Below are 56,040 nucleotides of genomic sequence, written 5' to 3' on the forward strand. Positions count from 1 at the left end.
TTCTTGCTCAGACACTTGGCGAGCACCATTCATGGACATGACTACCTCAGTAGATTGAAAAATCATCGTGATAGCATAAATAAGTCCAATAATGAAGGCAATAATCACCCCACCCAGAGGAGAATTCATCCAAAGATAGCCAGCAGCCGCTCCGATAAGAGCTAAAAGAGCAAAGAAGGCGACCAAGAGAAACCAGGTCCGCCTTTTATTTGCAGCAATTTGTTCAAATAACATATTACTCACCTAAACCATTGCTACCAAAATCAACTTTAGGCACAGCTTTTTCTTCTTCAGGAGTAGACAAGAAATCAGCAGGTCTAAAGGCAAACATTCCTGCAATAACATTGCTTGGAAAAGCTTGCAACTTCACATTATAGTTACCAGCAACAGAGTTATAAAGCTGGCGTGAGTAAGAAATCTTATTTTCAGTGTTTGTCAATTCTTCTTGCAACTTCAAGTAATTCTCATTTGCCTTCAAATCAGGATAACTTTCTGCAACAGCAAAAATTCCTGAAATCTGACGAGTCAAAGCATCGCTGGCCTTCATCGCATCGGCAGGCGAAGAAGCAGACGCCACTTGAGCACGTAACTGAGTCACTTTTTCCAAAGTAGCTTGTTCATATTTCCCATAGCCTTTAACAGTTTCAATCAAGTTAGGAAGCAAGTCATTCCGACGCTTAAGTTGCACATCGATCTGACTCCAAGCTTCTTGAGTCTGCATCCGTGCCCGAACAAGTGAATTATAAACAGAAATCACAAACAAGACTATAACGACAACAACTGCAATAGTAATAATAAATGACATAAGAAGTCTCCTTTTTAACAACATTGTAGGAATGGAATAGCCACTGTAAGTCCCCATCCCTAAGAAATATAAATAAACAGAAAATCTACTGTTGTAGTCATTATATCAAAATTTTGAAGAAGTGGCTAAATTATTGACAATCTTTTCCAAAAAGAGTATTCTGTAGATAGAAAACAATCGACCGACGGTCGGTTTATAAACTTTAGGAGTTTCTCATGGCAAATAAAAAAGAATTTATCTTAGATGTAGCAGAAAAAATGTTTATCGAACAAGGGTTTGACCAAACTTCTATCGCTCAGATTCTAGATGCAACCCAGATTGCAAAAGGAACCCTCTATTATTACTTTACCTCAAAAGAAGAGATTATGGATGCCATCATTGAACGTTGGATTGAGCGATCTTTTGAGCAAGTGCGCATTTGGGTGGAGCAAAAACAACTTCCAATACTTGAAAGATTAATGGGAGCTCTAGCTTCATTGAATATGCAAAAAGATGGCCAAGAACTTCTAGACCACTTACACGCGCCCCAAAACGCACTTCTTCATGAAAAAACCAATCAAATCTTATTGAGCAGGGCTCCACAAATTCTCTCCCCCCTTTTTCAAGAAGGCCTTCAAGCAGGCGAGATGCAAACAGCTTATCCTTATGAGAGTATTGAGATGATGCTAACTTACTCCTTGCAGATTTTTAACAGCTCCTTCCAGACATTAGACCAAGCAGAAAAAAATCATAAAATTCAAGCTTTCATCTACCTATTAGAGAAAATTTTTCAAACAAAAGAAGGGTATTTTGCTTCTTTAGAACAATTAATCCACTAAAGGAGGCTCCTTATGAAACATAGTGGCTTTAAGATCTATCTACTGATATGGCTAGGAACTTTTATTTCGGAAATCGGAACAGGTATGACCTCTTTTGCACTAGGAATTTACATCTACCAGCTGACTGGTCAAGCTACCTCTTCTGCCCTAGTTACCCTTTGTGCTTTTTTACCTGGGCTCTTAATGACTCCCTTGGCAGGGATTCTAGCAGATCGTTATGACCGTCGTCTTCTAATGGCTCTGGGTGATGGTCTATCAGGTCTGGGAGTCCTCTGGATATACTTTAGTTTACAGACTAGCCAACCCTCCCTACTAAACATTTGTCTTGGTGCTGCAATCAGTTCTGTATTTTCTGCTTTGGTTAATCCAGCTTTTCGAGCTACCATTTCCGACCTGGTTCCGGAGGACCAGATTTCCAAGGCAACCGGTCTGTCACAGATTAACGGCATTGCTCGTTATCTCATTTCCCCTAGTCTCGCTGGACTGATCTTAGCTCAGGGGACAATCGGTCAGATCCTCTTAATTGATTTTTCAACTATTTTTGTAACTGTCATTTGCAGTCTGATCGCTCGCCGTCACATCAAAAGTCCGAGAAAGTCTACACCTCATCCTTTCTGGAGCGAATTTATGCGAGGCTTTCAAATTATCCATGAAAAAAGAGGAATCTGGCTCTTGGTTCTACTAGGAACAGCTTTCTCTTTCTTTCTAGGCACTGTTGAGATTTTGCTTTCTCCTATGATTCTGGGCTTTGCCTCTGGTCAGGAAGTCGGTTGGACCATGGCCGTTTCCAGTAGCGGTATGCTCCTTGGCGGACTTATCTTAGGAATCTTTTCCATTAAAAGGCATTTTCATATGATTCTTAGTCTGTCATTAGGTTTATTGGGAATTTTTATGGCAGGTATGGGCAGTAAAGAAAACCTAGTCTGGATTTGCTTTTTTGGCTTCTTACTGTTTATGTCTCTTCCTTTTGCGAATACGGCTATTGATTATTTGATTCGCTTAAACATAGATAAGAGTGAACAAGGGAAAGCTTGGGGGACAATCGGAATCATCTCTCAGTTCGGCTACGTCATTGCCTATGCCAGCATGGGCTGGGTGGCCGATAGCTTCTTTAAACCACTCCTCCTACCTAAAGGAGCATTGACCACTTGGCTCGGCTCCATCATTGGAACAGGAAGTGGCCGAGGTTATGGACTTCTTCTCATTCTTGCAGGATTTTGTATCAGTATTAGCGCTCTCTTTCTCTACCATCAACCCGCAATAAAGGAGCTCGAATATGTTTCTAAGATTAATTCGGAATGATATAAAAGCTAATAAAATCAGCGGCTTGGTCATTGCCCTCTTTCTATTTTTCAGCATGACCTTTGTGATTTCTGCAACCCGCCTCAGTACTAATTTACTAATATCTATCGAAGAGTTTGTGAAAACTACGAAAAGTCCCCACTTGCTACAAATGCACAGTGGTCCTATCGACAGAGAGAGATTAGAAAAGTTCGTAAAAAAGCATCCTGATATCTCAGCCTATCAGATTTCTGATTTCGTAAATGTCGAAAAGTCAGTCCTTAAAATTAATGGCAAAGCGAGTTTGCAAGACAGTTCCCAGGATTTAGGCTTTTCTAGTCAAAATCAGCATTTTGATTTTTTACTTAATCAAAATAATGAAATTATCAAACCTCAAAAAGGACAAGTATATATTCCGCTCTATTTTTATCAAAAGGGGAATATCAAACCTGGAGACCAAATCAGCATTGGACGCTTAAACCTAACTGTAAAAGGTTATGCGCGTGATTCTCTTATGAATACAGGTCTCGTCTCTTCCAAGCGCTTTCTCATCCATCCAGATGATCTAAACACTTTGAAAGAAGAGAAAGGAACATCGAATGAATTCTTAATCGCTTTTCGACTCCAACGACTTAGCCAAATTTCTAAAATAGAAACGGATTACCAGGCAACTAGATTAGAGAGTAACGGACCTCCTATCATTAGCTATTCTGCCATTAAAATGATTAATGGAATCAATGATGCCCTTGTTATTCTTGTATATCTCCTTCTCAGCTTAACCTTGATTTTTATCACCCTTCTTTGTATGCGTTTTGCCCTTCTAGCAAGTATTGAGGAGGACTTTCAACAGATAGCAATCATGAAAGTCATGGGACTCCCCCAAGCTTTTATTAAAAATGTTTATTTAGCCAAATATTATGCTTGCATGCTTCTAGCTATTATTCTCAGCTGGTTAACTGCTCATCCCCTTACTCAGCCTGCGCTCAAACAAATGGAGATGTCTATGGGGAAAAGCAGGATACCCTTTTATAGTTATTTATTAGAAATAGCTTTGATATCCATCTTATCTGGTTTGATTTCTTGGATTACCTCGCATCCACTCAAATCATTCAAAAAGCTAACACCAGGCCAAGCTCTATCTTCTCAAAAGTCACAAAAACAAGAAAAGACAAAGAATCCAACTAAAAAAGGACTTCCTAGTCATCGTTTTATGGATGCTCTCTATTTTTCTTGGAAGCAACTTTGCCAACATAAAAAACTTTATTTAACCATGCTTTTCATTCTATCTTTGATTGGATTTGTTCTACTCCTACCGACCAATCTCCATCGTACACTGACTGATAAAGAATTTACTCAGTATATAGGAGTTGGAAAATCTGATATACGAATGGATCTTTTTCAAACAGAGAATATCGAAGAAAAAACCAAGCAAGTAGTCAAAGAATTAAGCCAGAATCATGAAATAGAAAGCTTCAATACTCAAATAGTCTACAATATAGCATATAAAGATAAAAAGGGACAGATAAGAAAACTTCGTGTTAGTGTAGGAAACCACGCCTCTTTTCCAGTTAAGTATAACCAGGGAAGGTTTCCAAAAAATGATCAAGAAATCGCCCTGTCCAAACTTCAAGCCAATGATCTAAAACTAAATCTTGGAGATTCATTGGAGATGCTGGTAAATGGCAAGAAAAAGAAAATGAAATTAGTTGGAATATACTCTGACTTAACATATGGTGGCAAAACGGCTAAGGCCACTTTCCAAGTAAAAGATCAAGTCGCTATCAGTAGTCTGGTAACCATTCAACTAAAAGAAAGTATCCAAAAAAAGAAAATCCTTCAAAAACTACAAAATAACTATCCTGACTACAAAATTACAGATGTTAATGATTTCTTTTATCAAACTTTTGGAGATACTCTAGCAAGGATAAAGGAGATTCAGCTTGGGGTCTTTTGGCTAGGGAATATTTTAGTCTTTATTTTGACTTGCCTCTTTATTTATATGATTTATATTAAGGACAGGAAAGATTTAGCATTACATCGACTCTTAGGTTTCAGCAAACATGCACTGATATGCTACTACTTGCTAGCCTTTAGCTTGGTCATCATGGTTAGCTTCTTACTTGCCCTAATTTTGCTACTTAGCTTGGGGCAAGCTTTCTGCAATCTTCTGCTAAACAATTTTGGAATTAGTCAACTTCAGCTTATATTAGACTTCCAGCAAAGCTTCCTATTCATTCCTCTTAGCATTCTAGTGAGCGGGTTATGCGCCACTCGCTTTGTTCTTGGAGGTATCAACAAGCTGGACTTAGCCCCCTATTTAAACTAAGGAGAAGCCTATGTTATTAGAAGCACATAACCTCAGCAAAAGCTATCAGGAAAATCAGGAACCTGTTCTTTGCGATTTGTCGCTGGAGATTGAAAGTGGCCAATTCATCGCCATCATGGGGCCGTCTGGCTGCGGAAAATCCACTCTGCTCAATCTTCTATCCACCATTGACAGACCTGATAAAGGACAGATTCTTTACAAGGGACAAGACTTGCTAGCAATGAAAGATAAGGATTTAGACCGCCTTCGCAGAGAAGCTTTTGGCTTCGTCTTCCAGCAGGCAACCTTCCTGAAAAATCTCAATATCCTAGACAATATCTGCCTACCGAGTATTATTGATAAGAAAGGCAGTGAGCGAAAGGCAGCCTATGAGCGAGCCAAAGAGTTAATGGCTCTGACTGGTATTAAGGACATTGCCAACCGCTCTATCTATCAGGTATCGGGCGGTCAGCTCCAGCGAGCTGGCATCTGCCGGGCTCTCATGAACCAGCCTCGAATCATTTTTGCTGACGAGCCGACAGGAGCTCTCAACTCTCAGGCTGGCCGTCAAGCTATGGAACTCATGCAGCACTTCCACCAGCAGGGCGCAAGTATCCTCCTAGTGACGCATGATGCCAGCGTAGCTACCTATGCCGACAAGGTCCTGCTCATTTTAGATGGCAAGATAAAGAAAGAAATCCAGTTTACCCCCACTGCTAATCAGGATGAGCGGCGCCAGCTGCTCTTGGCGGAGCTCAATCAAATTGGCATATAAGACAAGAGGCCCTTTGGCAGAATGCTGGGGTCTCCTTTTTATGATATAATAGGATGAATACTGACAAACAAGGATGAAACTATGACACCGCAAGAATTTTACCAGCTATTGAGCCAGCAGGGAATCGAGCTGACCGACCGCCAAAAAGACCAGTTTGAGCGTTATTTTGAACTCTTGGTCGAATGGAATGAAAAGATCAATCTGACAGCTATCACCGAGAAAAATGAAGTCTATCTCAAGCATTTCTATGATTCAATTGCCCCCGTTTTGCAAGGCCTTATTGATAATCAAGAGCTTAAGCTGCTGGATATCGGAGCCGGTGCTGGCTTTCCAAGTCTCCCTATGAAAATCATCTGCCCTCAGCTGGATGTGACCATCATTGACTCGCTCAATAAACGCATCAACTTCCTAAAACTGCTGGCTGAAGAGATCGGGCTGGACAAGGTTCACTTCTACCACGGTCGTGCAGAAGACTTTGCTCAGGATAAGGCCTTTCGAGCTCAATTTGACCTGGTCACTGCCCGTGCAGTCGCTCGCATGCAAGTCCTGTCTGAACTGACCATTCCCTACCTGAAAGTTGGCGGGAAATTGCTGGCACTCAAGGCTTCCAATGCTCCGGAGGAACTGGACGAAGCAAAAAATGCCCTCAACTTACTCTTTAGCAAGGTCCAAGACAACCTCAGCTATGCCCTACCAAACGGCGATCCCCGCTTTATCACAGTGGTAGAAAAGAAGAAAGAAACCCCCAATAAATACCCCCGCAAAGCTGGCATGCCAAACAAAAGACCATTATAAAAAGAAAGCAAGCAATTCAGTGAGATTGCCTGCCTTTTAAATACCTCGTTTAGATAAAGCGAAAATAAAATAGATGTACTAAAGAACTTCGTTACGCGATCGCTTTCGTTTTTTATAGAAGAGCAAAAGCATCAAAAATGACAAGGTCTGAGCCACAGTGATTCTAAGACTCAATAGCTGATCCACTCCGCCTTTTGACAGAACATGAAGCAGATTAACCACCGTGTTATTAACAAAATGAACGGCCATCCCCATATAAAGGCTGCCTGTCATCTTGGTCATAAGAGCAAACTGAAAGCCAATCAGAAAACTGGTGAGAATTAAAATCAAACTATTAATCCAGAAGCCTGTCAAGCTCATTTCCCCATCAAGAAAACTTCTGAATGGACCCATAGTATGCCAGAAGCCAAAAAGAAGATTGGAAAAAAAGGCTGCTTTCAAAAAGCTGTATTTTCTTTCAAAAACTTTTTGAAAAAGTCCACGGAAGATTCCTTCTTCCATAAGGACATTGATGAGATTGCCTACCAGACAGATCAAGAGAAAAAGCAAGCCCCTTTGTTGACCGATATTACCACTAACTGAATAAGCAGATACATAGAAATCAAGTCTCACAAGATTGCCTTGACTCAGCAACAAAGCTATTTCTATCAGATAAGCTAAGGCAAAAAACAGACTCCCCCAGACTAGACCCAAACTAACATAAGAGAACAAGCCTTTTGTCCCAAAGCCGATTTGTTTTGAATTTAAACCGTAAAAATGCAAAGCCGGAATCAGTAGCATTAGCCCCAGAAGCTTGTGGACAAATGATTCTCCCCAGAATGTCTGATCCGTCCTCAAAATCAGGTATTCTGCAATCCGTAGTATAAAGCAAATCAGATAAATGGCCAAAACAAGCTGAATCTGTAACCTGTATTCTTCTTTAAGTCTCTTTTTCCCCATACCTTCTGTTCTCCATTTTCTATCTCCAAGGATTATAAAATCGTCCATGGTTGACAAAGAATAAGCCTAAACTAATCAACAAAAAAGCTAGAGACAGAGTAATAACAAGGATATCTAACTTGGTAAAGGCTTGGCAGCTATACCAGGTCCTCTTTTTATTTTTTCCAAAACGGCGGAGTTCCATGGCTGTCGCAATCGTTTCGATTCGTTCTAAAGAGCTGAAAATCAAAGGAATAATAATCTGTAAATTCCCCTTAATTCGCTGGCTCAATTTGGCCTTGCTTGACAATTCTAAACCACGCGCCTCTTGTGACATCTTAATCAGATAAAACTCTTCTTGTAAATCTGGAATATAGCGGAGGGTAAGGCTGACAGAATAGGCGATTTTATATGGAATACCAATCTGATTGAGACTGGAAGCAAATTGACTGGGATGTGTTGTCATTAGAAAAATAACTGCCAAAGGAATCGTACAGAGGTACTTCAAACATAGATTGAAGAGATAAAACAATTCCTGCAAGGAAACATTATAAATTCCGAGACCATCCAGCAGAACCGTACTGCTCCCATAAATATCCTGGCCATATTGGGGCGCAAAGAGATAAACCATCAGTATATTGAGGATGGCAAAGACTCCTGCAAAAACCAAGACAAAGCTAACATCTCGCAGACGAATTCCTGACAAGCGAAAAAGTGACAGAGATAGGATAGCGATTACTAGCAAAAGTCGAGTATCATAGCTAATCATGGCTGCTACAGACACAAGGATGAAAAATAATAATTTACTGGCACCTGACAGACTATGAACAAAGCCAGTTCCAGCATGATAACCAATGATTTTCTTATCTTGAAACATGGCTTGCTCCCTTCTCTTTCATATAAAACTCTGTCAAGGCTAGAGGGTCAACTCCCAACTTTTTAGCCAGAGTAAAAATGGAGGTTTCCTTCAGATTCGCTGCCGCAATCAAATCTCTATCAGTCAGTACTTGGGCAGGTGATTTGTCCGCCAAAACCTGCCCATCCACTATTACAATTGCACGGTCAGAATAATCCAGCATCAGTTGCATGTCATGGGTAATCATGATAATCGTATGACCCTTTTGATTCAGCTCATCCAAGAAGTTCATAATTTCCGTATAATTGCGCTGATCTTGGCCAGCCGTTGGCTCATCTAACAGGATGACTTCTGGCCCTAAGACCAAGATAGATGCTATGGTCACCCGCTTCTTCTGACCGAAAGACAGGGCTGAAACAGGCCATTTCCTAAATTCATACAGACCACAAGTCTTCAAAACTGCCAAGACCCGTTCTTCAATCTCCTCCTCAGGGAGGCCTCGCAAGCGAAGACCTAGGGCAACTTCATCAAAAATCATGGTTTCTGAAATCATCTGATTAGGATTTTGTAGCACATAGCCTATCCGTTCCGCTCGCTCCTTAATAGAATCAGCCTTGATATCTTTTCCCTGCCAGCTGTAGGCACCCTCTGTCTGGATAAATTGACAGAAAGCCTTGGCTAGAGTGGACTTACCAGCCCCGTTCTTACCGACAATAGCAATCCGTTCTCCCTTAGCAATCTCAAGAGAAATATCCTGCAAAACAGGTCGCTTGCCATAAGAAAAGCTGATATGCTCAACGGAAAATAGATTAGAATCTCGCTCCTGAGTCGCCTCTACAACAGCCTCTTTTGAAAATGGCAAAGCAGGTAACTCTAGACTGGCCAGATCAGACAAATGATCCATCTCAGCTATATCGAGACCTAACTGGCGCAAGGTAGTCAGATAGAGGGGCTCTCGTATCCCATTTTCAGCCAGTAAAGTTGTCTTCAGCAAAAGATCGGGGTGATCATCAAAGAGAATCCGACCATCATTGACCAAGATCAAACGGTCTACTGAGCGATAAAGGACATCCTCTAAACGATGCTCGATAATAATGGTGGTCGTTCCAGCTTCCTTGTGAATCTGATCAATCAAATCAATTGCATCCTGGCCAGATTTCGGATCTAGATTGGCTAACGGTTCATCAAAAAGCAAAATGGGACTCTCATCAATTAAGACACCTGCCAGGCTGACCCGCTGCTTTTGACCGCCAGACAAATCCTGAGGCCGATGCTGAAGCAAATTCACCAAGTCTAATTTTTCCGCCCAATGCTGAACTTTTTCTTTCATGACGGGTAATTCAACCATGTCGTTTTCTAAAGCAAAAGCCAAGTCTTCCGCCACACTGAGACCAATAAACTGACCATCTGTATCTTGTAGGACCGTACTGACTAAATTGGACTTGTCATAAATGCTAGACGCAAAGGCATCCTGTCCCTGAACCTTTAAGTGACCGCTAGCTTGGCCTTTATATATATTAGGAATGATACCGTTTAGACACTGGCCCAGAGTTGACTTTCCTGACCCTGAAGGACCGACAATTAAGACCTTTTCGCCTTCATAAATGGTCAGATTAATCTCTTTTAAGGTCGGCTCCAGCTGGGCCTGATATTGAAAAGTGAAATTTTCAAACTGAATTATAGGTTGTTTCATTGTATTCTCATTATAAAGCTAGGGCGATTTGCACCGCCAGATTTGCTATCTTATCTTTTTCATCCAAGTCGGCATGATTGGACAGATTTCTCATATCCCATTTTTCCTCTGACAAATGGTCAGCAGCATAGAAAAATTGGCAGACAGTTACAGAACGAAAGGCTGCCAGAGCAGCAACAGCAGAACATTCCATATCGACGCAAATAGCTCCGGCTTCTTTTCTCCTTAAGAGTTTCTCTGCTGTCTCTCGGTAAATACCATCTGTGGTCCAAACCTTGCCCCGACTATGGGAAATGCCTCGTTCATCTAAAAATTCTAGCAGAAAATCCTGCAGACCATCATTCACCACAATTTCATCAGATGCTGCTTGGTAATGATAACTAGTCCCCTCATCTCGTATGGCAACTGTTGGCACAATGATGGAAGTCTCACTAATATCCTCGTCCAGCACGCCACAGGTGCCAAAGAGGACAAGCTTCTTCATTCCAAAAGCAATGAGATCTTCTAGAATGGCAACACAGGCCGAGGCCCCCACCGGAGCATTAAAAAAAGCTAGTTCCTGATCAGCCACAAAAACTCTGTATATCGGAATCTCTATATTGGCCATACTCGTTGTTGTGATAAGCTCATGATTAAAATTTTCCAAGAGTCTTTTGAAAGTTTCTCTAGCAAAGCAGGAAACTGCTACTGAAGGAAAATCGGGAATAGGCTCAATCAAATCTTCAGGATTGATAATGGCCTTGGGATTTTGGTCAAATTCTTCTAGTATCACGCCTACTCCTTTCACTTTCGCATTTGTTCTTTCTATTGTATCATAAAAAGCTTGGATCTTTCAGCTTTATCAATTAAATTCATGCATCAAAAGAGCGAAAGACGAATCTTTCCTTTCACAAAACTTAAAGTAAATCACTTCCTGCTAAAGGCTGATATGTTTACCTGTCTCTCGTGGTATAATAGAAAGACTAAAGCAAGCAAAGAGAGAGAAACATGACGAGTATTTATGAAGCTTACGAGCAGTACCTGCCTCTTATCCTAGAGGACTTTACTCAAAAAATCAAAACAGCTGCACTAGAGCACAAGAAAACAACTTCTTTCAAACTCTATGAACATTTCCATGCTCGTATTAAGACCGCTGACAGCATGGCTGAAAAATGCCAACGAAAAAATTTACCTCTGACTGCTGAATCGGCTCTTAAACAAATTCGAGATGCTATCGGTATTCGCATTATTACAGGCTTTGTAGATGACATTTACCAAATTATTGACTTTATCCGTCAAATGCCTGGCATTCATATCTTCAAGGAAAAAGACTACATCAATCAAGTAAAACCTAATGGCTACCGCTCCTATCACCTCATTTTAGAAGTAGAGACCCCCTACCCTGACTGCCATGGCAAGACTCCAGGCAAGTACTTTATTGAGGTCCAGCTACGAACCATTGCCATGGACTCCTGGGCCAGCCTTGAGCACCAGATGAAATACAAGCACGAGATCAAAAATCCAGGACGGATCGAGCGGGAACTAAAACGCTGTGCCGATGAACTCGCTTCCTGCGACTTGACCATGCAGACGATTCGCAATCTCATTCAAGAATCTAACGAAAGAGAGGACTAAGTGATGAGAATTTTGTTAGCTGAAGATGAAGCCCAACTTAACCGTGTTATCCTAGCTGCTCTTGAGCATGACGGCTATCAAGTTGATAGTGTCTTTAATGGCCAAGAGGCCTTGAACCTCGCTAATCAAAACACCTACAATGTTATTATTCTTGATATTATGATGCCCATTATGACAGGATTAGAAGCGCTCAAAGAAATCCGAGCAACTGGTAATACCACCCATGTCATCATGCTGACTGCCATGGCTGAGGTCGATGATCGAGTGACTGGACTAGATGCTGGGGCTGATGACTATCTAACCAAGCCCTTTTCTCTTAAAGAACTCTTGGCTCGCCTCCGCTCAATGGCTCGTCGAGCAGATAATTACAGTCCAGTCCAGCTCCAAATTGGTAATACCGAGCTTCGTCTGGACGAACAAGAACTTCGTGCTTCCAATAGTATCCGCTTAGCTGGAAAAGAGCTCAAACTTCTTCAATATTTTATGCAGAACTCGGATAAAGAACTAAGTCGTAGGCAAATCCTTGAACGAGTCTGGTCAGATGAAGAAACAGACCAAGAGCTTGCTTTTATTTATGTATCCTACCTTCGTCAAAAATTGAAAAGTGTCCATTCTAATTTAGAAATCCTTGGTGATGAAGCGGGCCCATTCCAACTTACTGAAAAGGCAGGTGAGGATCATGTTTCGTAAGCTCCAGCTTCGTTTTATCGGGCTTGCCACTCTGGTTGTCGCCTTAATCTTGGGAATGTTTTGGCTCTTGATTAACTCTGCTGTCTACGCTCAAACGGAGAGCAATATCCAAACCGTCTTGTCTGTACTAACGGATAATGACGGCCAATTACCCATGACAGAAGAAATTAAGCAAGACTTGACCGATAAAAACATCCAAGAGGGCATTATTTACAACTTCCAATATTTCTCAGCCAGTCAAACGAAGCAGGCTACCAGCATCAACCTAGGCAATATCCAATCACTCAGTGAAAATACTATTTATCAGATGGCTCAAAAGGCCTTAAAAACAGGTGGTAAATATGGCCAAATGCAAACCAATAATCGCTACTTCTCCTACCAAATTAGTAGCAAAGGCCAAAAACGCCTAGTTGCCTTTTTAGAAACGACCAACTACAATCGTGAACGGAGTATTTTAGCTCAATTTTCTACCTGGATTGCTCTTGCGAGCCTCTTTTTCCTAACGCTCATTATCGCCTTGGTTTCAGGCATTGTTATCCGTCCTTATATAAAAAACTACGAAAAACAACGTATTTTCATTACCAATGCTGGTCATGAGCTCAAAACGCCTCTGGCCATTATCGCAGCCAACACTGAACTGCAAGAGATGATGACAGGTGAAAACGAATGGACAGAAAGTACCAAGGCTCAAACGGAAAGATTAAACAAACTAATTGCCCGCTTAATCAGGCTGTCTCGGATGGAGGAACACGAAAATCTTGAGTTAACCAACGTCAATCTTTCAGAACTGATTGAAAAAGTCGGAAAAGACCATTCAACCCTCATCCAGCAGGAAAACAAATATCTAGAACTAGACGTTCAGCCAGATTTAAAGGCTATGATGTCAGAAGATGAAGGCTACGAATTAATTAGCATTCTCTTGGATAATGCTCGTAAGTATTGCGATGAGAAGGGAACGATTATGATTAAGGCCTACAACAATCGTCGATCCTTTAGGCGCAAAGTTCGCATTGAAATTTCAAACGACTATGCAGCTGGGGCAAAAATCGATTACAAACGTTTCTTTGATCGCTTCTACCGAGCAGAAACTTCCCACAATAACCAAGCCGTTTCTGGCTATGGCATTGGCCTCTCCATGGCCCAACATCTAACCAGTCTCTTCAAAGGGAGAATCTGGGCTTCTTACAAGAAAGGTAGGATAACCTTCAACATTTCTCTCTAACTTAACAAAAGAAATCTCCAATAAACTCAAAAAGCAATCTGATTTCCTCAGATTGCTTTTCTTGATATGACAAGTTAACTGCTTGGAAGAAATTTTAGAGTATCTTATACAAGGCTTTGCTAAATGAATCGAGTAAAATGACCAAGTCTCTCTTACACAAACTCAGAACAGCTGTCAAAAAGATCCTTCATTTGGGCAAAAGTCATAGCAGGAACATAAATTTTCTCACCATCAAATACTTGAGCCATATCCTTAGGGAGCCTGTCCAAAAAATCTGAATAAGAAATTCTCTTATAAAAGAAGAACTTTTCAACATTATCTGGATCCGTATCATCACATCCCACAAGATTGCAACACCAGCTTAATTTTGACTCATCGATATACTCTACATCTTCCGGAGCTAGACTAAGTTCAAAGGGTAGAATTGTGTCAACACCAGCAGTTAGAGTATATACTCCTAAAATTTGTTGATTCTGCTCATTCCCATAAAATTTACTTTTCGCATCGTAAGCGTCGAGGTACTGTCTAAGAGTGAAGAAATCGCTATAACTCTGAGCAGGATTATCCTCTTTTAGGAATCCTTCCACCATCTGAGGGCTCAGAGCAATTCTCCTGCGAACTCCATCTTGATACACTAAGGGATATCCTGATTTTAGAAAATCCTCCAAGCCTAAGAGTATATCTTCCTGAAACGGGAAGGCTAATACACTTGAGCTACTATATTCCCTGCCATGCTCATCATGAATACTTGTCCCCAGATAAGCTGATAGCTTAGAAACCAAAGTAAGAGCCTGAGACCAATCGGCAAGTGTTGAAGGAGTCAGAATCTGCACATTGTATGTTTGTTGAGTCTTATCATATTCCAAGTCAATATAGCGGCCAGACTTAGCAGGAGCCCAACACTTCAACAAAGGAAGCTTATCCAAGCCAAGAGTCAAAGAATCCTTCTGAACAGGGTGCGGTTCAAGTCCGTCGACCAATCCAAGTAATTCGCTGATTTTTAAAACTTTTTGAAATCCTAGAAGACCCCGTTTATTCGAAACGGAAAATGTTATACTCATAAAATAAACTTCCTATTATATTTTTACTATATTATAGCATAAATTACTATGGGGAAAATTAGAATCTGAAACAAGCTTTTCCATTTTTAATTCTTCATTTTGACATGGCAGTACAAATTACACAATCACTAAAAAAACAATCCGATCTCCTCAGATTGCTCTTTATTTACTAGAAAAGGGGTCTTGGTCAGCCTTGTTTTGCCACACGTATTCTGCTTTTTTAGCCAATTCTTCTGCCAAGTCCTGACCCCAAAAATCAGCTACAAAGCCCAAGGACATATCCATACCGGCCGAGACACCTGATGAAGTGTAGAACTTCCCATCTACGACCCAGCGTGCTTGGTCTTGCCAAAGGACTTCTCTATCATGTGAAGCAACCCAAGGTAAGGCAAGCTTGTTGCTAGTGGCTTTACACCCCTTGAGTTGACCAATCTGAGCTAAAAGAGCTGCTCCCGTGCAAATACTTAAGACCAACTCAGCTTGCTGGACAGCCTTTTCTAGCGAAGATAGGAAAACCTTATCCTCCACCATCTTTCTGACACCTCTACCACCAGGCAATAAGAGAATAGAATTGGGAGGTAAGCTTTTAAAATTATCCGTCATGATTTGAAAACCTTGACGACTAGAAATCAGACCACCAGCAAGGGAGACATAGTTCATCTCTACATTGGGTAAAGCAGCTAAAAACTCTACTGGCCCCATCAAATCTAAGGTCTCAAAATCATCAAAAAGAAATGAAATAATCGTAATTGGTTGCTCTATTTTTAACATTGATCTCCTCTCATTTTCCATTGGTTCATAGCAGTCACTTACTCTACTTTCGATAACGACCCAGTAGGAATAAAAGTACCACCAAACCAATAACAAAGACGACGATCCCTAGAATCAACTTAATTATAAAACCTACAAAATAGAATAAAAAGATTAAACCTAAAATAAATAGAAATATTAGCATTCCCATAAGATCACCTCTGGCTACTATTATACCTAAAATCACGAGATTGGGATAGTTTTTGCTTATTCTTAGCATATCATAGTAAGGCAAAACTCATTTTTTATACTAGCAAGTCTAATAATCTTCTAGTCTCTCGATTAACGGGGTATATAGCACAAAAGCATATAAAAATTTGTACTTAAAAAGATAGACCAGTTAAATCAAAGTTTAGCTAGACTTTCTTCTTTATTATTTTACTATTAATCTTCAGACGATAGCGTCAGCTCCTGATTGTAGGCCAAAGCTAGCTTGATCCAGTAAGACAGTTCTTTTTGTCCTTCGCCATCTAAATCAATATAGCCATGATAAAGCCTCCCCTTCATTAACGTCACACTAGCACCATTTTTAGGCAGGATCTGCTTTTCCAGTTCCTTACCGATGCGGACCATGACAAGCTCTTGACCTCTCGAACTCACAGTAACGGTCATCTTACCTCGGACCATAAAAGCCAAACCACCAAACATCTTCTTCTCTTCTACCTCTTCTTCAAAAACATGAGGAGGAAGTTCAGTAGCTAAAATTGCACGGACTTGCTGGGCTAAGGATTCACTATAAGCCATCCTTCTACCTCATTTCATCACATCCCAGCCGATACCAAAACGGTCAATCAAGCGACCATAAAACTCTGCGAAAGCTTGTTCTTCTAAAGGATAGAGAATTTGTCCACCTTCAGCAAGCTTAGCAAAGAGCTCATCGGCTTCTTCTCTACTATCTGGGCTCAGAACTAACCATTGATTGGGCTGATGATTGCTAGGGATGGAAAGATCATTGAAGACACCAACATCCTCACCATTCAGGGTTAAGTTTTCCGTATCTAAGGCAATCCAAGCAAGCTTATCCCGTTTTTCTGCAGGAAGGTCAGCTGGATCCATCATCTCACTGGCTCGGGCAAGTCCCTTAATCTCTGTCTGAAAAAGGTCAGCATAAAAACGAAAAGCTTCTTCGGCCTGACCATTAAAACTTAAAAACACGTCTAATTTCATTATTGTTCCTCCAATTTTATATATCTGAGAATAAATCTCTAGTATCAGTTTATCAATTAGGATAAAAATTTTCTTATTCTCAATTGCGCTTGTTTGGCTAGGGAACGCATGATTAAAACTGGAAGATTAACTGTAATAGGTGGATCGCTCGGCAAGGGCCTGCGCATGCTGATTTCCTCTTGATAGATGCTATCGCCTGAAAATGTGAGAGGCTCATCACTGCCCCAGCGAAAGTTGTGTTTCAAGACATAGTTTTTAGTTAGGCGTAAATCCTCCAGCAATTCACAGGCCAAAAGATAGTAGTGACCATCGGGTACATTTTCAAAAGTAAACCGTCTCTCCTGACTCAGTGCTACTCCGATAATCGGCTCTTCTTTGGGTATGCGGGTTTTAAAAAGCCCGACACAGCTAATGCGTGGTTTATACCCCTCAGGATAAGATAGCGCCACAGTCAACCGATTGCTACTTTCACAGTCGGGATCCTGATGCAACAAAGCTCCCTTCTCATCCAGCTGTTTGACCATAAAATCATAAGCCTTGGTTGATTCTTGATAATATTTTTTAGGCGAAAGTCCAGTATGCCGCTTAAAAGTATTGGAAAAACTGCCTAGACTATCATAACCAGCTTCCATAGAGGTCTCGGTCACATTTTGCCGGCCTTCTACAATCTCCTGAATCCCTTTTTCCATCTTAAGAGCTTCCATATATTGCTTGATAGAAAAGCCCATCTTTTTCTTGAAAGTTCTGGATAGATAGGAAGGACTATAATGGAAATGCTGAGCCAAATCGGTCAGACTAAGCTCTTGATCTGCATGCTGACGCAAATAGGCTGCCACTTCTTCCATGATAGCTTTAGACATAGACTTGCTCCTTTCCCATTTATTTAAGCTCATTATATCACATCAAAAAGAAGGCACAAAACATCGAAACCTGAATAAAGAAAAGCTAAGCTGCAAATAAATAATGAAAAAACTTTAGACAGTAAATTTGTCTAAAGTTTTTGGTCTCTACTATGCGATTACTGAGCCACCAATGTTTCCAAGCTTTCTCCAATCGCAGCCAAACGTTCCATCACTTCTGCCTGGCTCAGGCTGTTTTCAGCCACATAGCGGTTACGAGGGTGAACGCGACATTCGTGAGAACAGCCACGGAGGTACTTGTCTTCATTTTCTTCAGAGGTCAGGATGCGACGGTTACACTCTGGATTGCCACAGTTGACATAGCGCTCGCAAGGAGTACCGTCAAACCAGTCTTTCCCAATCACAACTGGATCAACATGGTTGATATCAACGGAGATACGCTCATCAAAGACATACATCTTGCCGTCCCAAAGCTCACCTTGAACTTCTGGATCCTTGCCGTAAGTCGCGATACCGCCATGAAGCTGACCGACATCCTTGTATCCTTCACGTACCATCCAGCCTGAGAATTTCTCACAACGAACACCACCGGTACAGTAAACAACCACGCGCTTGTCCATGAACTTTTCTTTGTTATCACGGACCCATTGTGGCAATTCACGGAAGTTGCGGATGTCTGGACGAATGGCTCCGCGGAAGTGACCTAAATCGTATTCATAGTCGTTACGAGTGTCAAGGACAACTGTATCTTCGTCCAAAAGGGCTTCCTTAAATTCCTTAGGTGACAAGTAAGCTCCTGTCGTCTCCAGTGGGTTGATGTCATTATCAAAATCATTGTCTTCCAAGCCCAAGTGAACAATTTCTTTCTTGTAGCGAACAAACATTTTCTTGAAGGCTTGCTCGTTTTCTTCGTCAATCTTGAACCAAAGGTCTTCCATGCCCGGCAGGCTGTGCACATAATCCATGTATTTTTGAGTGGTTTCATAATCACCAGAAACCGTTCCATTGATTCCTTCATCTGCTACCAAGATACGGCCTTTAAGACCGATGGATTTACAGAAGGCCAGATGATCAGCTGCAAATTTCTCAGCATTCTCAATCGGAACATATTTGTAGTAAAGTAGGACGCGAATATCTTTTGCCATAAGATTTCAACTCTCTTTTCTCTATAAAATTTTCTGAATTTTTAATTCATCTATTTATTATAACCTGATTGAAAAAACTGGGCAAAAAATTTGTTTGGAAAATAGCTGATCTGAAAAGTTTAAATGAGAAGGACAAGTTATCGATCTTCTTCCAATTGATCCAAATACTTCTCAAAGCGCTTTTTCTGCCATTTATTTATAGACTCCAAGAAAATATTGACCAGCAGCATAAAGGGAAAGTGAATGACAAAAGTAATTAAAATAACAAATAGAAACATGGGGTGAAAAACATTATTATGATAAATAGCATGATTCAGTTGGAAATTCTGGCAGGCAATTAAAAGGGTCAGAAAGCCTGTTGCAGCCAGCACACCCCAGATAGTCAGACTGAAACTGTTGTAATAATTAACTCCTAGATATTGAGCTCTACAGAAAAAATATAGAAATGCAATCGCAATCAGTACCAAGAAGGGCTGATAGTGAATGGCTCCAGCATTCATAGCTACAGAACCAGCATATAGGGCTAAACCACCATACAACAAAAGACTAAAAGCCTCCATGCCGGCCTTGTTGACAAGTTGCTCTTCACGTTCGTCTAAAATTTGACGATGAATTAGTTTTATCTTCATTTTAAGCTCCTATACTTCCATTCCAAAAATACCAATTAACAACATGATAATGGCAGGAAGTCCGTTATTAATCATGTGAACTGCAATACTTACTTCCAAGCGACGAGTTCGATAGGCCAGCAATGTCAAAATCACAGAAGAAACAGCATAAATCACAAAAGACACGATATTGGTTGGCCCGTGAAAAAGCGCAAAGAGAAGTCCGCCTACGATATAGCCCCATCCCTCATAGCCTTTAAAGATTTTTAGTGGGAGGATTCCACGGAAGATAATTTCTTCTACAACAGGTGCTAAAACTCCAAGCATGATGGGTAACAAAATCCCATTTCCTCTTTGAAACTCCTCTATCAAAGACGCCTGATTGGCCGTTGTAACTTCTCCATTTAGCCACCGTAATAAAGCCGTTCCAAGGATAGATATAAGGAACATGCCTAAGATGCTAAGAGAAATTCGTTTTCCGTCTCCTTTTTGAAAGACTTTCCCAGACTGAGATAAGATTCCAATCTTCTTTGCTACCACGATAAAGACCAGTAAAGCGAGGAAAATCAGCAAAATACCAATGCCAATAGTCCACTGTTTTGAAATTTGATAAGTTTCTGCTTTCTGCTGAAATACCATAGGTAGCACATACAAGGCCAAGGCTAAGAAAGCACAACCACCCCACATCAATCTTTTCCAGCAAGTCATTCTTCATCCTCCAATTCCTGATCCAACTTTGCCTGACGTTTGCCGTTTAGGAAAAGACTAATCTTATCCATGGTCAAGCTTCCAAATATAAAAAGAACCATTGCAAAAAACATCTTAAGCAGATACAACATACTCAGCATGCTAGCCATACTTTCTCGCTGTCCAAAGAAATCAATAGCCACAAGAATTAAAGCAAAAATGATTCCACTACCGACACGTTCTGGCCATTTTTCCTCTCTCACCATATCACGAATATCAATGCCTAAGTTTAAGCGACGAAGTAAAGCATATAGACCTACTAGGATTAGGAGAGTCCCTTCTGGCAGATAAGCTAGCAAGCTTAGACGGAGAATATAGACTTTGAAAAATACAGAGATGGCTAAGAAGAAAAACATTCCTAACACTAGTTCTCCTGCAACTTTTCCGTCCAATTTCTCTATTCGTTCATCTTTTATAACAGGCTGCTTCTTCATTTTTTTACTCACTTTCTTATTTATAAATTAAAAAATCATTAATTCTAATTCTCATCATTTTCTAGTTCTTGCTCTAATTTTATCTGTCTCTTCCGATAAAAATAATTAACTAACTTATCTAGAAATCCAGATAATAACGCTATCACTATAAAAACAAAAGCAAATTGCATAACAGGATGCTGACTAAAAAATAGTCTGAGTTTTGAATTCCCACCTAAAATCTGAATAAGCAAAAATGAAGTCGCTAGAAAACTTCCAATAACTAAAGAGCTTCTGAACTTTTTCATACTACTAGCTGAACCACTAGGATTAATATCTAGACCAAGTTGCCAACTGCGAACACCAGCATAAGTTTCTAAGGTAAAAATAATGACTATTTCAGGTAAATAAGCCTGCAAATCAAGCCGGAAAAAAACAAGCTTCACAAATATAGACAAAAGCAATAGAATCATAGCGAAAAAGGCTATCTCATTTCCTAGTTTATGTTCAATCTGTACAGTACGTTCATCTTTAAAGATCTCTTGTTTAACCTTAGATTTCATATATATTCTCCTCTTTTACTTAAAATTTCATCCCCATTTAATCTTTATGCGAAAATTGCTCTTCAACTATTCTAGGATATTCCCTTGCTTTCGAGTTCTTTGGCTCAGGCTAAAAATGTCCCCCGGACATTTTTACTCCCAAAACAATTGATCCAGCGTTTTATTGAGACATTTGCAAATCGCTATGCATAAACTGAGGCTGGGATTGTACTTACCCGCCTCAATCAAGCCAATGGTCTGGCGGGTCACTCCGATAGCATCTGCTAAGTCGCCCTGAGTCATATCATGCTCCACTCGCGCCATCTTTAGCTTAAGATTTTTTGCCATGATCATCGTCCTTATCATTTTTCTTCTTAGTTGCTATGCTTAAAAGTGCACTACCAATTGTAATATCACAGCCGGCAAAAATAAGAAAAGTATCATTTTGATTATTCAGTCCTATAACCAAAAAAATTACACCCAAAACAAGCCAAATAAGTGGTGAATATATATTTTTGATGTTTTTCATATCGGTTCTCCCTTCATTTTTATAAGTCTATTATACAATATATTTTTTAAAATGCAATATATAAATTGCAAAAAGTGTTTTATTTTTAACAAAAAAGACCGAGGGAAATCTCGGTCTTTTTATTCTTATCGCGTGATTTAATCTTTTTTAAGGCTACCACTCTTTGTCTGAGTACGTGCATAGGCAATTAAAAGTATGGTTCCGGCAACTGCAACAGTCAGACCATTGGCAAGGGTTGCGACAACACCTTGTGCAAAGACCTTATTACTTGGTTCATTATAGATCAAGATATCTCCAAGTGGAGCTATGACTACCCAAACCAAGGCATTAGCCACAAACTGCGCCACATTAAATGTAATGATATCTCTTGATTCAAATACTCCCTGAGCCACACGGAGGTAGTTCTTAAGTAATCCGACTACAAGTCCAAACAAACCACTAGCCAAGACCCAAGTCCACCAAGGGTTTCCATATTGGATGGAGTCTTTTAGGGCATGGCCAATAAATCCTGTTAAGAAACCAACGATTGGACCAAAAACAACGCCAAACAAAGCTTGGACAGCATATTGCAACTGAATGCTAGTGTTTGGAACAGGCGTTGGAATGCTGACCATCCCAATTACAACGAAGAGTGCTGCACCAATACCAGTTGCCACGACTTCTTTAATGGTAAAAGTTGTATCAAATATTTTTTTCATGTTTATCTCCTCTTTACAAATCGCTAATTTTCAATACGCTTGATTTCAATATGCCACTGGGCACCCACACCAACATTGTAGGCTTTGGCAAAAGAACCTTGGTTGATTGCTAGACCAACCCGATAGAGCGAATTGATATAAATAATCGGCTGACCGATGCGAACATCCGCAAAGGACTTCCCATAGGTCACTTGATTTTGGTAAACCAACATATCGTTATTATAGATCGTTACCTCAAAGCGTTCTCCAAACTGAGGTTCTAACTCTTGGAACTCTTCGCGAGTAATAGAAGTCCAAAGAGATCCAAACCGAACGTCTAAAATATCGATAGCTCCGCTGACAGAACCTTCGCCAAAGGTGGTCTCCACAACTGGAATCTCGACAATCTCATCCACGCTTAATTCTGGTCCTACTTCTTCAAAAGTGATGTGGCCACTAGCCAATTTAGCTCCTGTGTATGCATAGACATCACGACCATGGAAGGTATAGGAATGTTCGGTATTCTTTCGACGATTTTCGACTTCAGATATTTCCCGAATAGCCACAATACCAACGTGTTTCTTAATGAAAGACAAGGTTCCATTGTCTGGAGTGACAATGTATTGGTTTTGCGCTGTTTTTGCAACTACGCTCTTCCGCTTAGAGCCGACACCCGGATCGACCACTGAAACAAAGGTTGTCCCTTCTGGCCAGTAGTTGACCGTTTGAAAAAGACGATAGCTACCTTCAAAAATATTATAAGGCGTAATGTCGTGTGTTAAATGGTGAATCTTTAATGTAGCTGACTCCTCCAGAGCCACACCAATCATCGCTGATACTGCACCATCCACAAGACCAAAATCTGATTGCAATACAAGTAAATTGTTCATGTATTCTCCCTCTTATAGTCCTGAACTTTAACCTACTTATCTACTATTCTGCCAGTCTAATCAACTCTAGAAATACAAAAATAGCAAAGCCAGAAGCTACATTTCTGTTCTTCAATCATACCAAAAATAGGAGGGGAAATCTAGATAAACAACTATAAAAGCTATAGTTTTTTTGTATAGCGAGTAATTAATTTAAGGTAAGAAAGTAATCAGCTGTCTTCTCAAGCAGTTCTTCATCATGAGAAATGAGCAGAATAATTTTTCCCTGCTCTTTTAATGTCTTCAGTAAGTCAGCCACTTGTAACATTTGCTGATAATCTAAACCTGAACTAGGTTCGTCAAAAATAAACACTCTTTTTTTAGTAAGGACTTGACTAGCTATGACTAGCCGTTGCATCTCTCCACCTGATAGGGTCATTGGATGCCTTTCTTCTAAGCCTTTTAATCCTATGTTTTCTAAGATATTTGATGCATCGACGACTTTTTTCAAACCCAAGGTCAACTCCTTTTGGACACTATCTGAAAAGAGCTGAAGAGCAACCTCTTGCAGAACAAAAGCAGCCTCTTTCAGACGATCATGAGCTGACAGAGCATGTCCATTTAAATAAAAATCTGCTTCTTCATCGTCTAATAAACCAGCAAGATAAAAAGCTAGAGTCGATTTACCTTTTCCATTAGGCCCCACAAGGGCTGTAATCGCACCTGACTTGAAGTTAGCTTCTTCAAGAAAACTCAATTCCTGGTCCCCTGCCTGTAAGCGAAGATTTTTTATGGTCAAATCCCCCGTCAGTGGCAAAGGAGCAATTTGCTTCTTTGCCTCAATTTTAGAAATAGAGCTAGATAGATCCTGACTTCGAAGCCCTAAATCATGGCGTTCTGTTTCCGTTAAGCTATCAAACTCCTTTTTTGAATAATCTCTTTTAAGAACACCTTGATCAAAATAAAGATAGCGGTCAGCCAAGTCCTTTAAATAATCCAAGCGATGCTCCGCTATAAGAATCGTTTTCCCTTCTTGTTTTAAGATAGAAAGATAACTAGCTACTTGCTCAATCCCTGACCTGTCCAGATTAGCTGTCGGTTCATCTAAAACCAAGATACCTGTATCCTGCATCAGGGCAGTTAAAAGGGCAATTCTCTGCTTTTCTCCACCTGATAAAGTAGAAAGGTCACGTTCAAGATAGTCTTCTAAAGCAAAGTCAGCAGTTAATTTTTCTAATTTATTCAAAATTTCTGCTGCTGATTGACCATGATTTTCACCAGGCAAAACTAATTCATGCTTAACGTATTTATGAAAAAACTGACTAGAAGGATTCTGAAAAACTGAAGCAACTTGTTTAGAACATTCTTCAACCGACTGTTTTCCTGCTAAGTGATTGGCTATTTCTAATTGACCTTCTAATTTTCCCTCATAGTAATCTGGAATTAAGCCATTGATTAATCTTAAGAAGGTTGATTTGCCACTCCCACTCTTGCCACATAAGACGACCAACTGGCCTGATGAGATTTGTAAATCTTCAACCAGCAAGCTACTAGCTCTGCTATTTTCATAAGTAAAACAAAGCCGGTCGCAGTAATCAGCCTCTTATCATCCACAAGGTCATGATAAACATCCATGCACAGCTACTCCAATCTGCTAAATTAAAGGTTGATGAAAACGTTTCTGTCGGTCTTTTTCCTAGTGCTAATCCTTTGGTAAGGCTAGCTATGGTCAACTCTTGAACCGTTCGCATGAGTGACATGAGTAGCGGTACCAGAAGATACTCAAAGTAGGTCACTGGACGAAAGATAAAATCCCTTTTTCTAAGGAAAATCCCTCGAAGACGTAAACTTCTGTGAATCGTTTTCGCATCTGCTGGTATAGCTGGCAAAAATCGCATCATTACTCCTAAGGTTAAAAGAAAAGATTCCGGTAGATGCCATTTTCTGAGGCCATGAACCAGTTCGTAGGCTGTCGCAGTGGTCAAAAGCAAACTCCCAGCCATAAAAGAAGGAAGCATAAAACGTCCAGCCGTGAGCAGAGTTACGAAATTTCGTATCAGTTGAAAAGAAAAGAAATCAGTTAGATAAGCATCTAGAGTCCAAAAAAGGACAAAGGCCAATAAACTATAGACGGCAATCTTACCTTTTCCAGCAAAGTATAAGAGCGTCGCCAAGCCTGAAACAATTATCAGTTCAAGCCAGCCGGATACTCTAAAAAGAAAGGCCATATTGGCAAATAAAACCAAAAGGACCTTGCTTCGTACATCTAATTTCATGAGACCATCCCTGACTTTATAAAGTGCTTCTTGACCAAATATTGACCAAAAAGTCCTCCTATAATAGCAGCAATCACAACCATGATTAAAAAACCAAGAACCACTTGTGGATTTACAGGAACCATGACCCGGTCAATATACTCTTGATTTTTACCACGCGCTAGCAAACTTTGAACATAAGTCTCCCGAGCCAGCCACATCATAATAATCGGACCTGAATTGGCAAAGGAGAAAAGGACAAAGGAGGCTAAACTTAGCCATCTATTTTGATAATTTCCTTGTTTGGCTAACAAATCAGCTAGAAATCCAAAAATCAAGCCTGGCAAGAAAGCCACAAAGAAATGGCCAGATAAGAAGAAAAATCCTCCCATCACGATTCCCAAGAGACTGATAGCTCCGAATTTTTTGATCTTGCTTTGTAGAAGCATGTAAACCGTCCCACCAAAGATTGCTGCTCCAGCTGGGGCATAGAACATATTCCCTGACCGGTCGAAAATCAGACCAACCAGGACGCCTAAACCGACGCATAGAAAATAGAGGGCTGCAAAAGCACCTGTCATCACAAGGTCTTTTACTTGTAGTCCTTTTCTCATCCTTTTATCCTCCTTACTTGAGAATGATTTAATTCATAAACCTCATCTGCAAAAGCAACCGTTGACAAGCGATGGGAGATGAGAAAGACCATGCCACGGCATTCTTCTTTGACAATAGATAGGAAGGCTGCTTCATTAAGTGAATCGAGATTGCTGGTGGGTTCATCAAAAATATAACAATCTGCCTCCTTAAGCAGGGCTCGCATCAGCTCCAAACGTTGGGCTTCACCAGCAGAAAAAGTTGTTTCTCCATCAATTACAGTATCTAGCCCCTCTGGCAAGCGCTCTAAACGCTCCTTAAGACGACATTTAGCTGCCAAGGTCCAGATCGCCTCATCACTGATATCAGTTCGGCCCAAGACTAGATTTTCCCGAAGGCTTTTATGGAAAAGCTGAGCAACTTGGGGAACATAAGCGAAAGAGCCTTGTAAATGCTGGCGTTGGAAGGTTTGATGATCCTGTCCAGACAGCAAAACTTGTCCTGCCTTAGGATCATACCAGCGCGTGATAATTTTCATGAGAGTAGATTTTCCTGTTCCACTTCCACCTACAATGCCAATTATTCTGCCTCTCTCAAATCGTGCTGACAAACCTTGAAAAAGTCCTTGCTCTCGCCCTTCATAATCAAAGTTTAAATGACTAACATCAACTGATTCGATCCTGACATCAGTCTCCAAACCACTGCTATCTGCCTCTGGCTCATCCAAGAGCGAAAAGACCTGCCGACTGGCATTCATTGCTCTTTTAAAACCTAGAGGTAATCGCCCTAATTCTAAAAATGGAGCAAAAGAGCTTGAGAAAGCTATCAGAGCTAGTCCTGCTTGAGTCAGATTAATATCCCCTTGATTAAGTTGGAAGAAAGATAAAAGAGCAAAGCTCATAACAGACAAGCCTACCACTAAAAAGGTTAGAGCTTGTTCAAAAAATTGCTTCTGAGCAACCTGCCTTTCTATGCTATTTAAGTCTTGACTTTTTTGTTCTAAATAAGTAAAACGTTTTGAAGTTTGTCCGAGCTGGGACAAATCATGTATTGCCTTCAGGCTCTCCAAGAAATAAGAAATGTAACTTGTCCGCCCTTCAGCTTGTTTCGATAGTAGCTTCTGTAAACGCCGAGCAAAATTTTGAGGCAAGACCACGGCCAAAAGCAGATAAGTCAGCAAAGCTAGAAGACCAAGAGCAGGAGAAATTCTAGAGAGAAAGACCCACATAATGAAAACAGAGATAATCCCTGTACAAACTGGTGCAACTGTATGGGCAAAATAGACTTCAATTGCTTCAATATCCTCCCCAATCATTTTTAATAAGCTCCCACTATCTTGTCGGTCTAACTTAGCAGGTGCAAGGCGTCGTAGTTTAGCAAAGACAAGTTTTCGCAGATCCGCTAAGGAATGGAAGGCCACATAATGGCCAAAATAATGTTCTCCATAGCGACAAAGTCCTCGACCAATGGCCAAACCTAAAAGAAGAAACAGAAAACCTAGAGACGGAGCTTGCCCTCCTACAGCCCGAAATCCTTGATTTACCAATAAAACAGGAATCGCGACTGAAACTGTAAAGCCTGAAACTGCAAAAATAACAGCTAATCCTAGAGCAGGCAATAGATGCTTCATGATCTGAAACAGCCTGAAAAGGAGTTGCTTGCTTGGATAAGTTCTTTTAGCTTCCATGAATTCTCTCCTCCAGCTCTCTTTGTCTATCCACTAAAGTTCTGTACTCCTGATTCTCCCAGTAAAGCTGGGTTGGACTAGCCAAAACCGTTCCCTCTTTGCTCATAAAAAGAACTTGGTCAGCCTCTGCTACCCGCTTCATTTTATGAGTAATCTCGATGACAAGGGCTTCTTTAGAAAGCACGTTTAGCAGTTCATAAATAAGGTCTTCATTGTCCTTATCAACACTAGAAGTAATTTCATCAAAGATATAGAGCGATTTTTGAGCAAGAATTGCCCGGGCACAAATCACTTGCTGTCTTTGACCTGGTGACAGCTGGTTGCCATCTTCACCAACAAGGGTATCTAGACCCTCAGGTAAATTTTCAATAAAAGATAAAAGCTTCTTCTCGGTCAGCCATTGCTGAATTTTCTCCCGACTCCAATCCCTTGCCAACTGCAAGTTCTCTAAAATACTGGTATTCAAAAGAAAGCTGTTTGACGACACATACATCATCTCTTTGTAGAGAGCTGATTGTGCCAAATTTTCATTGGAGGTCTTTCCAAAGAATATCTGGCCTTGCTCGGGTTCCAATTTCCCTAGTAGAATCTTGGCCAAGGTCGTCTTACCACGCCCGCTTTCCCCAGCAATAGTAAATACTTGGCCTACTTCTACGTTAAAAGAGACCCTATCCAGAATCTTTTTGTCCCCATAGGAGAAGGACAAATCCTGCACACTCAAGTGCTGAAATGGTGCCAAATCTTGTTTTGTTTCTACTTTAGTCTCTTGGACCGAATCCAAAAAACTAAAAATCCTATCTGCCATCTTGGTATTCATCATGACCAAATGCATACCGTAGCCTGCTTCTCGAATCGGAGTAAAAAATTCTGTTGCAATTAAGACAAAATAAATCATGCTAAACAAGGATAATTGGCCAGTAGCCAGCCAGGAAAGGGCTAAAAAACCTGACAGGCCGATTCCCAAATACATAACAGCATCCATATAGCCCACTGATTGTAGTTGAAAACCTAGCAGTTCCATAGTGGCATCACGAAAATCTTCGGCCTGCTCCGCAAATTCCTGCTCGTATTTCTCATCAGCCTGATAAGAATACAATGTGTTCAGTCCCTTTAAATCATCCAGAAAAAGGTTGCCCACATCCATATAAGAGCCCCAATATCGATTCATAATCCTACGCGATCGCTTCTGCATCAGGATGATAGACACAGGAATGAAAGGCAAGGCTAATATAAAAATTAACCCCCCAAGGGAAAGAGCCAGAAGACTAAGATAAGGACTGTTAAACAGTTAAAATAGGTTCGTAGATTTAAGGGGAGATAATAAGAATAGTAGGTATCCAAGCTATCAATCCCCTGAGTAGCAACTGTCAGAACATCCGCTGCAGTACGACTATCCTGAAACTCACCGTCTTTAGCAACAAAAGCCTGAAAAAATTCTCTCTTTAGCTTGTTTCGTGCAAACTGGGAAGCCAAGCCTTGAAACTGTTTGGCAAATAGAGCAATTCCAAATCCTAAACCGTTTAAGGCTAGCAAATAAAGAAAAAGGGAATATAAGTCAACTTGTTTTCCTTCGTAAAACTCTGCCAATGCTTGAGCAATCAAAGCAAAACTCGTGATTCTCGTTAAAAATTGAATCCATGATAAAAAAGCAGCCAGATAAATCAAGCCCTTCTTTGGTTGAATTTGCTCTTTCAAGCGAGCTAACAGCTGTTTCTTCCTGCTTCTTGAGATCTTTTCCTCTTCTTGAGCCATAGCTTTCCCTTTCCGTAGGTTTTTTCTCCTTATTATAACATTCACAAAGTCGAATGTAAATTAAATTTTCAGAATATTTAATCAAAGAACAAGCTAGCCAAAATGGCTAGCAAATTAACTTCTATTTGTGACTTAATTTTTTAGTCAAAAAGTCTCCTGCAAACTGAATCGTAAAGATGATAGCTACAATGACAACCGTCGCAAGAATGGTAACGTCATTATTATACCGGTTAAAACCATAAGCAATCGCTACATTACCGATACCACCTGCACCGACTGCACCCGCCATAGCAGTTTCACCAATCAAAGAAATCAAAGTGACTGTCGTTACACGGATTAAATCTGGTAGACCTTCAATAAGATAGACACCAATAATATCCCATAAAGTTGCACCACTAGCCTGGGCTGCTTCAATCACTCCACCATCCAACTCAGATAAAACAACCTGAACTTGACGGGCAAAAAAGGCATAAACGGCAAATGAAAGTGGCACAATAGCAGCGTTTGGTCCAATTCCAGTTCCAACAATCAGGTGAGAGAAGGGCGATAGGACAGCCAACAAAATGATAAAAGGAATCGCACGGAAGACAGAAGTCACTTTATCTAAGATCCAGAAAGCCACCTTATTTTCCAGAACCCCACCTGGCTTGGTTAATACAAGAAAAAGTCCAGTTATCAAGCCAAAGAAACCACCAATCAAGAAAGAGATTACTGTCATATAAAGGGTCGTATAAATAGCTGTTCCCCAGCCTGCTTGACCAGTCCAGCCCATCCTATATACATTTGGCAAATAAGTTTCGATTAATTTCAGCATCTTATGCACCTCCCTTTAGAACAGTCAAACGAACGCCTGCTTCACTAATAGCCGTCTTAGCCGCAGTAAGATTTTCTGATTCGCCAGACAAGACAACTACCAAAGCACCAACAGGTGTATGGTCCAAAATTTCGATATTCCCATATAAGATATTGGCAGTAACTTGATATTTTTTATAAATTTGATTCAACAAAGGCTCATCTGTTGCTGTACCCGCGTACTCCAATTGAACCAAGATACAATTCGAAGCCAGATTCTGCACAATTTCTTGCTTTTCGATTTTAACCATAGCTTCATTAATTCCTGTTGCTGTTGTAATGAAGTCTCTAGTCAAATCCTGATTAGGATTAGAGAAAATATCAAGAACAGACCCCTCTTCAATCAATTGTCCATCCTGCATCACTGCTACTTTGTTAGCAATATCCTTAATGATTTGCATTTCATGAGTAATAAGCACAATCGTCAAACCTAATTTTTGATTCAAGTCTTGCAAGAGAGCCAAGATTTGCTTGGTCGTCTTAGGATCTAGAGCTGATGTTGCTTCATCCGAAATCAAGATTTTGGGATCATTTGCCAAGGCACGAGCAATCGCTACACGCTGCTTTTGTCCACCTGACAGCTGCGAAGGATAGTTCTCAGCTCGATCCGCCAAGCCAACCAAGTCTAGTAGCTTCTTCACCTTCTCTTTTTTCTCTTCCTTAGACAGGCCTGAATGCTTTAAGGCAAAGGCTACGTTTTCTTCAGCCGTCAGCTGGCTCATTAGATTGAAGTGTTGGAAGATCATCCCAATATCCTGACGCTTTTGACGTAATTGAGCTGCAGAAAGTTGAACTCTTTTGTCCTTGAAAATGACATCATGGTCAACGGTAATAGTCCCTCCAGTCGGTACCTGTAATAGGTTAATCACCCGAACCAGAGTAGATTTTCCAGCTCCAGAATAGCCAACAATTCCATAGATATCTCCTTGGTTAATGCGGATACTCACATCTTTTACAGCTTGGATTTGACGTTTCTTCTGCTGGAAGGTCACGTCAATCCGATCTAATGTAATAATTTCTTTACTCATAGCTTGCAATCAACTCCTCTACTAATTCTATATGGGTGTAATAATCTGCTAGGCGAACATTTTCATCTCCACCATGGTCCCGACTGTTAGCGTGTCCCAAGCCAAAGGCCATCATGGGTACCTTCAAAGCATCATAAACAGTAAACATTGGGCCAGTTCCGGCAGATGTTGGTAGCACTGCTACTCCTTCTCTGTAATATTTCTTAGCTAACTCAATAACACTAAGAACAGACGGGGCACTCATGTCGCTGCGGTAACTCATTTCTCCCAAAGTATAAATAAGCTCTACCTTAGGATAACCGTTCTTGATTAGTTGTTGTCGAATCTTATCAAGCACATCTTGTGGTTCTAAACCAGGTACAAGTCTCACCTCAAGCTTGGCCTTAGCTTCTGAAGGCAGGATCGTCTTGACTCCCTGACCTTGATAACCTGAGGATAATCCCTCAATATTGATAGCTGGTTCAAAAAAATAGCGTCGTAGGAACTTATGCCCTTCCTCCTCAAGCAGAGGCAATTCTAAACCATAAATTTGCTTTAGCTCTTCTGGGTTACGTCGTGCAAACTCCTCAACCAGGGCTAGTTCTCGTTCGTTTGGCTCGACAATTTGTTCATAGATGCCTTCTACCAAGATGCGACCGTCAGCTCCTCGCAAGCTAGCTAGCGCATTTAAAAGATACCAGCTACTTGAATCAATTACGCCACCAAAACTCGAATGTATATCTACATCAGCGCTTTTCACCTTGGCATCAAAGGTTACAATGCCCTTATTTCCGCCTGTGATTTCTAGCTGTCCTAGTGCATTCCGGCTCCCCTGTTCCCAGATGAGGAGATCAGCACCAGACAATTCCTCCTTGTGCTTTTCCAAATAGCGATCCAAGTCAGTCGAAGCAGACTCTTCCGCTCCCTCTATGATAAAAGTAACATTTACAGGTAAATCCTTCTTACCTTCCCGATACTTCTGCAAGGCTGTCAGGCGAGCTACGATATGCCCCTTGTCATCATCAACTCCTCGACCATACATGACCCCATCTCGGACAGACAAGGTAAAAGGATCTTCTGTCCAAGGTTGATCACTATCTGCAGGTACTGTATCATAGTGATTGTAAAAAATAATACTTTTAGCTTTAGGATTTGAACTCTTAAAACGAGCAATGACAAAAGGAGCTCTGTAACTTGCATCAACAGTCACTTCTGCACCAGCCTCTTCAAAAACTTCTCTCAAATAATCTGCTACTTCTTTCAAGCCTATCTGCTGAGAAAAAATAGATTTTTTAGCAATCAATTCCCGTAAAATCTCAAAATAAGCCTGCGCGAGGTCATCCTCTTCAAATTTTTTCAACTGCTCTTTTTCACTGAAAAAAGCCATAATTCCTCCCCATAAATAAGGCGATAAAACTCAGCTGGTCATCCCAACTGAGTTTTATTAAACACGTTCAGTCTTGCATGCTTGATAAATCCATTAAGACTTGTGCCTACTGTCTTTTACTTCTTACCAAACTGGCTCAAGCAAGCCATCTGAAGTTTTTTCTGTTAACTCTTTAACATCGTCAGAATGGTAGGCTGCAATCAACTTCTTAATTGCATCAGCCTTGTCAGATTTTTCCCAATCTTTCTTAGCTGCAATGATGTTGTACCATTGTTTAGAATTTTTATCTTTTGGTTCGATAAACAAAGCTTTTTTATAGTCTAATTTTGCTTCGTTTACAAAAGTGTTGTTTACAACAGCAGCGTCTACAGAAGTCAGTGAGCGAGCGGTTTGACTAGCATCCAATTCTGTAATTTTCAATTTCTTTGGATTTTCTTTAATGTTTGCAACTGTTGCAAGCTCGTTACCAGATTTGTCCAATTTAATTAAGCCAGCAGCTTGAAGCAAGTTCAATGCGCGGCTTTCGTTAGTCGCATCATTTGGTACAGCGATTTCTGCTCCATCTGGAAGTTCGTTAACTTTTTTATACTTGTTTTTACCGTCTTTTGTACCGGAGTAGAGACGGATTGGCGCAATGTAAGTATCTGCAATCGCAACTAGATCCTGATTATTTTCCTTATTCCAGTTGTTAAGGTAGTAGTAGTGTTGGAAAGCATTGACATCAAGCTCACCATCTGCCACGGCCTTATTTACTTGTGGGTATTCTGTAAATGGAGTAAATTCAAGTTTCACATTTTCTTTTTCAAGTTTCTTCTGAATGAGATCCCAACGTTGTTGCTCATCGTTGTCAATAGTCATTGTACCAATTTTAATGGTTACTGTTTTATCTTTGCCATTTCCTGATTCTTTATTAGAAGCTCCACAAGCTGCCAAACCAAGGACTGCAACCGCAACTGCAGCTGCTCCAAACCATTTTGCTAATTTCATATTCTTATCTCCTTATAGTTTAAGTCTTATTAATTATTTAATATCTTTTGCCTCTGGAAGGTAACTACCACCGAAGTATTTTTGAGAAAGTTCTTCAAGAGTACCATCTTCGTATAGTTTCTTAATACGTTTGTCTACAAAAGTTTTTAATTCTTCTTGTCCCTGAGCAAATAAAGGATAAACATATGGCTGTTGATCGCTAGGAAGTTCAATGACTTCTAGATTTTCCAAATTTTGTTCTTTGATAATGGTATCAACAGAAATACGTTCAAAAATCTTGTAATCTGCACGACCCTCATTCAGATTCACTAGGATTTGTTGAATCGTTCCGTCCGTGTAGTTAATTTTCGTTTCCTTTTTAGGATGCTCTTTGTTGTAGTCTTCCAGCTGTTTCGCTGTAGAAGTTCCTTGTACCACTTCCGTCGATTTACCACCAATATCATCTAAAGATTTAATATCTGTTCCCTTACGAACTACTAAAACAGTTGGGTTTTTAGCATATGGGTTTCCATAAAGATATTTACCAGCACGTTCTTTTGAATAACTAATATTGTTGGCACCAATTTGGAAGCGATCGCTATCCAAACCAGCAAAGACAGAAGTCCATTTAGTCTTATTGAAATTGATTTCATACTTGTCTGATCCCTTAAAGACCTCTCTAAGCACTTCAATTTCATAACCTGTTAATTTTCCATCTTCATCATCATATGAGAAAGGTCGGGTTGTTCCAACGGTTGCAATTTCAACTGTTACCTTCTTCTCATCTGATTTACCTGATTCAGACTTGCTATTTGAAGCTGAGCAAGCAGCTAAGGTTCCGACTGCTGCAAAAGTAAGAGCAAGAAGGGCAGAATATTTTACTAATTTTTTCACAGATATTCTCCTATTCATTTATAAACTATGTCCTATAATAACAAATATCCCTAAGCTTGCCTAGTATATATTTTTTATCAAGGGTATAAATTTTATTTATTGCAGGCACATAATAAAGGCACAATAAAATCTCCTTGCCACTGTTCTATCTTAACAAAAGGAAGGAGATTTGCCTAGTTTCATTTTTTTATATAGGGATATAGTTGTTATTTATAGCATCTTAATAAACAGAGAGCACTTTCGACATAGTATGGAACAGATACTTTAAAAGCTTGGTCATCGATAGTCATCGTATCATGGTGAAGATCAGGTGCATCATCAGCTCCATTTGAGCCAACAAAGGCAAAAACTCCCGGAATCTTCTCCTGATAAAAAGCAAAGTCTTCTCCAGCTGTGGAAGGTCTAGCCTCCACCACCTCAGCAAATGTTTTAGAATTTTCAAATAAGAGTTCGGTCAAATCCGGATCATTATAAGTCACAGGTGGTGTTTGATCCCAAGTAATAGAAACTCGTGCACCAAAGTTTTCTGCTGTATTTTCAACAATTTTAATAAAGTCTTCTTTTAATTTTTTTTGAGAGCTTGGACTAAAGGATCGAATGGTGCCTTCAAAAAAACCATTTTGGGGCAGAACATTCCAAGTAGTCCCTGCCTTGATATGGGTAATAGAAAGAACATTGGCCTCAAAAGGGGAGACCGTTCTGGCCACCAAAACTTGCAAAGCTTGGACCATACTAGTCAAGGCTAAAACTGTATCAACACCCAGATCCGGCCGTGCAGCATGACTACTAATCCCTTCCACTTCTACTTTGAATTTTTCTACTCCAGCCATCATAGCCCCTGGCTTTAGGGCTAACTGATTTGCTTTTAGCTGAGGCATATTGTGAAAACCAACAATAGCTTTCACATCATCTAAATAGCCTGTCTCTATAACTTCCAAAGCTCCGCAAGAAGTCTCTTCAGCAGGTTGGAAAATAAGACGGATTGTCCCTCGCAAATCTTCCTCCATAGCCTTGAGCAGTTCTGCTGCCCCTAAGAGACTTGTCTGATGAAAATCATGGCCACAGGCATGCATGACACCTGGATTTTGACTGGCATAAGACAAATTAGTCTGTTCAAAAATGGGCAATGCATCTATATCAGCTCTCAGGGCAATTATAGGCTGTCCAGAGCCGATTTCAGCAATTAGACCTGTTTTGAGATTAGAATCTAATATTCTAATCTCAAGGTCTTCCAGATAATTTTTTAAAAAAATCGTTGTTTGATATTCCTGACCGGACAGTTCTGGATGACGATGGAGATAGTGGCGGGTTTGTATTAGTTTGTCATAAAATTTCTTCATAGCAGGCTCCTTTTCCTCTAACTTACCTATCCTCCAGTATAGCACAAAGCTTAAGGAAGAAACAAAAAAGAGAGGCCTAATGGATGAAACTGGCTCTCTTTTTTACTTTTTATGATATATCGCCTTCAAAAGCGACAACAATAGAATCATAAGTATAATCTGGTTCTACAACCCATTTCCCATCCGTCTTAACAAATGTTAACTGGTATTCAGATTCAGTTGTAAGAAGAGGATGAGAATCTAAACCAGCCGTCATCACGTCAGCATAATTCTTGTCAATTGCCTTATTAATTTCGGTCAGATTGGCATATTCTGAACGATGTTTTTCATAAAACGCTTTACGATGGTTTAAAATCGTTCTACTTAGACTGATCGTTTTTGGTCTAATCTTGATCACAACCGAATTTGGTAGGTACTGAGTTACCCTATAAGAAATCTCAGCCCTTTTGGCATTCATTTCTACATAAGAATCGATAAAAGCATTAACTTCGTCATCAGTAAATGGATAATCATGTAATTTACGCTTGAAATCCTCTGTAAACGCTGCCCTGAAGTCACTTTCATTTTGGGACAGGTCCCCTCCCAAAACAAAATCTTCCTTACCACCAGATGATTTAGCCTCATCCTTACTTTTAGCTTTTCCGCCCAAGAAAACAGTATTGAGATAGTCAAAAGCAAGTTTCTTACTTTCTGCCACCTGATTAGGATACTTAGCTGGATCAATAGTCAATTTAAATCCTTTGATTTTCTGTTTTGGGTTATAAATCTTTTTCTCATACTCAAGTTCATACTTACCGTTGGTTTCAACCTCAAAGACTAAATAACCAGAAAGAGATTTTCCTGCCGAGAGATTATCTAATTGTATTGTCTCAAAACCATGCTTATAATCACTGACTCTGCTTAACTTAACTTTTTCACCATTAGGATTATAGATATCAATATCAGAAGGAGAAATTCTAACTGTTTCATCTGATTTATTCTTAATTTCCAATTCCAAGGCTAAATATTTTGAATTTTCTTTTCCATCACTTGGCAGAATATACTGGCCGCCCTTTACTTTCATTTCTATCTCTTTGTTGCTAGCTGATAGGGCACCTGATTTCGCCTCTTTCTGCTCTGCTGGAGTGCCCCCACCATTACTTTGGCCAGGAAGTAGATCACAAGCCATCAAGCTCAGTCCAGCTACAAGTATGGCTACATATTGAAAGATTTTTTTCATGCTTGTCTCCTTGAAATAATATGTTCTCTTTATTTTATCATAATCGCCTTAACTGGTAAACGTCATTTGGAGTTTTCGATTATAATAAAAAAACCTGCAGTTCCAACTGCAGGTCCAGTAGATTAAAAGCCTTCGACATTTGTGTAGACTTTTTGAACGTCTTCATCGTCTTCAAGGACATCTACTAATTTTTCAAAAGTTGCAAGATCATCACCAGAGAGTACCACTTCTGACTGAGGAATCATTTCTAACTCTGTCACTTGGAATTCTTCAATGCCAGACTCACGCAGAGCTACGATAGCCTTGTGAAGATCCGTTGGTGCAGTATAAACCGTAATTGTTCCTTCTTCTGCTTCAACATCATCTACATCGACATCTGCTTCCAAAAGCAATTCAAAGATGCTATCTGCATCATCTCCTGCAAATACAACAACTCCTTTGTTATCAAAAAGGTAAGAAACAGAACCACTTGCTCCCATGTTCCCACCGTTTTTACCAAAAGCAGCACGAACATTCGCGGCAGTGCGGTTCACATTTGAAGTCAAAGTATCCACGATTAACATTGAACCATTAGGCCCAAAACCTTCGTAACGACCTTCTGTAAAGGTCTCATCTGTATTTCCTTTTGCTTTATCGATAGCTTTATCAATAACGTGCTTCGGTACTTGTGCTTGCTTAGCTCGGTCGATAACAAATTTCAGAGCTGTATTTGTTTCTGGATCTGGATCACCTTTTTTCGCTGCTACATAGATTTCAACACCGAATTTAGCATATACTTTTGAGTTTGCGCCATCTTTGGCCGTTTTCTTTGCCACAATATTGGCCCATTTACGTCCCATTGGAGGTTCTCCTTTTAATAGTTTACATTTTAATCTTTCTTATTATAACACAGGAACAAGGAAAAATCACTAAGAAAAATAGTCTAATTGGCTCTCTTTTATATCTTTTCTTTCACAGAAAAGGAGATCATTACCTGTTAACCTTAAACTTAGAATTCCCCATTGACTTGGTCTTTCTGAACTTAGCCTTGGAAAACTGAAATAGAATAGCGAAATTCAACTCACCGGCTTATTGTTCTTTTTTCTCATCAGAGATGGTTGGAATGTCTTCCTTTTTAACCAAGTTCCAGTCTGAGTAGCTTATCTCACTCTTGATAGTAAGTGTTCCTTTTTTACCTGAAGTAGATACAGCCATCTTGAATTCTTTGAGGAATTTACTTTTTTTGTCAATCTTTACAGTCAATTCATTCCTATATTTTGATTTAGGGAATTGTGATAAGTTAAACTGAAACTCTTTTTCATAAATGCCTATAACGTCGGCGCCCTTATTCTTCAAAGTAAGGACATAGGCGTCGTCCGTTTCTTCTAAAGCTAAATCTTCCGTTAGTTTATTTAAGCCGTTTAAGAGCTGGAAATAGTCTGGATTAACAATATACTTTCCACCTTCTCCATAAAGCTCTTTATCCCATTCTCCAGTTTTATTATAACGGGTATATAATGGAGTATTTTTACCACCCGGCATCAAGAGTTCTTTAAAATTCTCTTCTCCATTCTCCACAGTCTTAACAGTAATGTTTGCCATCTCTACTTCTTGCTTTTCAGTCTTATAGATAACTTGCGAAGTCATTTCTTGATTTTTTTGAATGGTTCCGTCTTTCGTTTTTAATGAACCGCTTATATCTCCTTTTTGACGAACACTGCTCATTTTTTCGTTGGCTATCTGGATTTCTTCCAATAGACTATCTATGTCTTTTGTTTTACTAGAACTTTGACTAGTTTTTTTCTGAGCACTGTTTTCTTGGCCATTGGCCTGCTTATTATTGCTTGAGTTTGAGCAGGCACCTAGGCCAAGGGCAATGATAGCCAAGAGGGAAAGTAAGATTGATTTTTTCATTCTCATAAAAGAAGACTCCTTTTTCTATTTTTATATTCTTTGACTTCTATCTTTCTAGTTTAGATAGAAGTTTTCTTTACAATAAAATCAGCGGAACTCGTCCAAAATTCTGTTCCTTAAGTGCAGGATTGCCTAGCTGGTAGACCTTGTCGGCCTGCTGGGTCAAACTGTCCCATGGTTCCTTGCCAATACGGCTGACCAATTCAACCTCTCCCTTAAGCTGGGACAAATGCTGCCGCCCCTGCTCAGAAAAGCCTAAAATATGGATGCCAGACGGAAGCTCTTCTTGCCTAGCTCCGACCAGAATATAGGTCAGCAGACGCCGGATCCGAGCCTTGGTGTAGCGCTTGGTCGCCACCTGCTCAACTAGCTCTTCTATGGTCTCACTGCTTTTCAAGGCCTCTCTGATCCTAACGGCCAACTCCTGATTGACCTGATAAAAGTCTGTCAAAGCCGGACAGGTCACTATCTGGTAACGGAGATAAGGAAAGAGATCCGACCAGGTCACCTTGGGAGCCGTTTCAAGCAAGTGATGGGCTGGAGTGAATTTCTTAAGAAAGTCTGGCTGATCCAGATTCTGGCGAAGGGCCGTTGCGGAAGCAAATTCTTGATTAGCTGATAAGGAATGATAGCCAGCTCCCTGACGTTGAATCGGGCACAGCTTTATAGTTTTTCCCGCCACAGCCTTGGCATAGGCCAAGCCCAAGATGTGGTTGGGAGTGGAGCCTGAGAAATTGAGCTCTGCAAACTCCTGCCACATGGCCTGAGTCTTCTGGGGATAGGATAGGGAATCAGGCAAACCAGACAGATAAGCCTCCATCTGCTCTGCCTTTTGACCATAGACCTTGGAAATACTCTCATAATCCAGCACTTCCTCAGTTCCAAATATTAGATGATCAATGCCCAGTCTCTCTAAGATGTCTACTGCCCCCTTAGCGAAAAAGTCCGCCGCCTGAACGCTGACCAAGAAAGGCAGCTCAAGGACCAAATCCGCTCCAGCTTCCAAAGCCATCTGTGCTCGAGTCCACTTGTCCACGATAGCCGGCTCCCCTCGCTGAACAAAATTACCACTCATAGCGATAATTTTCAGACCAGAAGCCTGCTCCAGCAGATATTTGTGGCCATTATGAAAAGGATTAAACTCTGCGATAATACCGGTAACTGTCATCTCATTTCTCCGCCACAAAGAACCAGCGAGCGCTCTTGTCAGTTGGCTCCTTGTCCTCAAAGTCCGCATAAACCTTGACATTCTTAAAGCCAGCCTGCTCCAGCAAGATATCATAGGTCAGAATCTCATAGGTCCGCTCCTCATGCACCTCATCATGGCGCGTGAAACGCCCATCTTCGTCTTGGACAAAGAAGGTCAGCTCATGCACGATGGAATGAGGCGGTTCGTCCGCATAAGAATCCCAGACCATGGCAAAGGTTTCAACATTTTCATGATAAGAATAGCCTGGAAAAACCTCGTCAATCTGGTAAATCGAGTGCACATCGAAGATAAAGCGACCGCCCTCATTTAGATGCTGGTAGACTTGAGTGAAGACCTGACCAACATCTACTTCGTCCTCCATATAGCAAATCGAATCCGAATAACAAGTCACCAAATCAAACTGACCGACGCCACTCAAATCCAGCATATTGCCCTGTATGAAGGGAATGTCCAAACCGGCTTCTCTGCTACGCTTCTCTGCCAAATCCAGCATTTCCTGACTCAAATCCAGCCCCGTCACCTCGAACCCTGCCTGCTTAAAATAAATAGACTGAATGCCCGTACCACAGGCCAACTCCAGCAGCTTTTTCTTATCCTTGGGAAAATGACGCAGGCTGAAATCCGTCCACTTCTCATACAAAGAATCATCCATAATCGCATCGTAAACCGACGCGAAGGTTTCATAAGTTGCCATACTTTTCCTTTCAAAAATAGCCCAGCCAGCAGGCTGACTGAGCCGAATTCTGCTTTCTTGCCTAAAGGCAAAAAATCACTTATTTTTTTCTTCCAATAGGGCCGCAACATCCACACCAGTTGCTTCGTGCCACAACTTTTCCAAATTGTAATGCGTCCGCATTTCCTCAGAAAAGACATGGACGACGATGCCTCCCAAGTCTAAGAGTACCCAGCCACCAGCTGCGTCTCCCTCAACATGACCAGCAGAAACACCCACCGCAGCAGCTTTCTCACGGATATTTTCAGCGACTGCATCCAGCTGACGACTGTTCATAGAGCTGACGATGACAAAGTAATCTGTCACAGTAGTCAGACCTTGCAAGTCCAAAGCCACAATATCTTCTGCACGCTTTTCATCGGCCGCCTTCACGACCAGTTCTAATAATTCTTGTTCTTTCATAGTTCCTCTTTAATTAAAAATGTTTTTGTAATCTAGAACTTCCGCAAAACGTCCATCCCAGATGTCCTCATAAAATTCATTTATCGTTTCTGCTGGAATGTCATCACCATCAAACGTTGTACAAGTTCCTTCTGGAACAATAAGCTTATAGCCATATTCAAAAGCAACCTTGACAGAGGTATCCACACAATATTCCGTCTGCATTCCACATAAAACTAGACGACCAATATCTTCTTTTTCCAAGTAATCCTTCAAACCTGTCTCTTTAAAAATACTATTATACTTCTTCTGAAAGACCTTTTCATCTGACTTTCGATTCAAGAAAGAAGACAACTGCCAATCTTCCAATGCACTATCTTCTGGATTTTCAATATGCTGAATATAGATAATTTCGACACCTTTACTCCTAGCCTGATGCTGCAGAAAGGAAATTTTATCCATCATTTTATCAGACTGAAAACCTGTCTCCACTAAGATATTTTGCACATCTATAATGATTAGAGCTGTTTTCATTCTTCTATTTCCTTCAAATATTCTACAAAGGCATTGTAGGTTTCCAAGGTCTGCGGATAGATGGGCATGCCTTTGTGAGCCAAGTGCTCCACAGTCCTTGCTGTTTCGTATGCCACGGCTTGATTGAGCGACCGCTGAGCCAGCTCTCTGGCCTTGTCCACTCCTGGAAAGTCCCGGTTGTGTTCAATATAGTCGGCGACATAGACCACCTTGTCCAGCTCAGACATGGTGCTACTGCCCACTGTATGAATCTCGATGGCTCGCAGTATCTCAGCATTTTTGATGCCTAAATCTTCCTGAATCTTGTAAATACCCACCATGCCATGCCAGACATTATTGCCCCAGTTTTTCAAGTCCGGATCCAGCCGGTATTTGTCAATCAAGGATAGAAAATCCTCGTCCGAGACCTTCTTAGCATAGTCGTGTAGGAGACCTGCCAGACCTGCTTTTTCGACGTCAAGACCAAAGCGCTCCGCTAATTCACGGGCAGCCTTTTCCACACCTAGACAATGCCACAGGCGCTTCTCGGGCATGACTGTTTCCATCTTAGCCAGCAAGGCCTCACGACTCATACTGATATAACTTTCATAGGTCATAGATAAAGCCCTTCTTTCTCGATATAGTCTAAGACTGGCTGAGGCAGTAGGAAATTAGGAGTCCGTCCCTGAGACAGGAAATCCCGCACCATACTGGAGGAAATATCCATAAGGGGCACATCCACCCAGATAACGGGGTAAGAAGTCCCCGCCTTGTAGCGCGGTCGCTGGACACCAACAAACTGAACCAGTTCAACCAGCTCATCAATCCGGTACCACTTGGGCAGGTAGTCCACCATATCCGCACCGATGATAAAGTAATAGTCTGTATCTGGGTGCTGCTCTGTCAAGAGCTTCATGGTGTCATAGGTGTAAGAAATTCCCTTGCGCTCCAGCTCAATAGTTTCAATCCCTAAGCCTTCAATGCCCTCAATAGCCAGCTCCAGCATTTTCAGCCGATGCTTTTCATCAATGGTCTCTTTCTTATCCACATGGGGTGGCTCGTACTCTGGCATGAGCAGGACCTGATCCAAGCCTAACTGTTGTCGGACCTGATCCGCCACGACCAAATGAGCATTGTGGACAGGGTTGAAATTCCCACCTAAAATGCCAATCTGTTTGCGTTTTTTATCTTTAACTTCTGGTTCTAATTCCACCTTGGTAAAGGGGGTCAGTAATTCAATAGCCATAGGCTGACATCTCCACAGAAATTTTTCCTTAAATTTGTTTTACTTTGACAGAGAGTTTGCGATTTTCCTTTTTGCTGGACTGCTTGTAGAGAATCAAGATCCGGCCAATCTTCTGCACCGTATCCACTCCGATTTCCTCTTCCAGAATCTCAGCGACCTCGTGGATATTCTCATCTGTATTCTGCAAAAGTGTGATCTTAATCAGTTCTCGAGCATCCAGTGCTTGACGGACGCTAGTTTTGATTTGGTCGTTGAGTCCATTTTTCCCAATCTGAATGATAGGTTTGAGACTATGTGCCTGACTGTTGAGAAAGGCGCGTTGTTTTGATGTTAGTGTCATGTTCTTCTATAAGGCTTGAATCAGTTAGGACTTGCTTGTCTTCCCACTGTTCATGGCCTTTTCCTTCCTTATTTTAAGGAGATTTATTCCCCTTTGTTTCTTGAGTATTATATAATCGCTTTCCTTGTGACAACCGCCACACCCTCTGGCGCCCAACCAGCTACTCGAGCAGGACCACTGACGCGAATCCAGCCCAAACCTGAGAATACGATATCTGTCTTGTCCTTGATGGTAAATTCATGCTTGACCAAGGCTGGAAACTCTTCCTTTTCCTTACCAACTGGCGGCACCAAGAGACTACCAACATGCTTGTCATAAAATTCGCTAGCACCTTGCAATTTGGTACGGTGGAGCTTAAGCTCATTATCAAAATAAGCTGTGAAGCCTTGCTTGTCTCCCGCCACAAAGTCAAAGCGACCCAAACCACCTAAAAAGAGGGTTTGCTCTGGATTGAGCTGGTAGGTTTTGGGTTTGATTTCCTTTTTGGGACTGACGTATTTGAGATTCTTAGCAGAAAGATAGTGAGCCATCTGGTGACGATGGATAATACCCGGCGTATCATAGATATGACTGCCATCTGCCAAAGGAATCTCGATTTTATCTAGAGTTGTCCCCGGGAAGCGCGAAGTCGTAATAATATCCTTGTCGCCTGTGATTTCCTGAATAATGGCGTTAATCAAAGTGGATTTGCCGACATTGGTAACGCCGACCACATAAACATCACGCCCTTTACGACAGTGCTCAATCTTGTCAATCAAGTCCTTAATCGCCTGCTTGTTCTGAGCAGAGGTCAGGACCACATCGACTGGACGCAGACCTTCTTCGTGAGCCCTCTCCGTCAGCCATTGGGTCACCTTGCTATCCTTGACCGACTTAGGCAGAATGTCCTTTTTATTCCCGACCAAGAGAACATCGTTTCCAGCAACAAAGCGAGGCAGGCCAGGGATGACCGAGCCATTGAAGTCAAAAATATCGACAACATTGACGACCAAGGCATCACTATCTCCAACCTCATGAAGAAGCCGTAGAAAGTCATCATCCGTCAGCTGGACGTCGCTGATTTCATTATAATGGCGCAGGCGGAAACAGCGTTGACAATAGAGTTCGCCTGTCTCCAAGCCTTTTTCTAGAGCTGACTGAGGCGTGTAGCCTAGCTTGCCCTTATCTTCTGTCTGAATAGTGGCTCCGCAGCCGATACAGAGAAGTTCTTCCATGCTTAAATTCCTTTTTTGTATTGAATTGGGCCGTATTTTTCATTGATTTTCTTGAGCACACGGCGTTCACGCGCCCGATTGATCTGAGTCTTAATAGAGTCGTGCTCAACCAGCGGTTTGACCAAAATCGAGCGAATCCCGGCCCGATGCGCTGCTCGAATATCCGTCATGAGCTGATCGCCCACCATGACCACTTCATTTTTTTCAAAATGGAAAAGCTTGAGTGCTCGGTCGATTCCCCAAGTGAAGGGTTTCATCGCCCAGTAGATATAGTCAATTTCAAACTTTTCAACAGCCCGCTTTACCCGTTTTTGGTTATTATTGGACACTACGATAATTCGAATACCCGCGTCCCGCAAATCATGGAGCCACTTCTTCATCTCTGGGGTTCCGTCAGGATTATTCCAAGCAATCAGGGTGTTATCCAAATCCACCAAAACCGCTTTGATCCCCTGTTTTTTCAAACTCTCTACTGTCAAATCGTAAACTGCCTCAACCGCAAAGTCCGGCATATAATCTTCAATCGCCACATCTCTCTCCAAAAATTCGTATTCTCATTATTATAGCATAAAATGGGCTTTTTGGCACTCATGGTCCTCTTTCTTCTAGAGTGGCTAGGTGATGTTCACTTTTCTATTTTCCAAGCAAATGAAAACAGCTCCCCAAACAGGAAGCTTTATTTTAAAATGGAACAAAGATTATGCTCATAGTCCAAACAAATCTCAATTTTTTTCTTTCCGTAACTTCAATTCATAAAACTTTTGAAGTTCAAGGATAATAGTCGTTTCTCCTTCTTTTCCATCTCTTGTGATGTGAAGCACCTTAGAAAACTTCTGAAAATCCTTTTCTTCCTCACCTGGGGCGATACGAATATCGACAGATTGCCATTGACCATCTTTCTCTTCATATCCTACTAAAGCAACTAGAAATAATTTCCCTACTATATGACCACCTGTAAAGAAATCTGCCGTATCATTAAAAAGACCACCATAATACATCGGATTAGATAAAGCAAATAGTATAATATTTTTTCTCTCCAATTTTCCATCAACACTAGCTAGGGGAATCTCATCTACCTTCTTAAGCATTGGTAAAACTGTTTCACGCTTTAATAAACCTACAAAATAACTATTGTATAATGAATCTGAATTCATAATTTTATCATAGCTATTCACATATTCTGCAGCTATAGCAAAGAGAAACAAAAAGAAATAACTTGATATGAATAGAATAATCCATTTTTTTCTAAAAAAGATGCACCAAAAAATTAAAAATAATACGAACAACAAGATTGTAGTTGGATAGAAAAATGTTCTTATGAGATTCTCATATGCAATCTCCCACAATTTTTGACGATATAGATTTAGATATTCTTCCACTGGAGAACCTCCTGACACACTGAAATTTCAACCTAGATATATGCAATCATTCCAATTTTTACACAATTATAGATTATTGTCAATTGCTTATATAATTTTATCATCTTTTAGAATTTTGGACCCTCACAGCCCAAAGCTTACAAAAAACGTAAAACATGCTATAGTAGAATTAGTTTATTTTATTGGAGGAAAGTATGTCAGAGAGAAATCGACAATTACAGGCTGTGTCCCCTTTTTTACAAAAAGTTATTAATTGGTCTTCTATTATTGGGGCTGTTGGGACTATCGCCTTTTGTATCTGGGCTTATCAAGCCGGAGTTTTACAATCAAAAGAAACACTCTCTGCTTTCATCCAACAAGCAGGCATATGGGGACCCCCACTCTTTATCTTTTTACAAATTCTGCAAACTGTGGTCCCAATTATTCCTGGAGCTTTAACCTCAGTCGCTGGTGTCTTTATCTATGGACACATCGTAGGAACGATCTATAACTACATCGGTATCGTCATTGGTTGCGCCATCATCTTCTACCTGGTTCGAATCTATGGCCCGGCCTTTGTTCAATCCGTTGTCAGCAAGCGAACTTACGACAAATACATTGGCTGGCTTGATGAAGGCAATCGTTTTGATCGTTTTTTCATCTTTATGATGATTTGGCCAATCAGCCCCGCAGATTTTCTTTGTATGCTGGCTGCTCTGACCAAGATGACTTTCAAACGCTATATGATTATTATCATTCTGTGCAAACCCTTCACACTAGTTGTTTACACTTATGGCTTGACTTATATTATTGATCTCTTCTGGCAAATGGCGCCCAAATAAGAAGAAGCATACAAAAGACCGAGACAAATGTCTCGGTCTTTTGAGATAGATTTATAAAAGTCCTTTTTTTCTTTGGATGAGCAAGTCTTTTAAAGAAATCAACATAACCGCGACTAGAATCATAGCCATTCCTAGAAAATCTAGAGCGTAAAATTGTTCCTGCATGATTAAAAAAGCAAAGAAAACTGCTGAAATCGGCTCAATCGAAGCTAGCAAACTTGATTTAACTGGTCCTACCAAGGTTGTTCCTTTCAAAAAGACGGTATAGGCAAAGATGGTTCCAACAAGGATAATACCGAACAAGGCCATGACAATATCAGGAGTAAACTTCCATTGATGTTGACTTAAGCCACTGAAAAGGAGTAAAAGAAGGCCAGCTACTGTCATACCAATTCCAATCACCAACATACTACCCCATTTTTTTATCACATCAATAGGCAAAAGGATATAGAGCGAGTATGTAAAGGCAGAGAATAAACCTAGAAGTAAGCCCTTTGGCGTCATAGATAACTGATTAAGCTGACCATGAGTTGCAATCAAGAAAGTACCACCAATCGCTAAAATCATCGAAGCGATTTCTGATACAGTTGGGGAGACCTTATCCTTGATGCAAGTATAGGCTAAAAGCCCCACAGGACATAAATATTGTAGCACTGTTGCTGTTCCTGCATTTGTTTCATGAATAGCCTCCAAATAGGCGTATTGATTAAGAAAAAGACCAAACAAAGCAAAAACAAAGATCATCACGAGTGATTGCTTATCCTTCCAGATCTGACCAAATGACTTGGGATCAGCAAAATAAGCCATCCCTATCAGAGCAAGACCCGCCACTAATAAGCGAAAGTTGGCCAAACTCAGAGCAGAAAATCCGTGCACCATCAAATATTGGCCACTCGTTCCAGACAGCCCCCAAGCTGTCCCAGCCACTAGTGTATAAATGGTCCCTCTTACTGTCTTAGACATCCTAAATCTCTCTCCTATTACTTTGTTTATTATAGCATAAACCATAAAGAAAAATCAGCCAATTTTGACTGATTTTCATACCATAGTTAAGCAAAAATTTATTCAGGGGACACCAAAATTTTAATCTGAGCCTTATCCTGAGTCAGCTCGATAAAGCCTTCTTGCACAATATCCTCCAGCTTAATCTTCTTGGTCACAAGCTTATCCGCAGAGAAGTAGCCTTGCTCCATCAGCTCCAGCACCTTAGGGAATATATGCCGATAGGCGATAATACCCTTAAGCGATTTTTCTTGAATGGCAAATTCATTTGGATTAATGCTGGCTTCTCGCTCCCAAATAGAAACCACCATACATTCTCCAGCCTTGTGAACAGCAGCCAAAGCTTGCCCCAGAACAACTGGTACTCCGGTTACTTCATAAGACACATCTGCTCCACCACCCGTTAAACGCTGGATAGCAGCTACCACATCTTCACCTTCTTCTGGTCGCACAATGATGGCCCCAAGCTCCTCTGCTTTTGCTTGGCGCTCTGGAGATAACTCGACACCATAAATCTTAGAGGCACCGGCCGCCCGCAAAGCCTCTACAATCAAGAGTCCAATTGGTCCCAAACCGAAGACCACCGCAGTATCGCCCGTCTTAAGAGCTGACTGACGGACCGCGTAAACTGCCACAGCAGCAGGTTCTGTCAAGGCTGCCTGCTCATAGCTAAGACTATCTGGAACTTTGTGAACAATGTCTCCATCCAAAACACAATATTTGGCAAAACCACCATCAGCCGCCAAACCGACAAAGTTTAGATTAGGGTCCAAATTATAATCACCGACAAGATTATGCTTAGCTAAAATAGGTTCAACTGTTACCCGATCGCCAACTTTGACCCGTGTTACGTCACTTCCAACCTCAACAATTTCCCCAGCAAACTCATGTCCCAAGGTTACAGGCGCTTTCTGTCCAGAGTAGACATGCTCTGTTTCAGTCGGAATAAAAATTGGTCCGTCCAAGTATTCATGCAAGTCAGTACCACAGATTCCTGTGAACTTGACCGCAATCTTAACCTGATGCGGTTTGACTTCTGGTACGTCCACCTCTTCAATGCGAACATCTTTAGCGCCATACCAACGAGCAGCTTTCATTTTTGCCATAAACATACCTCGCTTTATAATTCGTTAGTTTTATTGTAAACCCTTTCACAAACCTTGTCAAAAGATTAGCAGAATCTCAGAAAAAAGATTTAATTAAAAACATTTGTTACTTCAAATTATATCACTTTGTTTATTATAGGATAGAAGAGAAAAAATCAGTCACTTCTGACTGATTTTTCTATAGTTTAGAAAATCTTAAATTCCGCTCCTGTTGCAATTTGGGAATATTAACCCTCTATTTCAAGAAGTAAATAAGGTAAGCCTAAGATAGTCCCAAGAATTCCTAGCATAACACGAATTCCAGAAGCTTTAACAAGTACCTTTTGGCCATTTTTTACTTGAATTTTATGAGACTTCATAAAACTTTGTCCAACCTGTAGCTCAATACTGTCTCCCTCAAATGACAGAGTTTTGCTTTCATTATTTGAAAGTTTATGTACAAGTTCACCATTAAGATATACCGCTACTTTTTGAGCAACACCAACAATACCCGTATCACGCGTAATTGTAATTTCCGACATAACTAACTCCTTTAATTTTTATCTATTCTATCATATCGGATATTTCAAGAAAAAGCAAAAAACCAGCCTCACGACTGGTTTTCTACTTATTTCTATAGTTTTTCCAACTCTTCATTGAGCAGTTTTTGTGCTACTTGCGGGTTAGCTTGGCCCTTAGTGGCCTTCATGAGCTGGCCGATCAAGGACTTGGCCGCATTCTTATTGCCACCCTTATAGTCATTGATAGCTTTTTCGTTGTTGGCAAATACTTCTTGGATGATTGGCAGAAGCTGGGCAGGGTCTGAGATTTGAATCAGACCAGCTTTTTGCACATATTCCTTGGCAGAGCCACCATTTTTAGCTAGATGGACAAAGACCTTCTTAGCAATCTTAGAGGAAATCGTTCCGTCTGAAATCAGAGCAATCATTTCAGTCAGGTTCTCAGGCGTCAGCTCAATCTCAGAGATGGTCTTGCCTTCGGCATTGAGGTATTGAGCCACATCTCCTTGGAGCCAGTTAGAAACAGCCTTGGCGTCACCGCCTGCCGCAACAGCTGCTTCAAAGAAATCTGAAACTGCTTTCGTCGCTGTTAACTGCTTGGCATCGTAGTCAGACAGACCATAATCGCCCACATACTTAGCCCGGCGTTCTTTTGGAAAGGCTGGCAGACTGCTACGCACTTGCTCAATCCAAGCATCCTCAATCTCAAAGATAGGCAGATCAGGCTCTGGGAAGTAACGGTAGTCCGCTGAACCTTCCTTAACCCGCATGAGCAGAGTTTCGCCAGTTGCTTCGTCATAACGACGGGTTTCCTGACGGATTTGGCCACCGCTGCGTAGGATTTCAGCCTGGCGTTTTTCCTCAAATGCTAGACCCTTACGAACAAAGTTGAAGGAGTTGAGGTTTTTCAGCTCAGTCTTGGTACCAAACTCTTCCTGACCATAAGGACGGATGGAAATATTGGCGTCGACACGCATGGAGCCCTCTTCCATCTTAACATCAGAAATGCCCGTGTACTGGATGATTTCCTTGAGGGCAGTCAGATAGGCATAAGCTTCTTCTGGACTGCGCATATCCGCTTCAGATACAATCTCAATCAGTGGCACTCCTTGACGGTTGAGGTCCACATAAGAGTAGCCATCGCTACCGTGGGTATTCTTTCCAGCATCTTCTTCCAAGTGAGCCCGCTCGATACGGATTTTCTTGGTCGTGCCATCTTCTAGCTCAATCTCAATCCAGCCATTGTAGCCAATCGGCTCATCAAACTGAGAAATTTGATAGGCTTTTGGATTGTCCGGATAGAAGTAATTTTTGCGGTCAAAGTGCATCTTCTGGTGAATATCCATGTTCAAGGCCAGAGCAGCCTTGATACCATAGTCAATGACACCCTTATTCATAACAGGCAGGACACCTGGGAAGGACCAGTCAATGATATTGGTGTTGGCATTGGGATCTTCACCGAAGTGAGCTGGAGCTGGTGAGAAAATTTTTGAATTGGTCTTCAATTCAACATGGACTTCCAGTCCGATAACTGTTTCAAAGTTCATTATTTTTCACCTCCAAAGATAACTGGCTGCTGTTTGTGGTAGTCAGTCGTCGCTTCAAATGCTGCGGCTGCCTGATAGATGGTCGCTTCATCGAAGTGGTTCCCAATCAGCTGCAAGCCGACAGGAAGACCGTCTGCAAAACCAGCTGGAATTGAAATGCCAGGTAGGCCAGCCAGATTGACTGGAATGGTCAAAAGGTCAGCCAGATACATAGCCACTGGATCTTGGTTTTGACTGCCCAAGTCATATGCTACTGTTGGTGCAGTTGGACCTAAGATCAAATCATATTTTTCAAAAACCTTAGCAAAATCTTGCATAATCAAGGTCCGAACCTGACCAGCTTTCTTGAAGTAAGCATCATAGTAACCAGATGACAAGCTGAAAGTACCCAGCATGATCCGACGTTTCACTTCTTCACCAAAGCCTTCGCTACGAGATTTGACATAGACATCTTCTAGATTTTCAATGCCTTCTGCGCGGTAGCCATAGCGAATACCGTCAAAACGTTGCAGGTTAGAGCTGGCTTCAGAGGAAGCAATGATATAGTAAACAGCCACACCGTACTTGCTATGAGGCAAGCTAACTTCTTCAACGATAGCTCCCAAGATTTCCAAGTGCTTCGCAGCTGCTAAAATCGTTTCCTTAACCTTGCTGTCAATTCCCTCACCCATGTATTCCTTAGGCAGGGCAATCTTCATTCCCTTGATGTCTTGGCCAATCTTGCTGGTAAAGTCTGGCACTGCCTCTTGTGATGATGTCGAATCCTTAGGATCATTACCAGAAATAACATTCAGAAGCTGTGCATTTTCCTTAACCGTTTGAGAGAAAGGCCCAATCTGGTCTAAAGAAGAACCAAAAGCAATGAGACCAAAACGAGAAACCCGTCCGTAAGTTGGCTTGAGACCGACTACACCGTTAAAGGAAGCAGGCTGGCGAATAGAACCACCCGTATCCGAACCTAGTGACAGACGGACCTGACCAGAGGCAACAGCTGTCGCTGAACCACCAGATGATCCACCAGGAACCTTACTGCTGTCCCAAGCATTCTTAGTCGTCTTAAAGTAAGAGTTTTCGCTGGAACCGCCCATGGCAAACTCGTCCATGTTGGTCTTCCCAACGATAATCATATCCTTACCGTAAAGCTTCTCTACGCTGGTCGCATCGAAAATCGGCTTATAGTTGTAGAGCATTTTAGAGGCAGCCGTCGTCAAAATCCCCTTGGTTGAGATATTGTCCTTAACTGCCAGCGGAATCCCGCTCATGAGATTGTCAGCATCAATGCCCTTGGCATCTAGAGCCGCAGCCTGAGCCAAAGCTTCCTCTTCGCTAACAGTAATGAAGCTGTCTACAGCTCCTTCACGTTCTTTAATATCCGCCAAAGTTGCCTGAGTTAACTCTACCGCAGAAATTTCTTTCTTGACCAGCAAATCATGCAACTCTTCAATAGTCTTGTGATTAAAAGTCATTAGGCATCTCCTCCGTCATCTAGGATGGCAGGCACTTTGATGTACCCCCGCTCTTTTTCAGGCACATTTTGGAAAAGCTCTTCCCGATTCCAGCCTGGCTGAGCCACATCTTCTCGCATATAGTTGATATTGGCAGCTACATTAGAAGTGAAAGGCACACCCTCTGTATCTACTTCATTGAGCAATTCGACCATGTCGACAATCTTAGACAAAGTCGTTGCAAACTCAGCTGTTTCTTCTGGTGAGAAAGCCAACTTTGATAGCTTAGCTACATGACTTACTTCTTCTTGAGTAATCTTCATCTCTGATTCCTTTCGTAGAATATGTGAGTTTTAGTGACTGAAAATAAGAATTTGAGTTGAGTTCTTTATTTCCAGAGCTTAGCTCACCTTCGATTTGATAGGCTAGAGGACACCGATTTTTTAGCATCCACTAACTCCTTTCTTGGGCTTATTCCTGCTATCTTTCAGGAATTCGCATCATTTCATTTTACCATATTTGGCTCTATTTCTTCAATTCCAAATGCAATTCTTTTACCTGTCTTTGGTCAACCAGACTCGGACTTTCCAGCATAGGATCAAAGCCTGTACCATTTTTTGGAAAGGCGATGACCTGGCGAATATTTTGCTCTCCAGCCAAGATCATAACTAAACGATCCAATCCTAGAGCTAAACCACCATGTGGCGGGAATCCGTATTCCAAGGCTTCCAGGAAGAAACCAAAGTCACGTTCATAGTCTTCTCGGCTCATGCCTAAAAGCTCAAACATAGCTTCCTGAGCCTTCCGATCATGAATCCGCAGACTTCCTCCGCCAATCTCATAGCCGTTCAAGACGATGTCGTAGGCGTGGCTACGGAATTGACCAGGCTCTTGGCCTTCTTCAAAGATTCCCTGTGTGAAAGGATGGTGCATAGCTTGATAGCGATTTTGATCTTCATTCCACTCCAGCAGTGGCCAATCTACAACCCAGAGGAAATGAAGCAGACTCGGATCAATCAAGTCTAAAGCTTTTGCGACTTCTAGGCGAAGATGTCCCAAAGCTTCCCGAGCTCGACGCTTCTTAGCCATGACTAGCAGGATTAAATCTCCATCCTTTGCCTCAAAACGTGTCAGTAACTCCTGACTTTCAGCTTCAAAGGTGCTAGCCAAATCACCAACCAACTGGCCATTTTCAACCTTGAGGCTGGCAAAACGGCTACAACCAAATTCCTTCATTTCCTGATAGTAGTGACTTAGTTGCTTTTTGCTAAAAGCACTAGCCGCACCTGGCACACAGATTCCCATCACTTCCTCTTGGTTATCCAAGGCTTTCTTGATAAGAAGCGATTCATTGGACTGGCATAAATCCGTCAAATTCTTCAGCTCTAAACCAAAGCGTGTATCTGGCTTATCAGAGCCGAAACGACTCATAGCTTCTTCATAGCTGATCGTCGGAAAAGCTTCCGTCAGCTCTAAACCATGAGTTTTCTTGACAACAGACTTGAGCATAGCTTCAACCAGAGCTCGGATTTCTTCCTCGCTGGCAAAGCTCAACTCCAAATCCACCTGAGTAAACTCTGGCTGCCGGTCCCCCCGCAGGTCTTCGTCACGGAAGCAACGAACAATCTGATAATAGCGCTCAAGGCCAGCTCCCATAAGCAACTGTTTGAGCATCTGTGGGCTCTGAGGTAGCGCGTAGAATTGATTTTTATAGATCCGACTAGGAACTAAGAAGTCTCTAGCACCTTCAGGAGTTGACTTAGTCAGATAAGGCGTCTCCACTTCCAAAAAGTCCAAACCATTCAAATATTCTCGAATAGTTGAGGTGACCTGATGACGAACTTTAAGGTTATGTGTCATCTTCTCACGGCGCAAGTCCAGGTAGCGGTATTTCTGACGCAGGTCTTCTCCTGTATGAGCATGCTGATCTAGCTCAAAAGGTAATGTCTTGCTACTAGCAATGACTTCAATTTTCTCAGCTCTCAGCTCAACCTGACCAGACTTAATGGCTTTATTAACAAAACGCTCTTCACGCTGAACAACTTGTCCAGTCACTGCAATAAGATCTTCCTTGCCGATTTCTTCCAGCTTAGCAAAATCTTCAATCTCACCGCTAACAAAAACCTGAAGTAAGCCCTCACGGTCCCGCAACTCAATAAAGGCCAGCTTACCGTGATTGCGGATATTTGCCACCCAGCCTTGTGCTGTCATAGTCTGTCCAACTTGCTCTAAACCATAGTTTCCGATAAAAATTTCTTTCATCTCTTCCTCTTTCTTTATACTCTCATTTGGTGAAAGTTTCTTTTTCTATATTCTTGCATTCCCATACCAATAGCCCACCAAATCATTATAGAAATCCATTGTCGGCTTCCTTGTTGGTTGATCAAAAAGCCTTGGATAGAACTTCGTTGTCTATTTTGAATGAAATCTTAGAGATATAGAAAAAACCACAGCTTCCTCTGTAAAAACAGACGAAAACCGTGGTACCACTGTTATTTGCCACCTAAAAAGGTAGCCTCTAAGCTCGTAACGTGAGCAACGTTTGCGCTTTATCACGCAAAAGATTATGAAACATGTTCTTCGAATTGTGCTTTCTTGGCGCTGCTCTCAGCTTCCAGCGCTCTCTGTGCAAGTTAGCATACCTACTCTGTTTCTCTTTTACTTTTAAATTGTTTCTATTATAGTCGAACCTAGTACATTTTGCAAGTGATTGAGGGCAAATTTGTGATTTTCCTCTGAAATCGAAGCAACAGCCGGCTCTATCACTTGGATATGGTAGCCTAAATTGTAGGCATCAATTGCCGTATGCATAACGCAAATATCCGTCAAGACTCCTGTCAAAATGACCGTATCTACATGTCTTTCTCTCAAGCGAATATCTAAATCCGTCCCAGAAAAAGCAGAATAGTGGCGCTTATCCATCCAAAAGACCCGAGAATCTCCTTTATGTTTCTCATAGAAATCTGCCAAAGGTCCATATAAGTTTCGACCACTAGTTCCCTTGATATTGTGGGGAGGGAAAAGCTTGCTTTCAGGATGAAAGGCATCATTCTCATCGTGGGCATCAATAGTAAAAAAGATATAATCCCCACGCTCAAAGGCTTCTTCAGTTACTTGGGCAATGGCTTCAGAAATTGCCTGAGCAGGAGCTCCGGCTGTCAACTTTCCCTCGTCTGCCACGAAATCAACTGTATAATCAATCGAAATTAGCGCTTTTGCCATCAGTAGTCCCTCTTTTTAATTTCCTCAAAAACATCTGGAATCAACACTTTCAGATAAGTCCCCTTCATTCCCAAAGAACGGCTCTCAATGATCCCAGCACTCTCTAGCTTACGCAAGGCATTGACAATAACAGACCGCGTAATTCCAATACGGTCAGCAATGACAGAAGCTGTCAAGTGGCCTTCATTCCCATTTAGCTCTCCTAGGATAGCTGAAACAGCCCGTAATTCTGAATAAGACAAAGTGTTTACTGCCATTGTCACTGCTGTACGACGACGGATATTCTTTTCATCTTCTTCTCTTTGGAAATTCAATAACTGAATGCCCACAACGGT

At 41.2% G+C, this 56,040-nt stretch carries 61 protein-coding genes and 2 pseudogenes (2 of these 63 only partly in view); 9 read left to right on the top strand and 54 right to left on the bottom strand.

All coding sequences use genetic code 11. The features are described 5' to 3' along the window. Positions 1-234, bottom strand: partial view of a zinc metalloprotease HtpX gene (gene htpX, locus HMPREF0847_RS08415; protein WP_008808500.1) — the beginning only. It extends 660 nt beyond the left edge of the window; only the first 234 of its 894 coding nucleotides appear in the window; the start codon lies at positions 232-234; the stop codon falls past the left edge of the window. Position 235: 1 nt separating this feature from the next. After that, entirely contained in the window at positions 236-805 is a 570-nt protein-coding gene (locus HMPREF0847_RS08420) for a LemA family protein (protein WP_008808499.1), read from the bottom strand. Positions 806-1,020: 215 nt separating this feature from the next. On the opposite strand from HMPREF0847_RS08420, the gene HMPREF0847_RS08425 reads away from it, so the two are divergent. The 5 genes from HMPREF0847_RS08425 to rsmG all read left to right on the top strand — a co-directional run bounded on the left by HMPREF0847_RS08425 (position 1,021) and on the right by rsmG (position 6,779). Further along, positions 1,021-1,623 carry a TetR/AcrR family transcriptional regulator gene (locus HMPREF0847_RS08425; protein ID WP_008808498.1) on the top strand — a complete coding sequence of 201 codons (603 nt, stop codon included), beginning with the start codon at positions 1,021-1,023 and terminating at the stop codon, positions 1,621-1,623. 12 nt (positions 1,624-1,635) lie between these two features. Beyond that, on the top strand, positions 1,636-2,925 hold the full coding sequence (locus tag HMPREF0847_RS08430) for an MFS transporter (RefSeq protein WP_008808497.1): 1,290 nt from the start codon (positions 1,636-1,638) through the stop codon (positions 2,923-2,925). Continuing rightward, a complete protein-coding gene (locus HMPREF0847_RS08435; RefSeq protein WP_008808496.1) occupies positions 2,900-5,230 on the top strand; it encodes an FtsX-like permease family protein in 2,331 nt (776 codons plus the stop codon). The genes HMPREF0847_RS08430 and HMPREF0847_RS08435 overlap by 26 nt, the downstream gene beginning before the upstream one ends. 10 nt (positions 5,231-5,240) lie before the next feature. Further along, positions 5,241-5,984: an ABC transporter ATP-binding protein gene (locus HMPREF0847_RS08440; RefSeq protein WP_008808495.1), complete on the top strand. Its 744-nt coding sequence runs from the start codon at positions 5,241-5,243 to the stop codon at positions 5,982-5,984. A gap of 81 nt (positions 5,985-6,065) precedes the next feature. Continuing rightward, positions 6,066-6,779, top strand: coding sequence for a 16S rRNA (guanine(527)-N(7))-methyltransferase RsmG (rsmG, locus tag HMPREF0847_RS08445; protein ID WP_008808494.1), 714 nt, complete (start codon positions 6,066-6,068; stop codon positions 6,777-6,779). Positions 6,780-6,857: 78 nt separating this feature from the next. Here the strand turns inward: rsmG and HMPREF0847_RS08450 are convergent, their stop codons facing one another. The 5 genes and pseudogenes from HMPREF0847_RS08450 to HMPREF0847_RS08465 form a co-directional block, all read right to left on the bottom strand. Further along, on the bottom strand, positions 6,858-7,718 hold the full coding sequence (locus HMPREF0847_RS08450) for a CPBP family intramembrane glutamic endopeptidase (protein WP_008808493.1): 861 nt from the start codon (positions 7,716-7,718) through the stop codon (positions 6,858-6,860). A 19-nt stretch (positions 7,719-7,737) separates the two neighbouring features. Further along, on the bottom strand, positions 7,738-8,574 hold the full coding sequence (locus tag HMPREF0847_RS08455; RefSeq protein ID WP_008808492.1) for an energy-coupling factor transporter transmembrane component T family protein: 837 nt from the start codon (positions 8,572-8,574) through the stop codon (positions 7,738-7,740). Then, entirely contained in the window at positions 8,561-9,415 is an 855-nt protein-coding gene (locus HMPREF0847_RS11600) for an energy-coupling factor ABC transporter ATP-binding protein (RefSeq protein WP_392391713.1), read from the bottom strand. Before HMPREF0847_RS11600 ends, HMPREF0847_RS08455 begins: the two co-directional genes overlap by 14 nt. Beyond that, a pseudogene (locus HMPREF0847_RS11605) lies at positions 9,395-10,246 on the bottom strand (DUF3744 domain-containing protein); the annotation flags it as partial. The pseudogene HMPREF0847_RS11605 and the gene HMPREF0847_RS11600, both read right to left, overlap by 21 nt. 10 nt (positions 10,247-10,256) lie before the next feature. Next, on the bottom strand, positions 10,257-11,018 hold the full coding sequence (locus HMPREF0847_RS08465; RefSeq protein WP_008808490.1) for a nucleoside phosphorylase: 762 nt from the start codon (positions 11,016-11,018) through the stop codon (positions 10,257-10,259). 215 nt (positions 11,019-11,233) lie between these two features. On the opposite strand from HMPREF0847_RS08465, the gene HMPREF0847_RS08470 reads away from it, so the two are divergent. From HMPREF0847_RS08470 to HMPREF0847_RS08480, 3 genes are read left to right on the top strand one after another with little or no spacing between them, the layout of a single operon-like run. After that, positions 11,234-11,860: a GTP pyrophosphokinase gene (locus tag HMPREF0847_RS08470; protein ID WP_008808489.1), complete on the top strand. Its 627-nt coding sequence runs from the start codon at positions 11,234-11,236 to the stop codon at positions 11,858-11,860. A gap of 3 nt (positions 11,861-11,863) precedes the next feature. Beyond that, positions 11,864-12,550 (top strand): response regulator transcription factor, encoded by a 687-nt coding sequence (locus HMPREF0847_RS08475; RefSeq protein WP_020992781.1) that lies wholly within the window; start codon positions 11,864-11,866, stop codon positions 12,548-12,550. Then, complete coding sequence (locus tag HMPREF0847_RS08480; RefSeq protein ID WP_008808487.1) at positions 12,540-13,772, top strand: sensor histidine kinase; 1,233 nt, start codon at positions 12,540-12,542, stop codon at positions 13,770-13,772. Before HMPREF0847_RS08475 ends, HMPREF0847_RS08480 begins: the two co-directional genes overlap by 11 nt. Positions 13,773-13,924: 152 nt before the next feature. Here the strand turns inward: HMPREF0847_RS08480 and HMPREF0847_RS08485 are convergent, their stop codons facing one another. The 38 genes and pseudogenes from HMPREF0847_RS08485 to HMPREF0847_RS08670 form a co-directional block, all read right to left on the bottom strand. Then, a complete protein-coding gene (locus HMPREF0847_RS08485) occupies positions 13,925-14,833 on the bottom strand; it encodes a DUF4299 family protein (RefSeq protein ID WP_008808486.1) in 909 nt (302 codons plus the stop codon). A 162-nt stretch (positions 14,834-14,995) separates the two neighbouring features. Further along, positions 14,996-15,604, bottom strand: coding sequence for a DJ-1/PfpI family protein (locus HMPREF0847_RS08490; protein ID WP_008808485.1), 609 nt, complete (start codon positions 15,602-15,604; stop codon positions 14,996-14,998). 423 nt (positions 15,605-16,027) lie between these two features. Next, positions 16,028-16,387 (bottom strand): TfoX/Sxy family protein, encoded by a 360-nt coding sequence (locus tag HMPREF0847_RS08495; protein ID WP_008808484.1) that lies wholly within the window; start codon positions 16,385-16,387, stop codon positions 16,028-16,030. 9 nt (positions 16,388-16,396) lie between these two features. Next, positions 16,397-16,810: a VOC family protein gene (locus HMPREF0847_RS08500; RefSeq protein ID WP_008808483.1), complete on the bottom strand. Its 414-nt coding sequence runs from the start codon at positions 16,808-16,810 to the stop codon at positions 16,397-16,399. Between the two features lie 56 nt (positions 16,811-16,866). Continuing rightward, positions 16,867-17,670, bottom strand: coding sequence for a helix-turn-helix transcriptional regulator (locus tag HMPREF0847_RS08505; protein WP_008808482.1), 804 nt, complete (start codon positions 17,668-17,670; stop codon positions 16,867-16,869). A 158-nt stretch (positions 17,671-17,828) separates the two neighbouring features. Further along, a complete protein-coding gene (gene trhO, locus HMPREF0847_RS08510; protein WP_002903980.1) occupies positions 17,829-18,815 on the bottom strand; it encodes an oxygen-dependent tRNA uridine(34) hydroxylase TrhO in 987 nt (328 codons plus the stop codon). Between the two features lie 137 nt (positions 18,816-18,952). Continuing rightward, positions 18,953-19,444 carry a DUF6773 family protein gene (locus HMPREF0847_RS08515; RefSeq protein WP_008808481.1) on the bottom strand — a complete coding sequence of 164 codons (492 nt, stop codon included), beginning with the start codon at positions 19,442-19,444 and terminating at the stop codon, positions 18,953-18,955. Positions 19,445-19,453: 9 nt separating this feature from the next. Further along, on the bottom strand, positions 19,454-20,131 hold the full coding sequence (locus HMPREF0847_RS08520; protein WP_008808480.1) for a CPBP family intramembrane glutamic endopeptidase: 678 nt from the start codon (positions 20,129-20,131) through the stop codon (positions 19,454-19,456). After that, on the bottom strand, positions 20,128-20,604 hold the full coding sequence (locus tag HMPREF0847_RS08525) for a DUF6773 family protein (RefSeq protein ID WP_020992783.1): 477 nt from the start codon (positions 20,602-20,604) through the stop codon (positions 20,128-20,130). Before HMPREF0847_RS08525 ends, HMPREF0847_RS08520 begins: the two co-directional genes overlap by 4 nt. A gap of 44 nt (positions 20,605-20,648) precedes the next feature. Beyond that, entirely contained in the window at positions 20,649-21,146 is a 498-nt protein-coding gene (locus HMPREF0847_RS08530) for a DUF6773 family protein (protein ID WP_008808478.1), read from the bottom strand. A gap of 132 nt (positions 21,147-21,278) precedes the next feature. Continuing rightward, positions 21,279-21,473 carry a helix-turn-helix transcriptional regulator gene (locus tag HMPREF0847_RS08535; RefSeq protein ID WP_020992784.1) on the bottom strand — a complete coding sequence of 65 codons (195 nt, stop codon included), beginning with the start codon at positions 21,471-21,473 and terminating at the stop codon, positions 21,279-21,281. Further along, positions 21,457-21,654, bottom strand: a complete 198-nt coding sequence (locus HMPREF0847_RS08540) for a hypothetical protein (RefSeq protein ID WP_008808476.1) — start codon at positions 21,652-21,654, stop codon at positions 21,457-21,459. The genes HMPREF0847_RS08535 and HMPREF0847_RS08540 overlap by 17 nt, the downstream gene beginning before the upstream one ends. 137 nt (positions 21,655-21,791) lie before the next feature. Next, a complete protein-coding gene (locus HMPREF0847_RS08545; RefSeq protein ID WP_008808475.1) occupies positions 21,792-22,352 on the bottom strand; it encodes an ECF-type riboflavin transporter substrate-binding protein in 561 nt (186 codons plus the stop codon). A 23-nt stretch (positions 22,353-22,375) separates the two neighbouring features. After that, a complete protein-coding gene (locus HMPREF0847_RS08550) occupies positions 22,376-23,221 on the bottom strand; it encodes an SAM hydrolase/SAM-dependent halogenase family protein (protein WP_008808474.1) in 846 nt (281 codons plus the stop codon). 187 nt (positions 23,222-23,408) lie between these two features. Then, positions 23,409-24,746, bottom strand: a complete 1,338-nt coding sequence (locus HMPREF0847_RS08555) for an ATP-binding cassette domain-containing protein (protein ID WP_008808473.1) — start codon at positions 24,744-24,746, stop codon at positions 23,409-23,411. A gap of 49 nt (positions 24,747-24,795) precedes the next feature. Beyond that, positions 24,796-25,476, bottom strand: a complete 681-nt coding sequence (locus HMPREF0847_RS08560) for an energy-coupling factor transporter transmembrane component T (RefSeq protein WP_008808472.1) — start codon at positions 25,474-25,476, stop codon at positions 24,796-24,798. Further along, entirely contained in the window at positions 25,473-26,069 is a 597-nt protein-coding gene (locus HMPREF0847_RS08565) for an MptD family putative ECF transporter S component (protein WP_008808471.1), read from the bottom strand. The genes HMPREF0847_RS08560 and HMPREF0847_RS08565 overlap by 4 nt, the downstream gene beginning before the upstream one ends. Then, positions 26,066-27,736 carry an amino acid ABC transporter ATP-binding/permease protein gene (locus tag HMPREF0847_RS08570; RefSeq protein WP_008808470.1) on the bottom strand — a complete coding sequence of 557 codons (1,671 nt, stop codon included), beginning with the start codon at positions 27,734-27,736 and terminating at the stop codon, positions 26,066-26,068. The genes HMPREF0847_RS08565 and HMPREF0847_RS08570 overlap by 4 nt, the downstream gene beginning before the upstream one ends. Beyond that, positions 27,726-29,488, bottom strand: a pseudogene (locus HMPREF0847_RS08575) (ABC transporter ATP-binding protein/permease). Before HMPREF0847_RS08575 ends, HMPREF0847_RS08570 begins: the two are co-directional and overlap by 11 nt. A 121-nt stretch (positions 29,489-29,609) precedes the next feature. Next, positions 29,610-30,302 (bottom strand): methionine ABC transporter permease, encoded by a 693-nt coding sequence (locus HMPREF0847_RS08580; protein WP_008808468.1) that lies wholly within the window; start codon positions 30,300-30,302, stop codon positions 29,610-29,612. A 1-nt stretch (position 30,303) separates the two neighbouring features. Then, a complete protein-coding gene (locus tag HMPREF0847_RS08585) occupies positions 30,304-31,368 on the bottom strand; it encodes a methionine ABC transporter ATP-binding protein (protein WP_008808467.1) in 1,065 nt (354 codons plus the stop codon). Beyond that, entirely contained in the window at positions 31,361-32,734 is a 1,374-nt protein-coding gene (locus HMPREF0847_RS08590) for a M20/M25/M40 family metallo-hydrolase (protein WP_008808466.1), read from the bottom strand. The genes HMPREF0847_RS08585 and HMPREF0847_RS08590 overlap by 8 nt, the downstream gene beginning before the upstream one ends. Positions 32,735-32,857: 123 nt before the next feature. Further along, positions 32,858-33,721, bottom strand: a complete 864-nt coding sequence (locus tag HMPREF0847_RS08595; RefSeq protein WP_008808465.1) for a MetQ/NlpA family ABC transporter substrate-binding protein — start codon at positions 33,719-33,721, stop codon at positions 32,858-32,860. Between the two features lie 33 nt (positions 33,722-33,754). Continuing rightward, complete coding sequence (locus tag HMPREF0847_RS08600; protein ID WP_172455820.1) at positions 33,755-34,612, bottom strand: amino acid ABC transporter substrate-binding protein; 858 nt, start codon at positions 34,610-34,612, stop codon at positions 33,755-33,757. Between the two features lie 188 nt (positions 34,613-34,800). Next, positions 34,801-35,934 carry an amidohydrolase gene (locus HMPREF0847_RS08605; protein ID WP_008808463.1) on the bottom strand — a complete coding sequence of 378 codons (1,134 nt, stop codon included), beginning with the start codon at positions 35,932-35,934 and terminating at the stop codon, positions 34,801-34,803. Positions 35,935-36,043: 109 nt separating this feature from the next. Then, positions 36,044-37,153: a DUF4352 domain-containing protein gene (locus HMPREF0847_RS08610; RefSeq protein ID WP_008808462.1), complete on the bottom strand. Its 1,110-nt coding sequence runs from the start codon at positions 37,151-37,153 to the stop codon at positions 36,044-36,046. Positions 37,154-37,275: 122 nt separating this feature from the next. Then, positions 37,276-37,992, bottom strand: a complete 717-nt coding sequence (locus HMPREF0847_RS08615; protein ID WP_008808461.1) for a YebC/PmpR family DNA-binding transcriptional regulator — start codon at positions 37,990-37,992, stop codon at positions 37,276-37,278. 229 nt (positions 37,993-38,221) lie between these two features. Continuing rightward, positions 38,222-39,052 (bottom strand): DUF6612 family protein, encoded by an 831-nt coding sequence (locus HMPREF0847_RS08620; RefSeq protein ID WP_020992785.1) that lies wholly within the window; start codon positions 39,050-39,052, stop codon positions 38,222-38,224. 70 nt (positions 39,053-39,122) lie between these two features. Then, the gene (locus HMPREF0847_RS08625) at positions 39,123-40,214 is read right to left on the bottom strand and encodes a nucleotidyltransferase (protein ID WP_008808459.1); all 1,092 of its coding nucleotides are present in this window, start codon (positions 40,212-40,214) and stop codon (positions 39,123-39,125) included. A 1-nt stretch (position 40,215) separates the two neighbouring features. After that, the gene (locus HMPREF0847_RS08630; protein WP_008808458.1) at positions 40,216-40,950 is read right to left on the bottom strand and encodes a class I SAM-dependent DNA methyltransferase; all 735 of its coding nucleotides are present in this window, start codon (positions 40,948-40,950) and stop codon (positions 40,216-40,218) included. A gap of 75 nt (positions 40,951-41,025) precedes the next feature. Continuing rightward, a complete protein-coding gene (rsfS, locus tag HMPREF0847_RS08635) occupies positions 41,026-41,391 on the bottom strand; it encodes a ribosome silencing factor (RefSeq protein WP_008808457.1) in 366 nt (121 codons plus the stop codon). Positions 41,392-41,400: 9 nt separating this feature from the next. Further along, positions 41,401-41,904, bottom strand: a complete 504-nt coding sequence (locus tag HMPREF0847_RS08640) for a cysteine hydrolase family protein (protein WP_008808456.1) — start codon at positions 41,902-41,904, stop codon at positions 41,401-41,403. Continuing rightward, on the bottom strand, positions 41,901-42,500 hold the full coding sequence (gene yqeK, locus HMPREF0847_RS08645; RefSeq protein ID WP_008808455.1) for a bis(5'-nucleosyl)-tetraphosphatase (symmetrical) YqeK: 600 nt from the start codon (positions 42,498-42,500) through the stop codon (positions 41,901-41,903). Before yqeK ends, HMPREF0847_RS08640 begins: the two co-directional genes overlap by 4 nt. Further along, positions 42,497-43,129 carry a nicotinate-nucleotide adenylyltransferase gene (locus HMPREF0847_RS08650; protein WP_008808454.1) on the bottom strand — a complete coding sequence of 211 codons (633 nt, stop codon included), beginning with the start codon at positions 43,127-43,129 and terminating at the stop codon, positions 42,497-42,499. The genes yqeK and HMPREF0847_RS08650 overlap by 4 nt, the downstream gene beginning before the upstream one ends. Before the next feature lie 28 nt (positions 43,130-43,157). Further along, positions 43,158-43,469: a ribosome assembly RNA-binding protein YhbY gene (yhbY, locus tag HMPREF0847_RS08655; protein ID WP_008808453.1), complete on the bottom strand. Its 312-nt coding sequence runs from the start codon at positions 43,467-43,469 to the stop codon at positions 43,158-43,160. 107 nt (positions 43,470-43,576) lie between these two features. Then, positions 43,577-44,683 carry a ribosome biogenesis GTPase YqeH gene (yqeH, locus tag HMPREF0847_RS08660; RefSeq protein ID WP_008808452.1) on the bottom strand — a complete coding sequence of 369 codons (1,107 nt, stop codon included), beginning with the start codon at positions 44,681-44,683 and terminating at the stop codon, positions 43,577-43,579. A gap of 2 nt (positions 44,684-44,685) precedes the next feature. Next, positions 44,686-45,213, bottom strand: coding sequence for a YqeG family HAD IIIA-type phosphatase (locus HMPREF0847_RS08665; protein WP_020992786.1), 528 nt, complete (start codon positions 45,211-45,213; stop codon positions 44,686-44,688). 192 nt (positions 45,214-45,405) lie between these two features. Beyond that, positions 45,406-46,062, bottom strand: coding sequence for a hypothetical protein (locus HMPREF0847_RS08670; protein ID WP_020992787.1), 657 nt, complete (start codon positions 46,060-46,062; stop codon positions 45,406-45,408). 194 nt (positions 46,063-46,256) lie between these two features. Between HMPREF0847_RS08670 and HMPREF0847_RS08675 the strand changes: the two genes are divergently transcribed. After that, positions 46,257-46,883 (top strand): TVP38/TMEM64 family protein, encoded by a 627-nt coding sequence (locus HMPREF0847_RS08675; protein ID WP_008808449.1) that lies wholly within the window; start codon positions 46,257-46,259, stop codon positions 46,881-46,883. 51 nt (positions 46,884-46,934) lie between these two features. Here HMPREF0847_RS08675 and HMPREF0847_RS08680 read toward each other — a convergent pair whose 3' ends face one another. From HMPREF0847_RS08680 to codY, 9 genes are all read right to left on the bottom strand, one after another. Then, positions 46,935-47,846 carry a DMT family transporter gene (locus HMPREF0847_RS08680; protein ID WP_008808448.1) on the bottom strand — a complete coding sequence of 304 codons (912 nt, stop codon included), beginning with the start codon at positions 47,844-47,846 and terminating at the stop codon, positions 46,935-46,937. Positions 47,847-47,944: 98 nt separating this feature from the next. Next, positions 47,945-48,991, bottom strand: a complete 1,047-nt coding sequence (locus HMPREF0847_RS08685) for a 2,3-butanediol dehydrogenase (protein WP_008808447.1) — start codon at positions 48,989-48,991, stop codon at positions 47,945-47,947. Positions 48,992-49,218: 227 nt separating this feature from the next. Then, positions 49,219-49,512, bottom strand: coding sequence for a hypothetical protein (locus HMPREF0847_RS08690; RefSeq protein ID WP_008808446.1), 294 nt, complete (start codon positions 49,510-49,512; stop codon positions 49,219-49,221). 92 nt (positions 49,513-49,604) lie between these two features. Then, positions 49,605-51,038: an Asp-tRNA(Asn)/Glu-tRNA(Gln) amidotransferase subunit GatB gene (gene gatB / locus HMPREF0847_RS08695; RefSeq protein WP_008808445.1), complete on the bottom strand. Its 1,434-nt coding sequence runs from the start codon at positions 51,036-51,038 to the stop codon at positions 49,605-49,607. Further along, positions 51,038-52,504 carry an Asp-tRNA(Asn)/Glu-tRNA(Gln) amidotransferase subunit GatA gene (gatA, locus tag HMPREF0847_RS08700; RefSeq protein WP_008808444.1) on the bottom strand — a complete coding sequence of 489 codons (1,467 nt, stop codon included), beginning with the start codon at positions 52,502-52,504 and terminating at the stop codon, positions 51,038-51,040. The genes gatB and gatA overlap by 1 nt, the downstream gene beginning before the upstream one ends. Next, positions 52,504-52,806 carry an Asp-tRNA(Asn)/Glu-tRNA(Gln) amidotransferase subunit GatC gene (gene gatC / locus HMPREF0847_RS08705; RefSeq protein ID WP_005591696.1) on the bottom strand — a complete coding sequence of 101 codons (303 nt, stop codon included), beginning with the start codon at positions 52,804-52,806 and terminating at the stop codon, positions 52,504-52,506. Before gatC ends, gatA begins: the two co-directional genes overlap by 1 nt. Before the next feature lie 202 nt (positions 52,807-53,008). Then, positions 53,009-54,745: an aspartate--tRNA ligase gene (aspS, locus tag HMPREF0847_RS08710; RefSeq protein WP_008808443.1), complete on the bottom strand. Its 1,737-nt coding sequence runs from the start codon at positions 54,743-54,745 to the stop codon at positions 53,009-53,011. A 402-nt stretch (positions 54,746-55,147) separates the two neighbouring features. Beyond that, complete coding sequence (locus tag HMPREF0847_RS08715; RefSeq protein ID WP_008808442.1) at positions 55,148-55,705, bottom strand: cysteine hydrolase family protein; 558 nt, start codon at positions 55,703-55,705, stop codon at positions 55,148-55,150. Continuing rightward, positions 55,705-56,040, bottom strand: partial view of a GTP-sensing pleiotropic transcriptional regulator CodY gene (gene codY / locus HMPREF0847_RS08720; protein ID WP_008808441.1) — the end only. It continues 453 nt past the right edge of the window; the window shows 336 of its 789 coding nt (coding positions 454-789); its start codon lies off the right edge, out of view; its stop codon occupies positions 55,705-55,707. Before codY ends, HMPREF0847_RS08715 begins: the two co-directional genes overlap by 1 nt.

Origin of the sequence: Streptococcus sp. 2_1_36FAA, from assembly GCF_000161955.2 — a bacterium.
In the GTDB taxonomy this organism is placed as follows: Bacteria; Bacillota; Bacilli; order Lactobacillales; family Streptococcaceae; genus Streptococcus; species Streptococcus gordonii.

What these genes read in the sequence shown, in the direction of transcription:
- HMPREF0847_RS08420 (WP_008808499.1), bottom strand. Translation starts at nt 805, where the DNA reads ATGTCATTTATTATTACTATTGCAGTTGTTGTCGTTATAGTCTTGTTT.
- HMPREF0847_RS08425 (WP_008808498.1), top strand. Translation starts at nt 1,021, where the DNA reads ATGGCAAATAAAAAAGAATTTATCTTAGATGTAGCAGAAAAAATGTTT.
- HMPREF0847_RS08430 (WP_008808497.1), top strand. Translation starts at nt 1,636, where the DNA reads ATGAAACATAGTGGCTTTAAGATCTATCTACTGATATGGCTAGGAACT.
- HMPREF0847_RS08435 (WP_008808496.1), top strand. Translation starts at nt 2,900, where the DNA reads ATGTTTCTAAGATTAATTCGGAATGATATAAAAGCTAATAAAATCAGC.
- HMPREF0847_RS08440 (WP_008808495.1), top strand. Translation starts at nt 5,241, where the DNA reads ATGTTATTAGAAGCACATAACCTCAGCAAAAGCTATCAGGAAAATCAG.
- rsmG (WP_008808494.1), top strand. Translation starts at nt 6,066, where the DNA reads ATGACACCGCAAGAATTTTACCAGCTATTGAGCCAGCAGGGAATCGAG.
- HMPREF0847_RS08450 (WP_008808493.1), bottom strand. Translation starts at nt 7,718, where the DNA reads ATGGGGAAAAAGAGACTTAAAGAAGAATACAGGTTACAGATTCAGCTT.
- HMPREF0847_RS08455 (WP_008808492.1), bottom strand. Translation starts at nt 8,574, where the DNA reads ATGTTTCAAGATAAGAAAATCATTGGTTATCATGCTGGAACTGGCTTT.
- HMPREF0847_RS08470 (WP_008808489.1), top strand. Translation starts at nt 11,234, where the DNA reads ATGACGAGTATTTATGAAGCTTACGAGCAGTACCTGCCTCTTATCCTA.
- HMPREF0847_RS08475 (WP_020992781.1), top strand. Translation starts at nt 11,864, where the DNA reads ATGAGAATTTTGTTAGCTGAAGATGAAGCCCAACTTAACCGTGTTATC.
- HMPREF0847_RS08480 (WP_008808487.1), top strand. Translation starts at nt 12,540, where the DNA reads ATGTTTCGTAAGCTCCAGCTTCGTTTTATCGGGCTTGCCACTCTGGTT.
- HMPREF0847_RS08485 (WP_008808486.1), bottom strand. Translation starts at nt 14,833, where the DNA reads ATGAGTATAACATTTTCCGTTTCGAATAAACGGGGTCTTCTAGGATTT.
- HMPREF0847_RS08490 (WP_008808485.1), bottom strand. Translation starts at nt 15,604, where the DNA reads ATGTTAAAAATAGAGCAACCAATTACGATTATTTCATTTCTTTTTGAT.
- HMPREF0847_RS08495 (WP_008808484.1), bottom strand. Translation starts at nt 16,387, where the DNA reads ATGGCTTATAGTGAATCCTTAGCCCAGCAAGTCCGTGCAATTTTAGCT.
- HMPREF0847_RS08500 (WP_008808483.1), bottom strand. Translation starts at nt 16,810, where the DNA reads ATGAAATTAGACGTGTTTTTAAGTTTTAATGGTCAGGCCGAAGAAGCT.
- HMPREF0847_RS08505 (WP_008808482.1), bottom strand. Translation starts at nt 17,670, where the DNA reads ATGTCTAAAGCTATCATGGAAGAAGTGGCAGCCTATTTGCGTCAGCAT.
- trhO (WP_002903980.1), bottom strand. Translation starts at nt 18,815, where the DNA reads ATGGCAAAAGATATTCGCGTCCTACTTTACTACAAATATGTTCCGATT.
- HMPREF0847_RS08515 (WP_008808481.1), bottom strand. Translation starts at nt 19,444, where the DNA reads ATGAAGATAAAACTAATTCATCGTCAAATTTTAGACGAACGTGAAGAG.
- HMPREF0847_RS08520 (WP_008808480.1), bottom strand. Translation starts at nt 20,131, where the DNA reads ATGACTTGCTGGAAAAGATTGATGTGGGGTGGTTGTGCTTTCTTAGCC.
- HMPREF0847_RS08525 (WP_020992783.1), bottom strand. Translation starts at nt 20,604, where the DNA reads ATGAAGAAGCAGCCTGTTATAAAAGATGAACGAATAGAGAAATTGGAC.
- HMPREF0847_RS08530 (WP_008808478.1), bottom strand. Translation starts at nt 21,146, where the DNA reads ATGAAATCTAAGGTTAAACAAGAGATCTTTAAAGATGAACGTACTGTA.
- HMPREF0847_RS08535 (WP_020992784.1), bottom strand. Translation starts at nt 21,473, where the DNA reads ATGGCAAAAAATCTTAAGCTAAAGATGGCGCGAGTGGAGCATGATATG.
- HMPREF0847_RS08540 (WP_008808476.1), bottom strand. Translation starts at nt 21,654, where the DNA reads ATGAAAAACATCAAAAATATATATTCACCACTTATTTGGCTTGTTTTG.
- HMPREF0847_RS08545 (WP_008808475.1), bottom strand. Translation starts at nt 22,352, where the DNA reads ATGAAAAAAATATTTGATACAACTTTTACCATTAAAGAAGTCGTGGCA.
- HMPREF0847_RS08550 (WP_008808474.1), bottom strand. Translation starts at nt 23,221, where the DNA reads ATGAACAATTTACTTGTATTGCAATCAGATTTTGGTCTTGTGGATGGT.
- HMPREF0847_RS08560 (WP_008808472.1), bottom strand. Translation starts at nt 25,476, where the DNA reads ATGAAATTAGATGTACGAAGCAAGGTCCTTTTGGTTTTATTTGCCAAT.
- HMPREF0847_RS08565 (WP_008808471.1), bottom strand. Translation starts at nt 26,069, where the DNA reads ATGAGAAAAGGACTACAAGTAAAAGACCTTGTGATGACAGGTGCTTTT.
- HMPREF0847_RS08570 (WP_008808470.1), bottom strand. Translation starts at nt 27,736, where the DNA reads ATGGAAGCTAAAAGAACTTATCCAAGCAAGCAACTCCTTTTCAGGCTG.
- HMPREF0847_RS08580 (WP_008808468.1), bottom strand. Translation starts at nt 30,302, where the DNA reads ATGCTGAAATTAATCGAAACTTATTTGCCAAATGTATATAGGATGGGC.
- HMPREF0847_RS08585 (WP_008808467.1), bottom strand. Translation starts at nt 31,368, where the DNA reads ATGAGTAAAGAAATTATTACATTAGATCGGATTGACGTGACCTTCCAG.
- HMPREF0847_RS08590 (WP_008808466.1), bottom strand. Translation starts at nt 32,734, where the DNA reads ATGGCTTTTTTCAGTGAAAAAGAGCAGTTGAAAAAATTTGAAGAGGAT.
- HMPREF0847_RS08595 (WP_008808465.1), bottom strand. Translation starts at nt 33,721, where the DNA reads ATGAAATTAGCAAAATGGTTTGGAGCAGCTGCAGTTGCGGTTGCAGTC.
- HMPREF0847_RS08600 (WP_172455820.1), bottom strand. Translation starts at nt 34,612, where the DNA reads ATGAATAGGAGAATATCTGTGAAAAAATTAGTAAAATATTCTGCCCTT.
- HMPREF0847_RS08605 (WP_008808463.1), bottom strand. Translation starts at nt 35,934, where the DNA reads ATGAAGAAATTTTATGACAAACTAATACAAACCCGCCACTATCTCCAT.
- HMPREF0847_RS08610 (WP_008808462.1), bottom strand. Translation starts at nt 37,153, where the DNA reads ATGAAAAAAATCTTTCAATATGTAGCCATACTTGTAGCTGGACTGAGC.
- HMPREF0847_RS08615 (WP_008808461.1), bottom strand. Translation starts at nt 37,992, where the DNA reads ATGGGACGTAAATGGGCCAATATTGTGGCAAAGAAAACGGCCAAAGAT.
- HMPREF0847_RS08620 (WP_020992785.1), bottom strand. Translation starts at nt 39,052, where the DNA reads ATGAGAATGAAAAAATCAATCTTACTTTCCCTCTTGGCTATCATTGCC.
- HMPREF0847_RS08625 (WP_008808459.1), bottom strand. Translation starts at nt 40,214, where the DNA reads ATGACAGTTACCGGTATTATCGCAGAGTTTAATCCTTTTCATAATGGC.
- HMPREF0847_RS08630 (WP_008808458.1), bottom strand. Translation starts at nt 40,950, where the DNA reads ATGGCAACTTATGAAACCTTCGCGTCGGTTTACGATGCGATTATGGAT.
- rsfS (WP_008808457.1), bottom strand. Translation starts at nt 41,391, where the DNA reads ATGAAAGAACAAGAATTATTAGAACTGGTCGTGAAGGCGGCCGATGAA.
- HMPREF0847_RS08640 (WP_008808456.1), bottom strand. Translation starts at nt 41,904, where the DNA reads ATGAAAACAGCTCTAATCATTATAGATGTGCAAAATATCTTAGTGGAG.
- yqeK (WP_008808455.1), bottom strand. Translation starts at nt 42,500, where the DNA reads ATGACCTATGAAAGTTATATCAGTATGAGTCGTGAGGCCTTGCTGGCT.
- HMPREF0847_RS08650 (WP_008808454.1), bottom strand. Translation starts at nt 43,129, where the DNA reads ATGGCTATTGAATTACTGACCCCCTTTACCAAGGTGGAATTAGAACCA.
- yhbY (WP_008808453.1), bottom strand. Translation starts at nt 43,469, where the DNA reads ATGACACTAACATCAAAACAACGCGCCTTTCTCAACAGTCAGGCACAT.
- yqeH (WP_008808452.1), bottom strand. Translation starts at nt 44,683, where the DNA reads ATGGAAGAACTTCTCTGTATCGGCTGCGGAGCCACTATTCAGACAGAA.
- HMPREF0847_RS08675 (WP_008808449.1), top strand. Translation starts at nt 46,257, where the DNA reads ATGTCAGAGAGAAATCGACAATTACAGGCTGTGTCCCCTTTTTTACAA.
- HMPREF0847_RS08680 (WP_008808448.1), bottom strand. Translation starts at nt 47,846, where the DNA reads ATGTCTAAGACAGTAAGAGGGACCATTTATACACTAGTGGCTGGGACA.
- HMPREF0847_RS08685 (WP_008808447.1), bottom strand. Translation starts at nt 48,991, where the DNA reads ATGGCAAAAATGAAAGCTGCTCGTTGGTATGGCGCTAAAGATGTTCGC.
- HMPREF0847_RS08690 (WP_008808446.1), bottom strand. Translation starts at nt 49,512, where the DNA reads ATGTCGGAAATTACAATTACGCGTGATACGGGTATTGTTGGTGTTGCT.
- gatB (WP_008808445.1), bottom strand. Translation starts at nt 51,038, where the DNA reads ATGAACTTTGAAACAGTTATCGGACTGGAAGTCCATGTTGAATTGAAG.
- gatA (WP_008808444.1), bottom strand. Translation starts at nt 52,504, where the DNA reads ATGACTTTTAATCACAAGACTATTGAAGAGTTGCATGATTTGCTGGTC.
- gatC (WP_005591696.1), bottom strand. Translation starts at nt 52,806, where the DNA reads ATGAAGATTACTCAAGAAGAAGTAAGTCATGTAGCTAAGCTATCAAAG.
- aspS (WP_008808443.1), bottom strand. Translation starts at nt 54,745, where the DNA reads ATGAAAGAAATTTTTATCGGAAACTATGGTTTAGAGCAAGTTGGACAG.
- HMPREF0847_RS08715 (WP_008808442.1), bottom strand. Translation starts at nt 55,705, where the DNA reads ATGGCAAAAGCGCTAATTTCGATTGATTATACAGTTGATTTCGTGGCA.